Source organism: Cupriavidus sp. P-10, from assembly GCF_003402535.2.
GTDB lineage: Bacteria > Pseudomonadota > Gammaproteobacteria > Burkholderiales > Burkholderiaceae > Cupriavidus.
Genome location: NZ_AP025172.1, coordinates 920,658 through 976,731, shown reverse-complemented (window position 1 = coordinate 976,731; position 56,074 = coordinate 920,658). Strand labels below are relative to the sequence as shown.

54 protein-coding genes and 5 pseudogenes (1 of these 59 running past the window's edge) are annotated in these 56,074 nt (G+C 59.2%); 26 read left to right on the top strand and 33 right to left on the bottom strand.

The window, feature by feature from the left end:
* Positions 1 to 320: 320 nt before the first annotated feature.
* Together CTP10_RS34480 and CTP10_RS34475 are read left to right on the top strand one after the other, a co-directional pair.
* A complete protein-coding gene (locus tag CTP10_RS34480) occupies positions 321 to 1,412 on the top strand; it encodes a sigma factor-like helix-turn-helix DNA-binding protein (protein ID WP_116322970.1) in 1,092 nt (363 codons plus the stop codon).
* A 241-nt stretch (positions 1,413 to 1,653) separates the two neighbouring features.
* On the top strand, positions 1,654 to 2,886 hold the full coding sequence (locus tag CTP10_RS34475) for a sensor histidine kinase (protein WP_116322969.1): 1,233 nt from the start codon (positions 1,654 to 1,656) through the stop codon (positions 2,884 to 2,886).
* 334 nt (positions 2,887 to 3,220) lie between these two features.
* Here the strand turns inward: CTP10_RS34475 and CTP10_RS34470 are convergent, their stop codons facing one another.
* From CTP10_RS34470 to CTP10_RS34415, 12 genes and pseudogenes are all read right to left on the bottom strand, one after another.
* Complete coding sequence (locus CTP10_RS34470) at positions 3,221 to 3,784, bottom strand: Hsp20/alpha crystallin family protein (RefSeq protein ID WP_116322967.1); 564 nt, start codon at positions 3,782 to 3,784, stop codon at positions 3,221 to 3,223.
* 141 nt (positions 3,785 to 3,925) lie between these two features.
* The gene (dnaK, locus tag CTP10_RS34465; RefSeq protein ID WP_116323009.1) at positions 3,926 to 5,863 is read right to left on the bottom strand and encodes a molecular chaperone DnaK; all 1,938 of its coding nucleotides are present in this window, start codon (positions 5,861 to 5,863) and stop codon (positions 3,926 to 3,928) included.
* A gap of 86 nt (positions 5,864 to 5,949) precedes the next feature.
* Positions 5,950 to 7,572: a chaperonin GroEL gene (gene groL / locus CTP10_RS34460; protein WP_116322966.1), complete on the bottom strand. Its 1,623-nt coding sequence runs from the start codon at positions 7,570 to 7,572 to the stop codon at positions 5,950 to 5,952.
* A 41-nt stretch (positions 7,573 to 7,613) separates the two neighbouring features.
* A complete protein-coding gene (locus CTP10_RS34455; protein WP_116322965.1) occupies positions 7,614 to 7,901 on the bottom strand; it encodes a co-chaperone GroES in 288 nt (95 codons plus the stop codon).
* Between the two features lie 147 nt (positions 7,902 to 8,048).
* Positions 8,049 to 8,429, bottom strand: a complete 381-nt coding sequence (locus tag CTP10_RS34450) for a hypothetical protein (protein WP_116322964.1) — start codon at positions 8,427 to 8,429, stop codon at positions 8,049 to 8,051.
* 237 nt (positions 8,430 to 8,666) lie between these two features.
* Positions 8,667 to 9,233, bottom strand: coding sequence for an Hsp20/alpha crystallin family protein (locus CTP10_RS34445; RefSeq protein ID WP_116323008.1), 567 nt, complete (start codon positions 9,231 to 9,233; stop codon positions 8,667 to 8,669).
* Positions 9,234 to 9,321: 88 nt separating this feature from the next.
* Positions 9,322 to 9,729, bottom strand: a complete 408-nt coding sequence (locus CTP10_RS34440) for an Hsp20/alpha crystallin family protein (protein ID WP_116322963.1) — start codon at positions 9,727 to 9,729, stop codon at positions 9,322 to 9,324.
* A 15-nt stretch (positions 9,730 to 9,744) separates the two neighbouring features.
* Positions 9,745 to 10,185 carry an Hsp20/alpha crystallin family protein gene (locus CTP10_RS34435; RefSeq protein WP_116322962.1) on the bottom strand — a complete coding sequence of 147 codons (441 nt, stop codon included), beginning with the start codon at positions 10,183 to 10,185 and terminating at the stop codon, positions 9,745 to 9,747.
* Between the two features lie 962 nt (positions 10,186 to 11,147).
* Positions 11,148 to 11,639, bottom strand: a pseudogene (locus CTP10_RS34430) (IS91 family transposase); the annotation flags it as partial.
* Between the two features lie 120 nt (positions 11,640 to 11,759).
* A pseudogene (locus CTP10_RS34425) lies at positions 11,760 to 12,898 on the bottom strand (IS3 family transposase); the annotation flags it as partial.
* Between the two features lie 56 nt (positions 12,899 to 12,954).
* Positions 12,955 to 13,665, bottom strand: a pseudogene (locus CTP10_RS34420) (IS91 family transposase); the annotation flags it as partial.
* A gap of 8 nt (positions 13,666 to 13,673) precedes the next feature.
* Positions 13,674 to 14,543, bottom strand: a complete 870-nt coding sequence (locus CTP10_RS34415) for a tyrosine-type recombinase/integrase (protein WP_271816239.1) — start codon at positions 14,541 to 14,543, stop codon at positions 13,674 to 13,676.
* A 135-nt stretch (positions 14,544 to 14,678) separates the two neighbouring features.
* Here CTP10_RS34415 and CTP10_RS34410 point away from each other — a divergent pair, with 135 nt between their 5' ends.
* The 4 genes from CTP10_RS34410 (at position 14,679) to ltrA (ending at position 20,356) form a co-directional block, all read left to right on the top strand.
* Entirely contained in the window at positions 14,679 to 15,926 is a 1,248-nt protein-coding gene (locus CTP10_RS34410; protein WP_116324036.1) for a site-specific integrase, read from the top strand.
* Entirely contained in the window at positions 15,923 to 17,302 is a 1,380-nt protein-coding gene (locus tag CTP10_RS34405; RefSeq protein WP_116324037.1) for a tyrosine-type recombinase/integrase, read from the top strand. The genes CTP10_RS34410 and CTP10_RS34405 overlap by 4 nt, the downstream gene beginning before the upstream one ends.
* Positions 17,293 to 18,297 carry a tyrosine-type recombinase/integrase gene (locus CTP10_RS34400; protein ID WP_116324038.1) on the top strand — a complete coding sequence of 335 codons (1,005 nt, stop codon included), beginning with the start codon at positions 17,293 to 17,295 and terminating at the stop codon, positions 18,295 to 18,297. The genes CTP10_RS34405 and CTP10_RS34400 overlap by 10 nt, the downstream gene beginning before the upstream one ends.
* A 721-nt stretch (positions 18,298 to 19,018) precedes the next feature.
* Positions 19,019 to 20,356 carry a group II intron reverse transcriptase/maturase gene (gene ltrA, locus CTP10_RS34395; RefSeq protein WP_116324081.1) on the top strand — a complete coding sequence of 446 codons (1,338 nt, stop codon included), beginning with the start codon at positions 19,019 to 19,021 and terminating at the stop codon, positions 20,354 to 20,356.
* 233 nt (positions 20,357 to 20,589) lie between these two features.
* Here ltrA and CTP10_RS34390 read toward each other — a convergent pair whose 3' ends face one another.
* From CTP10_RS34390 to CTP10_RS34310, 17 genes are all read right to left on the bottom strand, one after another.
* Positions 20,590 to 21,183 carry a YiiX/YebB-like N1pC/P60 family cysteine hydrolase gene (locus CTP10_RS34390; RefSeq protein WP_199414721.1) on the bottom strand — a complete coding sequence of 198 codons (594 nt, stop codon included), beginning with the start codon at positions 21,181 to 21,183 and terminating at the stop codon, positions 20,590 to 20,592.
* A 900-nt stretch (positions 21,184 to 22,083) separates the two neighbouring features.
* On the bottom strand, positions 22,084 to 22,890 hold the full coding sequence (locus CTP10_RS34380; RefSeq protein WP_116323193.1) for an NYN domain-containing protein: 807 nt from the start codon (positions 22,888 to 22,890) through the stop codon (positions 22,084 to 22,086).
* Between the two features lie 1,015 nt (positions 22,891 to 23,905).
* Positions 23,906 to 24,793 carry a hypothetical protein gene (locus CTP10_RS34375; protein ID WP_116323192.1) on the bottom strand — a complete coding sequence of 296 codons (888 nt, stop codon included), beginning with the start codon at positions 24,791 to 24,793 and terminating at the stop codon, positions 23,906 to 23,908.
* The gene (locus CTP10_RS34370) at positions 24,793 to 25,074 is read right to left on the bottom strand and encodes a hypothetical protein (RefSeq protein ID WP_116323191.1); all 282 of its coding nucleotides are present in this window, start codon (positions 25,072 to 25,074) and stop codon (positions 24,793 to 24,795) included. Before CTP10_RS34370 ends, CTP10_RS34375 begins: the two co-directional genes overlap by 1 nt.
* A gap of 274 nt (positions 25,075 to 25,348) precedes the next feature.
* Positions 25,349 to 27,295: a helix-hairpin-helix domain-containing protein gene (locus CTP10_RS34365; protein ID WP_116323190.1), complete on the bottom strand. Its 1,947-nt coding sequence runs from the start codon at positions 27,293 to 27,295 to the stop codon at positions 25,349 to 25,351.
* A gap of 7 nt (positions 27,296 to 27,302) precedes the next feature.
* The gene (locus CTP10_RS34360) at positions 27,303 to 28,061 is read right to left on the bottom strand and encodes a PP2C family serine/threonine-protein phosphatase (protein WP_116323189.1); all 759 of its coding nucleotides are present in this window, start codon (positions 28,059 to 28,061) and stop codon (positions 27,303 to 27,305) included.
* Positions 28,058 to 28,717 carry a vWA domain-containing protein gene (locus CTP10_RS34355; protein WP_116323202.1) on the bottom strand — a complete coding sequence of 220 codons (660 nt, stop codon included), beginning with the start codon at positions 28,715 to 28,717 and terminating at the stop codon, positions 28,058 to 28,060. The genes CTP10_RS34360 and CTP10_RS34355 overlap by 4 nt, the downstream gene beginning before the upstream one ends.
* A gap of 158 nt (positions 28,718 to 28,875) precedes the next feature.
* Positions 28,876 to 29,088 carry a hypothetical protein gene (locus tag CTP10_RS34350; RefSeq protein WP_116323188.1) on the bottom strand — a complete coding sequence of 71 codons (213 nt, stop codon included), beginning with the start codon at positions 29,086 to 29,088 and terminating at the stop codon, positions 28,876 to 28,878.
* 657 nt (positions 29,089 to 29,745) lie between these two features.
* Positions 29,746 to 30,513: a competence protein CoiA family protein gene (locus tag CTP10_RS41425; RefSeq protein WP_158577748.1), complete on the bottom strand. Its 768-nt coding sequence runs from the start codon at positions 30,511 to 30,513 to the stop codon at positions 29,746 to 29,748.
* 93 nt (positions 30,514 to 30,606) lie between these two features.
* Positions 30,607 to 31,779 (bottom strand): His-Xaa-Ser system radical SAM maturase HxsC, encoded by a 1,173-nt coding sequence (gene hxsC, locus CTP10_RS34345; RefSeq protein ID WP_116323186.1) that lies wholly within the window; start codon positions 31,777 to 31,779, stop codon positions 30,607 to 30,609.
* Entirely contained in the window at positions 31,773 to 33,236 is a 1,464-nt protein-coding gene (hxsB, locus tag CTP10_RS34340; protein ID WP_116323185.1) for a His-Xaa-Ser system radical SAM maturase HxsB, read from the bottom strand. The genes hxsC and hxsB overlap by 7 nt, the downstream gene beginning before the upstream one ends.
* On the bottom strand, positions 33,233 to 33,523 hold the full coding sequence (gene hxsD / locus CTP10_RS34335) for a His-Xaa-Ser system protein HxsD (protein WP_116323184.1): 291 nt from the start codon (positions 33,521 to 33,523) through the stop codon (positions 33,233 to 33,235). Before hxsD ends, hxsB begins: the two co-directional genes overlap by 4 nt.
* A gap of 56 nt (positions 33,524 to 33,579) precedes the next feature.
* Positions 33,580 to 33,876, bottom strand: coding sequence for a His-Xaa-Ser repeat protein HxsA2 (gene hxsA2 / locus CTP10_RS34330; RefSeq protein WP_199414719.1), 297 nt, complete (start codon positions 33,874 to 33,876; stop codon positions 33,580 to 33,582).
* A 931-nt stretch (positions 33,877 to 34,807) separates the two neighbouring features.
* Positions 34,808 to 35,071: a chemotaxis protein CheB gene (locus CTP10_RS34325; protein ID WP_199414718.1), complete on the bottom strand. Its 264-nt coding sequence runs from the start codon at positions 35,069 to 35,071 to the stop codon at positions 34,808 to 34,810.
* Between the two features lie 528 nt (positions 35,072 to 35,599).
* Positions 35,600 to 35,902: a hypothetical protein gene (locus CTP10_RS34320; RefSeq protein ID WP_116323182.1), complete on the bottom strand. Its 303-nt coding sequence runs from the start codon at positions 35,900 to 35,902 to the stop codon at positions 35,600 to 35,602.
* 47 nt (positions 35,903 to 35,949) lie between these two features.
* Complete coding sequence (locus CTP10_RS34315) at positions 35,950 to 36,414, bottom strand: hemerythrin domain-containing protein (RefSeq protein ID WP_116323181.1); 465 nt, start codon at positions 36,412 to 36,414, stop codon at positions 35,950 to 35,952.
* A gap of 63 nt (positions 36,415 to 36,477) precedes the next feature.
* Positions 36,478 to 36,654 (bottom strand): hypothetical protein, encoded by a 177-nt coding sequence (locus tag CTP10_RS34310; RefSeq protein WP_233528410.1) that lies wholly within the window; start codon positions 36,652 to 36,654, stop codon positions 36,478 to 36,480.
* Between the two features lie 155 nt (positions 36,655 to 36,809).
* On the opposite strand from CTP10_RS34310, the gene CTP10_RS34305 reads away from it, so the two are divergent.
* From CTP10_RS34305 to CTP10_RS34290, 5 genes and pseudogenes are all read left to right on the top strand, one after another.
* Positions 36,810 to 37,028: a hypothetical protein gene (locus tag CTP10_RS34305; protein WP_147316313.1), complete on the top strand. Its 219-nt coding sequence runs from the start codon at positions 36,810 to 36,812 to the stop codon at positions 37,026 to 37,028.
* A gap of 697 nt (positions 37,029 to 37,725) precedes the next feature.
* Positions 37,726 to 38,235, top strand: coding sequence for a plasmid pRiA4b ORF-3 family protein (locus CTP10_RS34300; RefSeq protein ID WP_233528415.1), 510 nt, complete (start codon positions 37,726 to 37,728; stop codon positions 38,233 to 38,235).
* A pseudogene (locus tag CTP10_RS41420) lies at positions 38,228 to 38,446 on the top strand (hypothetical protein); the annotation flags it as partial. The gene CTP10_RS34300 and the pseudogene CTP10_RS41420, both read left to right, overlap by 8 nt.
* 214 nt (positions 38,447 to 38,660) lie before the next feature.
* On the top strand, positions 38,661 to 38,798 hold the full coding sequence (locus tag CTP10_RS34295) for a hypothetical protein (RefSeq protein WP_199414717.1): 138 nt from the start codon (positions 38,661 to 38,663) through the stop codon (positions 38,796 to 38,798).
* An 87-nt stretch (positions 38,799 to 38,885) separates the two neighbouring features.
* The gene (locus CTP10_RS34290; protein ID WP_116323176.1) at positions 38,886 to 39,203 is read left to right on the top strand and encodes a hypothetical protein; all 318 of its coding nucleotides are present in this window, start codon (positions 38,886 to 38,888) and stop codon (positions 39,201 to 39,203) included.
* A 6-nt stretch (positions 39,204 to 39,209) separates the two neighbouring features.
* Here CTP10_RS34290 and CTP10_RS34285 read toward each other — a convergent pair whose 3' ends face one another.
* Positions 39,210 to 40,067: a transglutaminase-like domain-containing protein gene (locus tag CTP10_RS34285; RefSeq protein WP_116323175.1), complete on the bottom strand. Its 858-nt coding sequence runs from the start codon at positions 40,065 to 40,067 to the stop codon at positions 39,210 to 39,212.
* A 317-nt stretch (positions 40,068 to 40,384) separates the two neighbouring features.
* Here CTP10_RS34285 and CTP10_RS34280 point away from each other — a divergent pair, with 317 nt between their 5' ends.
* The 3 genes from CTP10_RS34280 (at position 40,385) to CTP10_RS34270 (ending at position 41,905) form a co-directional block, all read left to right on the top strand.
* The gene (locus tag CTP10_RS34280) at positions 40,385 to 40,711 is read left to right on the top strand and encodes a hypothetical protein (protein WP_147316312.1); all 327 of its coding nucleotides are present in this window, start codon (positions 40,385 to 40,387) and stop codon (positions 40,709 to 40,711) included.
* A 321-nt stretch (positions 40,712 to 41,032) separates the two neighbouring features.
* Positions 41,033 to 41,551, top strand: coding sequence for a hypothetical protein (locus CTP10_RS34275; protein WP_116323174.1), 519 nt, complete (start codon positions 41,033 to 41,035; stop codon positions 41,549 to 41,551).
* 27 nt (positions 41,552 to 41,578) lie between these two features.
* Positions 41,579 to 41,905, top strand: a complete 327-nt coding sequence (locus tag CTP10_RS34270) for a hypothetical protein (RefSeq protein ID WP_442875247.1) — start codon at positions 41,579 to 41,581, stop codon at positions 41,903 to 41,905.
* 607 nt (positions 41,906 to 42,512) lie between these two features.
* Here CTP10_RS34270 and CTP10_RS34265 read toward each other — a convergent pair.
* Positions 42,513 to 42,760, bottom strand: a pseudogene (locus CTP10_RS34265) (chromate transporter); the annotation flags it as partial.
* Positions 42,761 to 42,833: 73 nt separating this feature from the next.
* On the opposite strand from CTP10_RS34265, the gene CTP10_RS34260 reads away from it, so the two are divergent.
* From CTP10_RS34260 to CTP10_RS34250, 3 genes are all read left to right on the top strand, one after another.
* On the top strand, positions 42,834 to 43,442 hold the full coding sequence (locus tag CTP10_RS34260; RefSeq protein ID WP_116323173.1) for a plasmid pRiA4b ORF-3 family protein: 609 nt from the start codon (positions 42,834 to 42,836) through the stop codon (positions 43,440 to 43,442).
* A 36-nt stretch (positions 43,443 to 43,478) separates the two neighbouring features.
* On the top strand, positions 43,479 to 44,876 hold the full coding sequence (locus CTP10_RS34255) for an ISKra4 family transposase (RefSeq protein WP_116323172.1): 1,398 nt from the start codon (positions 43,479 to 43,481) through the stop codon (positions 44,874 to 44,876).
* 81 nt (positions 44,877 to 44,957) lie between these two features.
* Positions 44,958 to 45,113 carry a hypothetical protein gene (locus CTP10_RS34250; RefSeq protein WP_158577747.1) on the top strand — a complete coding sequence of 52 codons (156 nt, stop codon included), beginning with the start codon at positions 44,958 to 44,960 and terminating at the stop codon, positions 45,111 to 45,113.
* 49 nt (positions 45,114 to 45,162) lie between these two features.
* Here the strand turns inward: CTP10_RS34250 and CTP10_RS34245 are convergent, their stop codons facing one another.
* Complete coding sequence (locus CTP10_RS34245) at positions 45,163 to 46,125, bottom strand: tripartite tricarboxylate transporter substrate binding protein (protein ID WP_116323171.1); 963 nt, start codon at positions 46,123 to 46,125, stop codon at positions 45,163 to 45,165.
* Between the two features lie 228 nt (positions 46,126 to 46,353).
* On the opposite strand from CTP10_RS34245, the gene CTP10_RS34240 reads away from it, so the two are divergent.
* The gene (locus tag CTP10_RS34240) at positions 46,354 to 47,097 is read left to right on the top strand and encodes a FadR/GntR family transcriptional regulator (RefSeq protein WP_334223327.1); all 744 of its coding nucleotides are present in this window, start codon (positions 46,354 to 46,356) and stop codon (positions 47,095 to 47,097) included.
* A gap of 291 nt (positions 47,098 to 47,388) precedes the next feature.
* Here CTP10_RS34240 and CTP10_RS34235 read toward each other — a convergent pair whose 3' ends face one another.
* Entirely contained in the window at positions 47,389 to 48,108 is a 720-nt protein-coding gene (locus tag CTP10_RS34235; protein ID WP_116323169.1) for a FadR/GntR family transcriptional regulator, read from the bottom strand.
* A gap of 147 nt (positions 48,109 to 48,255) precedes the next feature.
* Between CTP10_RS34235 and CTP10_RS34230 the strand changes: the two genes are divergently transcribed.
* From CTP10_RS34230 to CTP10_RS34195, 8 genes are all read left to right on the top strand, one after another.
* Positions 48,256 to 49,137, top strand: a complete 882-nt coding sequence (locus CTP10_RS34230; RefSeq protein WP_116323168.1) for a fumarylacetoacetate hydrolase family protein — start codon at positions 48,256 to 48,258, stop codon at positions 49,135 to 49,137.
* A complete protein-coding gene (locus CTP10_RS34225) occupies positions 49,134 to 49,919 on the top strand; it encodes an alpha/beta fold hydrolase (RefSeq protein WP_116323167.1) in 786 nt (261 codons plus the stop codon). The genes CTP10_RS34230 and CTP10_RS34225 overlap by 4 nt, the downstream gene beginning before the upstream one ends.
* A 33-nt stretch (positions 49,920 to 49,952) precedes the next feature.
* Positions 49,953 to 51,287 (top strand): metal-dependent hydrolase family protein, encoded by a 1,335-nt coding sequence (locus CTP10_RS34220; protein WP_116323166.1) that lies wholly within the window; start codon positions 49,953 to 49,955, stop codon positions 51,285 to 51,287.
* A 584-nt stretch (positions 51,288 to 51,871) separates the two neighbouring features.
* Positions 51,872 to 52,732 (top strand): branched-chain amino acid ABC transporter permease, encoded by an 861-nt coding sequence (locus CTP10_RS34215; protein ID WP_116323165.1) that lies wholly within the window; start codon positions 51,872 to 51,874, stop codon positions 52,730 to 52,732.
* Positions 52,729 to 53,730, top strand: coding sequence for a branched-chain amino acid ABC transporter permease (locus tag CTP10_RS34210; protein WP_116323164.1), 1,002 nt, complete (start codon positions 52,729 to 52,731; stop codon positions 53,728 to 53,730). Before CTP10_RS34215 ends, CTP10_RS34210 begins: the two co-directional genes overlap by 4 nt.
* 43 nt (positions 53,731 to 53,773) lie before the next feature.
* Positions 53,774 to 55,024: an ABC transporter substrate-binding protein gene (locus CTP10_RS34205; protein WP_116323163.1), complete on the top strand. Its 1,251-nt coding sequence runs from the start codon at positions 53,774 to 53,776 to the stop codon at positions 55,022 to 55,024.
* Between the two features lie 23 nt (positions 55,025 to 55,047).
* Positions 55,048 to 55,803, top strand: coding sequence for an ABC transporter ATP-binding protein (locus CTP10_RS34200; RefSeq protein WP_116323199.1), 756 nt, complete (start codon positions 55,048 to 55,050; stop codon positions 55,801 to 55,803).
* A protein-coding gene (locus CTP10_RS34195; RefSeq protein WP_233528409.1) for an ABC transporter ATP-binding protein crosses the window boundary here: on the top strand, positions 55,787 to 56,074 show its start. Its footprint extends 429 nt past the window's final position; the window shows 288 of its 717 coding nt (coding positions 1–288); the start codon lies at positions 55,787 to 55,789; its stop codon lies off the right edge, out of view. Before CTP10_RS34200 ends, CTP10_RS34195 begins: the two co-directional genes overlap by 17 nt.

Sequence of the window (56,074 nt, the reverse complement as noted above, 5' to 3'; positions counted from 1 at the left end):
TCCCAAGTTTTGGTTGAACGCCATGGTGCCAGGTGGAGCACGCAAAAGGTATATCCTTGTTGCCCTTGGTTCTTTGGCTCAGGCAAGCCGAAGCGGACGACTTCAGCCCACAGCAACTTGGCCCGTGGGGGAATGTGGCCGCAAGCGTGAAGGCGAGGCTCACGCCTGCGGAGGCCTTTCGTGGAGAGAAGTTGGATGTTGGCTGCCATCGCCCCGAGGCGCGATAGGCAATTGCAGCCGACTGCGTTCAGCAGAGGGCGTTAGCCGGCCAGGGCACCCGACACGCGACCACTTGGCTGCAAACACTTTGCGGGGATGTCGTGAAACTGCTGGTAAGATACCAAAACATCACCGAGGCCTCGCACGCGCAGTGCGAGCAAATGCTCACCGAGTCTGCCGCGCACTATCTCAAGCGTCATCTCAAACGGTTTTTGGCAGAACGGGTGCTGCTGCGCGCCGATCTCGCGATGGACGCCGCCCACCCCTCCTATCATGTCAGGCTGCGCTTGGCGCTGCCGCGTGGCACGTTAGTCAGCACAGAAGACGGGAAGTCGATCCGAAGCGCGCTGAGGGCGTCGTTCGCCGACCTCGAGCGCCAGATCGAGCGCCACCTCGCACGCCTGCGCAGGGAGGATACTTGGCGGCGCAAGCAGCGCCGTGAGGGGCTGCGACGACTGAAGGCCGCCACCGCGGCGGCGACCCCGTCGGAATCGGCACGTTTCGACGAACAGGTTCGGGCACTGCTGTCGCCGCTGCAACGCTTCGCGCAGCGCGAACTGTCCTATCTGCGGGCGCGCGGCGACTTGGCAGAAACGGATCCGGCGCTGGACGATGTGGTCGACGAGGTACTGACTCGCGCCCTCGAGCGACTGAACCAGGCCCCGCAGGTGGTACTGAGCGAGGATGAACTGCAAGGGCTCGCGCTGGCCGTGCTGGAAGCTGAGGTTGCGCGGCGGCGCAGCGAAGAAGGCCGCTGGGTTTCGCTCGAGGCCAAGGCCACGGTTGTGCCGGCACGCTCTCATGATGATATTGATGACGCGGTATTCGAGTACTGGCAACCGGATGAGTTGCTGCGGATGGAAGATGTGGTGCCTGACGCTGCCATTAGCCCGGACGTGGTAGCCGCCCAGAACGAATTGCACGAGATCGTCGGCGAATTGCTGTCGCAGCTGCCTAACCAGTGGCGTCGAACTGTGTTGCTCGCACGCGTGGACGACGTTCCAGTGCGCAACATTGCGCGCTTGCTGAACACACCGGAAGGCGAGGTACGGAGCTGGCTGGATCACGCCGATGCCTTTCTCAAGGCCAGGCTCGAAGAGGACGGGCTGCAACCCGTGAGTGGGACTGGCCAGAAACGACACAGGCGAGCAAGTGGCGGTACTGAAACGGAGGGCCAACTGGCTGACACCTGAGCATATATCCGGATTGGATGGGCACGCCGGGTCAGATAGTGGCAGGGGCGCGATTGATCGGGGTCCCACATGTAGGTTCCAAGGGTCTGAGCTTGATACTGTGTAGATTACCTGTGCATCACGCAAATCCCGTTCCAGAGGGCCGGTCTGACGGATAATCAAGCCATGCCGCCTCCTCGCTGGTCACCCGCCAACCCGTCCGGGCCAACCCTCATTTCCCATTTGCCGACCCAACCTGATCATGCCCGACCTGCAATCGGCGCCCCTTCGCGGCCTTGCCGCCTTTCTCCAGCAGCGCCGAACCGCGCTGACTGAGCGGTGGATGGGCGCGGTATCTGCGGATGAAATCCTGACGGAGGCTGACCGGCTGACGTACGAACAGCTCGCAGACCATCTGCCCCAGATTATCGACAGCATCTGCGTGGCGCTCGAGGCGGAAGATCTCGACCAGGCCGAGCCGGCAATCGGGCGGGGTGCGCGTCAGCACGGCAATGTGCGCTGGCGCCAGGGTTACCAGATCGTGGAACTGGTGCGTGAGATGGACCTGTTGGGTCAGGTGCTGGATGACGCGCTCGACGAATATGCGCAGTCGGTCCCGAGCTTCAGCCGGCAATACGAAGCCCGCGCGCGTCGCCTGATCGATGAAGCGCGCAGTTTCGTGACGCTGACATCGATCCGGGAGGTCGTGTCCGAGCGCGAGCGCAAGATCGACCAATATACCGCTCGCCTCGAGCGCGCCAATGATGAGCTCGAACTCAGGCAGCGGCTGCTAAGCGAGCTGCACGAGTCGCGCATGCAGATTACGCGCAGCGTCGTCCACGACCTGCGCAATTTCCTGAACGCGTTTTCAATTGCGCTGCAACTGATCTCCCGTGCACCGGCGAAAACGGAAGCCGGGGTTGCATTGGCGAGCCGGCAGGCTGCTGACATGAAGCAGCTGGTCGACCAGATGGTGGAGTATTCAGTCGTCCTCGGAGACGGTTCACACGTCCTCCCCGAGACAGTTGACCTGGGCGAGCTATTTGACGAACTGGTGGCGACTTCACGTCCGCTGTTTGAAGCCAAAGGCTTGCGGCTCGAAGCCGAGCGTGACCCTAGGTTGAGTTCCGTTCGCTCGCACCGGCTCCGGCTGAAGCAGGTGGCGACGAATATGCTGTCGAACGCCCTGAAATACACGCTCGAGGGCGAGGTTCACCTGACGGTGGGCAGGGTGGAGGCGGATCATTGGTATCTGCGGGTGTCGGATACGGGCGTGGGCATCGCGCCATCTGACCAGGCACGCGTGTTCAATGAATTCGAGCGGGCGGCAGACGAGGACATCCCAGGCGCCGGACTGGGACTGGCAATCGTGAAGGAGCTCTGCCGGACGCTTGAGGGCGTCATCCATTTCAAATCGCGTAAAGGGCACGGCACAAGCTTCGAGATCCATTTTCCGGTGAGGCTCAGGGAGCCGGAGGCAACAGGCGGGGGCTGAATGCGGCCGGTGATCACCTGTAGGTGAGATTGATGAAAAGGGCGCGAGTGCCTTACTGTTCTACTGATGGGTGGCAATGGTGGTGCGTTCGTTTGCGCTGGCGATTGTTATAATCTTCGCGGCCGGCCACTATCGTCTCGAACATCGTCGTGAGCAGTGGTTCAGGAATCTCGACCCTCTGGACCGGCCGCGACGCCAGCGCCCTTGTCCGGAAGGCTGTACTGGACCCGAACCAGCGACCAACGGATCGAATGTCCACTGCTCTACCAGATGAGCCAATGGCCCGGCTCGCACGATATCCGCTCGCCACCAAAACACTTCTTACCTGCTTGCTCTAGCCAATGTCGATCGTGCGACTCGCGGAGCGCGCCGGCTCCGATTTCGGCACGGTCAACGTGAGCACACCATTGTCAAACTTTGCCAGGGCGTGATCGGGGTCGGCGTTCTCCGGCATGGGAATCGTGCGCACGAAGCTTCCATAGGCGCGCTCTAGCCGGTAGCAGCCATCTTCCTCGCTGCGCACGTCCTGCTTTTTCTCGCCGCGCAGCACGATCGCCCCGTCCTCGACGCTCACGTTCAGGTCTTCGCGGTCCATCCCTGGCAATTCGGCGGTCACGCGCAGCACCTGCCCTTCGTCGACCACGTCGATGCGCGGCTGGAAGCGCGAAGAACTGAAGTCGCCAAACCATCGCTCGAGCGCACTCCGGCCGGCAAACGGGTCATGAAAGAACTCCTCCACTGCGCGCCACGGTTCGCGTGAGAACAGTCGCGGAATGTCAGGCCAGGAGGCACGCCACTGCTCGCTCCCCGGCGGGCCTTCCAGGCTGTCCGGATTGGACTTGCGGGCCGCTTCACGAAGGAACTTGAAGAGATTCCACTTCTTCGGATCGGTGTTCATCGTATCCTCCACTAAGGGTCTGGCGGGATAACCGGACTCCAGTCGGTGTCAGCCGCATCGTCGATGATCTGTTGGCCATAGGATCCCACTGAGGGGCGGTTTCTTGCGGGCACCCCAACTTTGACCGCGGCGTCGGCCGGCTTACTGCTTGGCGCCCGCTTCTTTGAACTCAACATCCTCCACGTCCTTGTCACTCTTCTCGGCGCTCGCCTCTTTCGCGTCTGCTGCGCGACCGGAGCCAGTGTCCGGCTGAACCTGAACGTCCGCATAGACCTTTTCGCCGAGTTTCAGCGAGGCCGTAGCCAGGGCCTGCGCCTTGGCGTCGATCTCGGCCTTGTCGGAGGTCTTCAGTGCCGCCTCAAGGTCCTTGATTGCGGATTCGATCTTCCCCTTCTCGTCCGCGTCCAGCTTTTCGCCGTATTCGGCCAGCGCCTTGCGCGAACTGTGTGCCAGCGCGTCGCCGTGGTTGCGCGCATCGACCAACTCCCGCTGTCGACGGTCTTCGTCAGCATGAGCCTCGGCGTCCTTCACCATGTGCTGGATCTCGCCTTCAGACAGGCCGGAGTTGGCTTTGATGGTGATCCGGTTCTCCTTGCCAGTAGCCTTGTCCTGCGCCGACACGTGCAGGATGCCATTGGCGTCGATGTCAAACGTCACCTCGATCTGCGGCATGCCGCGCGGCGCCGGTGCAATGCCCTCCAGGTTGAACTCGCCCAGCATCTTGTTGCCCGTAACAATCTCGCGTTCGCCTTGGTAGACTTTGATGGTCACCGCCGCCTGGTTGTCGTCGGCCGTAGAAAAGATCTGAGAAAACTTGGTCGGGATGGTCGTGTTCTTGGTGATCATCTTGCTCATCACGCCACCTAGGGTCTCGATCCCCAGCGAAAGCGGCGTGACGTCAAGCAGCAGCACGTCCTTGCGATCACCGGCGAGCACCGCGCCCTGGATCGCCGCCCCCACCGCCACCGCTTCGTCGGGGTTGACGTCCTTGCGCGGCTCGCGGCCGAAGAACGCCCTGACCTTCTCCTGCACTCTGGGCATACGGGTCATGCCACCCACCAGAATGACGTCGTCGATCTTTTCCACCGCGATACCGGCATCCTTGATCGCGATCCGGCACGGCTCCAACGTGCGCTCGACCAGGTCTTCGACCAGGGCTTCGAGCTTGGCACGCGTGAGCTTCAGGTTCAAATGGCGCGGCCCGCTGGCGTCGGCCGTAATGTACGGCAGGCTGATTTCCGTCTGCAGGCTTGACGAGAGCTCGATCTTGGCCTTCTCCGCAGCTTCCTTCAGGCGTTGCAGCGCCAGCACGTCCCGCGACAAGTCGACCCCCTGGTCCTTCTTGAATTCGCCGATGAGGTAGTCGATGATGCGCTGGTCGAAGTCTTCTCCGCCCAGGAAGGTATCACCGTTGGTCGACAGCACTTCGAATTGCTTCTCGCCTTGCAAGTCAGCGATCTCGATGATGGAGATGTCGAAGGTGCCGCCGCCGAGGTCGAACACGGCAATCTTGCGGTCGCGGTTTTCCTTTTTGTCCAGCCCGAACGCGAGCGCCGCCGCGGTCGGCTCGTTGATGATGCGCTTGACGTCCAGCCCGGCGATGCGCCCGGCATCCTTGGTCGCCTGGCGCTGGCTGTCGTTGAAGTAGGCGGGCACCGTGATGACGGCTTCGGTGACAGGCTCGCCAAGATAGTCTTCGGCGGTCTTCTTCATCTTGCGCAGCACCTCAGCCGAGACTTGCGGCGGGGCGAGCTTCTGGCCTTGCGCTTCGACCCATGCGTCGCCGTTGTCAGCCTTCAAGATTGCGAAGGGCATCAGGCCAATGTCCTTCTGCACTTCCTTTTCCTCGTAGCGGCGGCCGATCAGCCGCTTTATGGCAAACAGCGTGTTCTTTGGATTCGTGACGGCCTGCCGCTTGGCGGGTGCGCCGACGAGGATTTCGCCGTCGTTCACATAGGCGACGATCGAAGGGGTCGTGCGCGAGCCTTCGGAGTTCTCAATCACTTTGACTTGGTTGCCTTCCATCAGCGCCACACACGAATTCGTGGTGCCGAGGTCAATCCCGATGATCTTGCTCATGATGTCCAAGCGCCTGGCGCTTCCTGGTAGGAGACTCCCTGTAAATCCACAGCCGTAGGGACTCGCCGCGCGCCTTGCGGGTCTCGTCAATACTCCAGCTCCGAAGACACCGCGGCGGCTTTGCCGTGGTCTTTCGGCATCTCTGCCACGGTCGCGTCCGTGGTCAGAATCAGTCCGGCGACTGAAGCCGCGTTCTGTAGTGCGGTACGGGTCACCTTGGTTGGGTCAATCACGCCCATCTCGAACAGGTCGCCGTATTCACCGGTGGCCGCATTCCAGCCGAAGTTGCCGTCATGTCCGAGTACCCGGCTAAGCACCACCGAGGCTTCCTCGCCGGCATTGGCGGCGATCTGCCGCAGCGGCTCCTCCAGGGCACGCAGCACGATTCGGATGCCGGCTTCCTGATCGGCGTTGGCGCCCTGGAGCGGCTCAAGCTGGGCGCGGGCGCGCAGCAGCGCGACGCCGCCGCCCGCAACGATGCCTTCCTCGACCGCTGCCCGCGTGGCGTGCAGAGCGTCTTCGACGCGCGCCTTCTTCTCCTTCATTTCCACCTCAGTGGCGGCGCCAACCCGGATCACCGCTACGCCACCGGCCAGCTTGGCGACCCGCTCCTGCAACTTCTCCTTGTCATAGTCGCTGGTGGCCTCGTCGATCTGCCGCCGTATGGCCTTGATGCGGGCCTCGATTGCTGCGGGGTCGCCCGCGCCGCCGACGAGGGTCGTGTTCTCCTTCTCAATTTCGACGCGTTTGGCATGCCCCAGATCCTCCAGCACGACATGCTTGAGCTGCTTGCCCGTCTGTTCCTCGATCAGCGTGCCACCGGTCAGGATGGCAATGTCTTCCAGCATGGCCTTGCGCCGGTCGCCGAAGCCCGGTGCCTTCACCGCGGCGGCCTTGAAGGTGCCGCGCAGCGAGTTGACGACCAGGGTCGCAAGTGCCTCGCCTTCCACGTCTTCGGCCACGACGAGCAACGGCTTGCCGGTCTTGGCCACGGCCTCGAGCACCGGCAGCAGATCGCGAATCGCCGATATCTTCTTGTCATGCAACAGGATATACGGCTCTTCGAGCATGACGGATTGCTTCTCGGGCTGGTTGATAAAGTAAGAGGCCAGATAACCGCGATCGAACTGCATGCCTTCGACCACCTCCAGCTCGCTCTCCAGCGACTTGCCGTCTTCAATCGTGATGGCCCCGTCCTTGCCGACCTTGGCCATCGCGTCAGCGATGATCTTGCCGATCGCCTCATCAGCGTTGGCGGAGATCGCGCCGATCTGGCCGATCTCCTTGCTCGTAGTGCAGGGCCGGCTCAGCTTGCGCAGCGCCTCGACGACCGCGGTCACGGCCAGGTCCATGCCGCGCTTCAGATCGATCGGATTCAGACCCGCCACCACGTCCTTCATGCCCTCCTGAACCATCGCCTGGGCCAGCACGGTGGCGGTCGTGGTGCCGTCACCGGCCACGTCGGATGTCTTGGCCGCAACCTGCTTGACCAACTGGGCCCCCATGTTCTCGAACGTGTCGCGCAGCTCGATCTCCTTGGCGACCGATACCCCATCCTTGGTGATCAGCGGCGGCCCGAACGATCGCTCGAGGACCACATTGCGCCCCTTGGGGCCGAGCGTGACCTTGACCGCGTTGGCCAGCAGGTTGACTCCCGCCACGATGCGGCGGCGCGCGGACTCCTGAAATTGGATCTCCTTGGCTGCCATGATGAGACTCCTCGCGAGACGCTAACCTTCTGTTCCTTCCTCTATTCGACGACGCACAGAATATCCTCGTCACGCATAACCAGCACCTCCTCGCCTTCAAGCTTGACGGTGGTGCCCGCATACTTGCCAAATAGCACGCGCTCGCCAATCTTCACGCTCGGCGCGCCGACATGGCCATCGCCCAGGCGCTTGCCGGGGCCGACAGCCAGGACTTCGCCCTGGTCCGGCTTTTCGGCGGCGGTATCGGGGATGACAATACCGCTGGCCGTCTTGTGTTCTGCGTCCAAGCGTTTGACGATGACGCGATCGTGTAGTGGACGGATGTTCATAGCCTTGCTCCTCGTCCGATCACTGTGATCATGAGCTTGTCCGGCCGATCGGGTCGTGTCCGGGCCGCCGTTCAGGGCATTCACGTGTCAACGCCGGCGTCTGGATCAAGCCGCTAGCATTATTGGCCAGGAACCGATCCTGGCGCTTCACTGAATGGCCGGCACGGTGCCGAGCTTCTCTGCCAGCATCCGCTCATATACGCCAAAATGCACATCCACCTCTGCCTGACTGACGACGACAACGTCAATCGTGACCTGCTCGGGCGACAAGCCAAACATCGTGGCCAGCGCCACCTCCAGGTGGGGGGCCGCCACTCTGTCCTTGTCGAACGTCGTGCCGATGCTGATCACGTAAGCATCGCCTTGCGCTGTGACGTCGACCAAACGGGCCCGCGCGCTGAGGTTGTTATCGATCGCGACTGTGACCAACTCCGCTACGCGCCGCGTCCGCTCGGTAGGAAAGCCGCGCGTGCACTTGAGCCGCACCCGATGCCTGCCTAGCGTCACCCACTCAGAATCGAATTCCATCGAAGTCTCCATCTCGGGAAGAGTTTGCCGTGAAAATAGAGGCCAGTCCGGCGATTTCAAGACCTTAGCGTCGCACGTGGATTCGCTGCAGTTGCAAGCCAGCACCGCGCGTTCCGAGCGCCGCCTATGCCAGAAAGGGCCTCGGAGGCGCTACCTTGCACGGCCAGCTGGAATCTCCCAGCTGAGCGCGCAGACTCACGCGAGTGTATTCCCTTGACGCAGCTCGCCATCTTTCGCTCACTTCACCTCGATCTTCTTCACCGCAGATTGCGACGAGCCGGTCTTGGGTAGACGCAGCGTCAATACGCCTCTGTCGAACTTCGCATCGATGTGATCGAGGTCGATGCCATCGGGCAGCGGAATACTGCGCATGAAAGCGCCGTATGCCCGCTCCAGCCGGTAGCAGCCGTTTTCCTCGCTCTGAATGTCCTGCTTCTTCTCACCCCGTAACACCAGCGCGCCATCTTCGATGGTGGTCTGCAGGTCCTCGCGATCCATGCCGGGCAGTTCCGCCGTGATCCTCAGCGCCGTGCCATCATCGACTACATCGATGCGAGGTTGGAAGCGCGAAGAACTGAAGTCACCGAACCATCGATCCAGGCCGCCGAAGCCCGCGAAGGGTTCATGCAGGAACTCGCCCATCGCACGCAGGGGATCGCTTGAAAATAGCCGTGAAACGTCGGGCCAGTCCGGTGTCCAGTGCCTTGGCGCTGGAACATTCGACGACTCGCCCGTCGGCTGCCTATCCTCTGTCGATTTGCGTAGGAACTTGAATGGGTTCCATTTGCCCAGGTCTGTTTTCATCTTGTCCTCACCGATGTATGTCCAGCCCATTTCCGCGGGTACTGCGGTGGCGCCCTTGCAGACGCCACCGGTACCCGGCGGCGGCAACTCACGCCACGTTGACTGCAATGCGACGCGGACGCGCTTCGTCGCGACGCGGGATCGTCAGCTTGAGCACGCCGTCCTGCAGGTTCGCCTCGATCTTCGACGCGTCAAGGTCGGCACTTAGCGAGAAAGCGCGGGCGAAGTGAGGCTGTCGAATCTCCGCGTGTTGCACCCGCAGGCCTTGGGGCGTGGGCACGACCGCTTCCGCCTCGATATGGAGGTTGCCGTCGTGGACATTCACCTCAAGCTTGTCCTTGGTCACACCCGGAAGATCGGCCCAGAGGGTGACGCCGTTGCTGTCCTCGACGATGTCGACCGCGGGAAGCAGGGTCATCGTCGGCGTGGACCTGTCCTCCTGACCTGTTGTCACCGCGTTCTGGTTGCGTTCAGCCACTTGGGTAGTCTCGTTCATGGCATTCTCCTCACGTTATTGGACCGTGATCGCCCGGGGCTTTGAGGCTTCGCGCTTGCCGACACTGATAGACAGGCAGCCGTTGGCATAGCGCGCCTGGACTTTGTCGGGGTCGGCGCTTTGCGGCAATTCGACCACACGCCGGAACGTGCCGGTGAATCGCTCTTGCGCATACAGCCGGACCTCGGGATCGTGCGCAGCTTGCGCCGCTTCGCGCTCGCCGCTGATGGTCAGCAAGCCCTTGTCGATCGACACCTCGAACTGGTCTGGCTTGAGCCCGGGTGCGAACGCGACAATCTCGATGGAATCGTCCGTGGCACCGATATTGACCGGGGGAAATGCCCCGAAGCGGCCGGAGCGGATGCTGGATGGGAAGCCGCCGAACAAACTCGCCATCTGCCTTTGCATGCGGTCGAGCTCGCTGAAAACGTCGGTTCCAAAGAATAGATCGCTCATGGTCGTATCCTCCTTCGATGCAGCAAGGAGGCGAAGGGGCATACGCGCTCCCATCCACCTGCCAAGCTGCTGGCAAACAAACAGAAACACGCAGCGCGCAATGGTCGCGACTGCCTGAGCGAAAATAAAATAGTAATTGCGCAGCCAAATTTCAAGGGGCCAGCTTGCGCCGTTCCGCGAAAGGACATCGGCTGATTCGTGCTGCCCCCGGTCACGGTTGGGCAGATTCGCTTACATTGCATCACCGGGGTTGCTTCCGTTACACGGCGCCACATCTATGTGCCGCATGGAGCGTATTTGTCGCGCCGCCTGGCGTTGGGGTAAGTGCCGTACCTGACGCTTGCTTTCGCAATCACGCCTTTGACGCGTTGCAAGGCCAAGCCTCCCCAGCAGAGACGCACAGTTCGACTGGGATCCTGCCTTGTGGCGCGGCTCGCTGGATAACAATGGCCGGCTCGGCACGTCTCACGCAGGTCGCGGTCCGCGGACACAGATCAACTGGCGGGCAGCACAATGTGCCCCTTGAGCCACTTTTATGGTTGATGCTCTACACGGCGGTGCCGGCTTGCCTCTCGTTGAGCAGAATTGGCTGACTCGTAGAATATGGCCGCGGACGTCCGGTGTCTCCGCCGGGACACTATCTCCGAATTCTATGGTTCAGGTTCGTCGCCCGGTAGTTGGCGCCCGGCGGGGGCTAGCGATCGCTTAGCGTGCAAAATTTTCCGTTTTCTGAAGCGACCCCTATGGGCATTGAATCGCGTTGCGCCTGCGGGTCGGATGCCAGCGACAGTGCGGATTGGGAGTTTTGCTTCGCACCTGAGTGGGCAATGGATGCCATTGCGTGGGATCGGCGGCTGACCCTAGGCGGAGCCGGCGACGCTTGGAGGCCTGTGGCACGAACCTGCCTGCTGTGTCGCGCCAAAGGGAGCGAACGCAGTGATTGACGGCATGCGCGTGGGGGGTCATGCAACCCTCCTCGGCGGTGCGCGTGGCAAAGCGGTTGGCAACAGGCGCTCGATACAAAACATGCGCCCCCGCGCGCAGACGGGACAGTCGTACAACGACCGGCCGGTCAGCTTCTCGTAGCGGTCGCGGTAGTCAGACTGCGGGAGAAGGCGAACCTCGCGCAAGGGCGGGGCCTCGAGCAACCGGCGACAATCGGCCAGCCCACGCTCGCGTGAGCGATTGCTGAGCAGGCCGTAGTGGCGGATCCGCTGGAATCCTCGCGGCAGCACGTGCAGCAGGAAGCGTCGGATGAATTCGTGGGCGGGTAAGGACATCGCGTGCGGCTCGCCGGGGTGGCGATAGTCCTTCCAGCGGAACGTGACGTGCTCCTCGGTAAGCTCAAGTAGCCGGTTGTTGGAGATCGCTACGCGATGCGTGTAGCGGCCCAGATAGTCCAGGACCTGCCGGGGGCCACCGAACGGCTCCTTAGCATAGACGACCCACTCTGTGTGGGGTTACTCCGTTTTATCGAACAGATTTGCATTGGAATCTTAGTTCGATGGGTTGTCTCCTTGTGATGGGGCAGTGTAGGCCCGGTGTAGCGACGGATGTCTGATCCCGGGCGGTAGCTGTTCAAATTCCTGCGGGGAGCGATATCCGAGCGCACTGTGCAGGCGATGTGGGTTGTACCAGCCTTCGATCCAGGTGAAGAGTCCGCGCCGGGCGTCGTCGTGCGTCGCGAAGTGCGAACGGTTGAGCAGCTCACATTCGAGCGTGGCGAAGAAGGCCTCGCACATCGCGTTGTCGTAGGCATCGCCGACCGAGCCCATGGACGGCCGCACCCCGGCCTCCCGGCAGCGCTGGCCAAACGCCACAGACGTGTATTGGCAGCCTTGATCCGAATGATGGATCACCTCGGTGGGACGACGTTGTGCCAGGGCCATGTCCAGCGCCTGCAGCATCAGCGCAGTGCGGAGGTGGTTGCCCATGGCCCAGCCCACGATGCGTCGGCTGTACACGTCGAGGACGACAGCGAGATAGTAAAAGCCGGCCCTGGTCGGAATGTATGTCGCATCGGCAACCCACAACTGGTTGGGGGCCTCGGCACGGAAGTGCCGCTGCACCAGATCGGCAGCGGGTCTGGCCCACGCTGCGCGGCGCGTCGTGCAGATGAAGTGAGGCCGGCATGCCCCGCGCAGCCCGGCCTCACGCATCAGTCTGGCCACGCGCTTGCGCCCCACCCGGATCCCCTGACGCAGCAGCGCTGCGTGTATGCGGGGCACGCCATAGGTGCCATAGGAGCGGGAGTGGATCGCGCGGATCTGCACCAGCAGCAGCTTGTCGCGCACGACACGGGGGCTGGGGCAGCGCCCGTTCCACGCATGGAAGCCACTGCGCGAGACCTCAAGCAGCCGGGCCATGGTGGACAACGGATAGCGAGCCTGGTTCGCCTTCATGAATTCGTACCCTTGTCGGGCAGCGAGTCGGTCTCCCGGGCAAACCAGGCCGCGGCTTTTGCCAATATCTCCCTCTCCATTTTGAGCTGCCGGTTCTCACGGCGTAGCCGCGTGAGTTCCTGGTGCTCGGCACTGGTCAGGCCGTCATGACGTGTGCCTGCGTCACGTTCGGCCTGGGCGACCCAGCCGTAGATGGTCTGAGCCGTGGGCTCGAACTCCTTGGCCAGATCCTCCGGTCGACGACCTGCATGGACCAGGTCAACCATTTGCTGCCGGAAGGCCGCGGCATACGGCATGTGATGTTTAGCCATGGTGAGCACCTCCTTTGGTTCAAGATAGGTGCTGTCCGAAAAAACGGGTCATCTCCAGTGTGGCGCGGGCCGACAAGATGGCCGAGGAAGGAGTCGCGCTTGACCAAGTGCGCTAGCGTTGAGAAGAATCGCAGCCTTCCGGCGTCGAAGGCATGTTGCAGGCGCGCGAGAAACAATCGCCGGAATAGGCGCGAGAGCACCCGCACGGGCAGGAAGAACCCGGGTCGGCAGGCGACCCAGCGCTTACCGTCCAGCGAGAGACCCCCGCCGGGGACGACGCAGTGTAGGTGTGGATGATGTACCAGCGTCTGTCCCCAGGTGTGCAGGATCGCGATGAAGCCGAGCGTGGCACCCAGGTGGCGGGAATCCGCGGCGACGGTCCGCAGGGTGTCGGCGGTGGCCTGAAACAGGATGTCATAGACCACGCGCTTGTTCTGGAAGGCGATTGCCGCGATTGGCTCGGGCAGGGTAAAGACGACATGGAAGTACGGCACAGGCAGGAGGTCCGCCTGGCGGTCGTCAAGCCACTGCGCGCGGGCGAGCGACTGGCACTTCGGACAGTGCCGATTACGACATGAGTTATAGGCAATACGCTGATGGCCGCAGCTATCACACTGCTCGACATGACCGCCCAAGGCCGCGGTACGGCATTGCTCGATGGCGCGCATGACACGCTGCGGCTCGCGACCAAGCGAGTCGGCGTGCAGTTGACGATACGACGGACCGTGGCGGCGCAGGATGTCCGCCAGCTCCAGCGGGGCCGGCATGAGCGCGGTCAGTCGCGTGCGGGCGGTGGCTCGGGCGAAATGGTCGAGGCCGGTGGTCGAGGGAGGCGGTCGAAGGGGCTGGTGGTCGCGCACACGGTGCTGGTGGCGACCTTCAGGTAGCGCGAGGTCGTGGCTAAGTTGCGATGGCCAAGCAACAGTTGGATAGTGCGCACGTCGGTACCGGACTCGAGCAGGTGCGTCGCGAACGCATGCCGCAACGCGTGTGGCGTAATGGGCTTGGTGATGCCGGCACGGCGGCGGGCATCACCGCACGCGCGCCTCACGGTACCGGGGGTGATGTGCTGGCCCGGAACGCTGCCGGGGAACAGCCAATGTTGCGGACGGCCAATACGCCAGTAGCTGCGCAGGATCTCCAGCAGGCGCGATGAAAGCATGACGTAGCGGTCGACCTGCCCTTTGCCTTGCGCGACACGCAGCACCATCCGTTGGCTGTCGATGTCGCAGACCCTCAGACTGAGCGCTTCCGAGATCCGCAGGCCCGCCGCATAAGCCGTCATCAGGATGGCGCGGTGCTTGACGCTGGGGATGGACTCGAGAAACCGCATCACCTCATCCGGACTGAGAATGACCGGCAGCATGCGAGGCCTCTTCGATGCGGCGATCTCCTCAATGGCCCAGTCTCGTTTAAGCGTGACATGGTAGAGGAAGCGCAACGCGGAGGTGGCCACCACGAGCGTGCTGCGGGATCGCTGGGATTCCACTAGATGCAACTGCCAGGCGTGGACTTCCTCCGGGCCCAGAAGCTCAGGCGAACGCCCGAAATGCTGGGCAAACGCACGAACATAATGAAGGTAGATGCGCTGGGTATTGGCTGCGAGGTTGCGGATTAATCGCCAGCTGACGATTAATCCGCTAATGCGGAGAAGTCTGTAATGTGAAGGAGAGGCAATCGGACCCCGCGGGGCGGACGCTTGTAGCCGGTTCGCTTCGCATAACAATTGCAAGAATGAAGAATGCGCGATCCTTGGTGATGCCCCCCCAAGGAGGTGCATATGTTACCGACGACATCATTGCCGGAATCTCTCGCCCGGCTCGAAACTCATCTGCGCGAGGAACGTTACTCCGATGAGGCGTGTAAGCGCAGCCTGCATGTTGCCCTGCGATTCCTCACCTACACGCGCCAGCGCCAAATCGAGGTCGAACAGATTCAGCCCGTTCACGTGACCGCGTACCTGAACTACCAGCTACGCCGGTTCCGGCGGCGGAACGGACGTAGCCCACAGAATCTTGAGGCATGGCGCAACTGGCATCTCAGCGGTATTCAGATGTTGTTGCGTCTGGTGCAAGGCCGCTGGCCTCCGGCTCCAATACCTGCAAGCGCGCGCGAGGCATTTCATAAGCAACTTTGCGATTCATACGTCAGCTGGCTCGTGACGACGCGTGATTTGGCGAGCACAACGCTATCCACGCGTCAACGCATCGTCCTACATTTCCTCGAATCATTGGACGGAGGAGGAACCAAGGCGCTGCTTGCGCAGATCACGCTGGCTGATATCGACCGCTATGTGCAGTCCCAAGCGTCGCATTTAGGACGGGGCGCCATCAAGAATATGGTGAACGCGTTGCGTAGCTTCCTGCGCTACCTGCATCAGAACGGCTGGGTTGTTCGAGATCTTGCCCCTGATTTGATCAGTCCTCGAATCTATGCTGACGAGGCCATTCCCTCGGCGCTACGCACCAGAGAAGTTGAGTTGCTCCTCGAATCCGCGCAGCAGGATCGCAGCCCGAAGGGATTGCGCGACTATGCGATCCTGCTGATGCTTTGCACCTATGGACTGCGCGCAAGCGAAGTGGCGAGGCTCCGCCTGGAGGAACTGGATTGGAGAGGGGAACGCATTCGTATTCGCCATACCAAGACCCGATCGGAATCCATGCTGCCCTTGCTGCGCACTGTCGGGGAAGCCATCCTGGATTACTTGCGCAATGGTCGTCCCCAGACCACTGCCCGCGAGATTTTCATCCGGACTGCGGCTCCGCACCGGTCCTTGCAAGGTAGTGGGGTGTATCACGTTGTTGTTGATCGTCTCCGTAACGCGGGTGTCCCCATCGCACGTAATCAGGGACCTCATGCATTACGACACGCGTGCGCGGTCAGCCTGCTGGGCACGCAATCTCCACTCAAGACTATCGCTGATGTCCTGGGCCATCGCTCATTGTCGTCCACGAGGCAGTACCTCAAACTGTCCGTGAACGAATTGCGCGAGGTGGGGCTGGACGTTCCGACGGGGAGCGAATCATGAACAGTTGGCCCGACGCCCAATGCGACCTGTATCGCGTCTTTGTCAAGCAACTACGATTGCGAAGCACCTCGGCACGCAACAGTTACCACTATGTCCTTGCTGGGTTCCAGCGGTGCGCTCTCGCGTATTCAGGCACGCAACCTCCTTCTCGCGCGACTATCGTGCACTGGCTTAAGACGAGGGCCACGCTATTACCGCAACGTGTGCTCTTCGGCCACGCCCGGCTGGTGGATCGCTTTCTCGACTGGCTGGTCGCGAATAGGCGCCTTGAGCGCAATCCTTTGTCGGAGTTGCGTGGCGCTTACAGCCCACGCGGCACTACGCCAGTGGTTCGCGCGTTGCTCAGTCAAGATCCCGATGCCGCCTTGGAGGCACTTCGACCGCTGCCCCTCTTTGCAAGTCACCTGGGCCCTCTAATGCGGGAGCACATAGCGATGATGCACTCACTGGGATTTCGCTATCACACAGTGCAAAGCCGGTTGGCCCGGTTCGATCGCTTTCTACAAACTCGGCCCGATCTTGAGGCGGAACCCCTCGCAGTGCTCGTTAGAGAGTGGGCCAACTCCCCTTCGACGCCCCGACATGCGATGGAATGCGCTGAGACTGGCCGTGTTCTCGCTAAAGCCATGCAGCGCAAAGGCGTACCCGTGGCCATTCCGCGGTCGCCTCGGGACCTGCGTGGTGTGGTCAAGCGGAACCAGCGACGACCTTATATCTATACACCAGACGAGGTCGCGCAACTGCTTAAGGTTGCAAGCGTCTTTCCGTCTCCGCGAGCACCCCTGCGGCCCATCGCCCTGTACACAATGATCGTGCTTGCCTACTGTGCCGGCCTTCGGCTCGGAGAGATCGTCCGTCTGAAGGTGCAAGACATTGATGTGGAGGCCGCAACCATCTCAGTGCGCGACACGAAGTTTTACAAGGCGCGTCTGTTGCCGGTCACGATGACGGTCATGAGAGCACTAGGCGCTTATCTCCAGGCCCGCTTGGCAGCAGGCGCTCCCGCTGATAGTGCCTCTGCCCTGTTCTGGAACGCGCAAACGTCCCGAGCCTACTCCCAGATCAGGATCAGCAAGCTGTTGGTCCAGGTCATCCGGGACGCTGGCCTGAAGCCCTTGCCCGGCTATGTGGGTCCCCGTGTTCATGATCTTCGACATGCCATGGCGGTAAATCGGATGATCGCTTGGTATCGGAATGGGATCAACCCCCAGGTTCAGTTGCCTTACCTGGCGTCATATCTTGGGCACGTCAGTATCCAGTCGACCCTCGTCTATCTCACCTCGACGCAAGAGTTGCTGCAGCAAGCATCCGAACGGTTTGAGGCCTTCGGCGCGCGCAACCTCAGCGATCCGGTTGGAGGTCAATCATGCGAATGAACGCATCGTTTGTTCAATTGCTACATGCTTTCTTCGAGAACTGGCTCGTGCAGCAGCGCAACGTCTCAGTCCACACTGTATTATCTTATCGAGACACTTGGCGTCTGTTTTTACGTTTTACCTCTGAGCGCCAGAGGTGTCAGATCGAAAGCCTAAGCATGGCGCAGATCACCGCTAGCGAGGTACTTGCTTTTCTCCAGCATAACGAAGATGAGCGCCATGTTTCAATTGGCACACGCAACTGCCGTCTCGCAGCGCTAAAGAGTTTTTTCCGTTTTGTGGAAACGCAAGAGCCGTCGGCACTGGCCCAATGTGCGCAGGTGCTTGCCATTCCAAGCAAGCGCATGCAGCGACGGGTGATCTGCTATCTGGAGTCAGACGAAGTGGCGGCCATTTTGGCTCAGCCCGACCGCAGCACCATTGAGGGGCAGCGCGATCACGCTCTACTCTCATTTCTTTACAATACGGGCGCGCGTATCCAGGAGGCTTTGGATCTTTGTCCACGGGACATCCGTTTCGAGGCGCCTTTCCAGGTGCGGCTGCTGGGCAAGGGCAGGAAAGAAAGGACCTGTCCGTTGTGGCCGCAAACAGTCACGCTGCTCCAAGCCCTATTAAGACGCCAACCGCACGCTCCAGATGAGCGCCTCTTCGTCAATCGCTACGGATCGCCACTGAGCGCTTCGGGTGTCCGATTCAAACTGCGGCAGTACGTCCAGGCAGCGTGTCAGCAGGTGCCCTCGTTATCGTCAAAACGCGTTACGCCACACGTATGGCGCCACACGACGGGCGTCCATCTTGTGGCTTCTCACGTTGACGTCACGGTCATTCGAAGTTGGCTTGGACATGCGAGTCTGGATATGACCAATCAGTATGCTCAAGCAAACATGCAAACAATGCGTGAGGCACTTCAACAGTTCGACGTACCCTCCGCGGTTGGGCATCGCCCTCGCTGGAAGCGGTCCGCCACGCTTTTGGATTGGCTTGATTCGCTTTGAGACGCCATCTCGTAATGTGAAGGAAAGAGGCAACACAGCGTAGCTGCGACAATGCTTATCGGCGTTTCCTTCACATTACAAACTTCTCCGCATTAGCGCACGCGCATGTCCTCGGTCATGCGCCGACGTAATGCCGTCATGATGGTCTCCTCTCGAAGTGACTAAGGCAGCAGGAACTGCGCTGCCATCGTCCCACTCGAAGGGGAAACCGGTCTCCAGCGTAATATCGGAGCTGCCGGCGCCGGCCGACTACCCCTACCGCGTCAGCGGTTTAGTGTACGCCCGTGATGGCGTGCCATCTGCAGGGTGAAAGTCCCTGTCGGAGTTGGCCACAGCTCCGTAGCCGAAGGTAACTGCGTCGTCGTGAGACGGGGTGGGGAGTAACCGGAAGCGAACTGTCGGTCCGTAGGTTAACGAACCTGTTTCGGCGGGGTATGGCGGCGAGCCTGCACTAAAGTGGCGAAGCCTGGAAGTAACACAGCACGCTGTCGTGGCGGACAAAGCGGTGCGGTGGCGTACCACGTGATTGAGGACGGAACGATGGGATGGTGGCACGAAGCAAGCGGGGAGACCTGCCGGCGAGGTGAACGCTGGCAGGAGTCAGAGTCCCGATAGTACTGCACACGGAAGCGTAGAGCCGTGGAGACCTGCGTCAGAGCAAAAGGCGCACTAGGGAAGCGGGGCAGGAAAGTTGATAGCAAAAGACCGGAAGGAAGCAGAGATGAAGATCGAAGCATCGCCAGTGTCGGAAACGACTAGACGAGATGCAAACGCGCTGGGAAGCTGCGTGCAGCGGAAATTCGCGTCAGCTTCAATCTGGACGGACGCTATGTTGGCTGCTCTACAAAACGGAGTTAAGGGAGGTAAATGGCACAGTCTGATTGACAAGGTGTTTCGCCTGGACACGCTCGCGCTGGGATGGACTCAGGTCGAGAAGAACGCCGGGGCAGCGGGAGTGGACCGCATGAGCGTGAAGCGATTCGCGCAAGCGCGGGACCGCTACCTTGCTGAACTGGCGCATGCATTGCAGGATGGTAGCTATCGCCCGCAGCCGGTGCGGCGCGTCTACATACCGAAAGGTAAAGGACGCCGCCCGCTCGGTATACCCGCTGTGAAGGATCGCGTCGTTCAAGCGGCCCTGAAGCTGGTCATCGAGCCGATCTTTGAGCATGAGTTTGAGCCGAGAAGCTACGGCTTCCGCCCGGGCTTGGGCTGCAAGGATGCACTGCGCGAAGTGGACCGACATGTGAAAGCGGGCTACTGCTGGGTGGTCGATGCCGATCTGCAAAGCTATTTTGACTCGATCCCACACCTGCCCCTTCTCGCGAGAGTGGCCGGGCGCATCGCGGACGGCCGGGTTCTGGAACTTATCCAATCCTTTCTCAAGCAAGACATCATGGAAGACATGACGCGCTGGACGCCCACTTCTGGGAGTCCGCAGGGGGCGGTCATCAGCCCTCTGTTGGCAAATCTGTACCTGCACGAGCTTGACGTGGAAATGCGTCAGGCAGGGCTGGTCATGGTGCGCTACGCGGATGACGCCGTGGTGTTATGCCGCACACGTGAGGAAGCGGAAGCTGCGCTAACTCGCATGCGGGCTTGGGTGGATGCGAACGGCCTGACACTGCATCCCGACAAAACCCACGTTGGGGATTGCCGGCTGGAGGGTCATGGGTTCGAGTTTCTCGGTTACCGGTTCGAGGCGGGCCAACGGTGGGTGCGCAAGAAGAGTCTTATGGGGTTGCGGGATAAAATCCGGGCCCTGACCAAGCGTAACAGGGGCGATTCGATCGAGAGCATCATTGCGTCGATCAACCCGACCCTGCGTGGCTGGTTCGGCTATTTCCAGCACGCCCACCGCTACACCTTCTCGTCGGTCGACGGCTTTGTTCGTCGCCGTCTGCGAGCGATCTTGCGCCGACAGCTTCATCGTCCGGGGCAGGGTCATTGCCTTCGCGATCACACCCGATGGCCAAATGCCTTTTTCGCTAATCTTGGGCTGTTCACGATGTCCGAGGCCCTTCGATTGGCGCGCCAATCCCGATGTGGAAACAACTGACTGGAGAGCCCGTCGCGGGTAAACCGCACACCGGGTTCGGAGGGAGGGGACGGCGCACGCCGTTTCCTACCCCTATTCAAGGCACGATAACGTTGCCTTATCGCAGACCGTCGCGCGTGCTTGACCTCTGCGTGATTCGCTATATGTCATCGGTGATGCGTACGATTTACTCGCCCTCTGCGGGCCAAGGAACCCTAGATCGGTTTGGCGCGCTTCTCTAGATGCAGCGAAAACTATGACGCATGGTAGCCAGCAAGTTTTCCCTCTATGTGAACGACCTCCAGGCGAGGATCTTTACTGATGTCGCCGGGATTGGAACCTGGTTCGCCATCAGGCACTTCCATCCCAAACTGCTGGTAGTAATGGGTCCACGCTTCCAAAATCTTGCCGGTTACCTTGTCCCTGAAGCTCATCGGCCGCTCAACAAAGAATTGTTCGCCCCCGTTAGCTGCCTTGAACATGTCGACAACTAGTTCGCTGCAGTACAAGGCTTTTTCGTCTGTAAGGTAGAACTGATCGTAAGGACGATCGCGTAGCTGAAGCCCGTAGTCAATGGCCAAGGGCACAAGCGGTGAAAAGGTAGGGTTTAGTCGGCCAACTAAATAGCGGGGTTTCTTTTCCGCATCATTTGATCGCCGTAGAAAGACATCAACATTTGTCACTCTCACTTCCGGCGGGAACGCCTCAAGAACAAAGGTTCCTTTTTTGTTCTTCATCGCGACCCCAACGTGGTTGACAAGAGCGCCTCGATAGCCTTCTGTGACTGCGGAAATTGCATTTTGACTTGAACCTATTTGCGTAAATATGATATCACCATGCTCGATCACGAAAATCTCCTCAAAAAATATTCTTTTAATATGGCTAAATGATAGCTTTCGCTAAAATTATGTCGCTGTGATGGATTACTGGTTAATCGTGCCAACTCATTGGATAGCAACGTGATGGCCGATAAACGACCGACAGCGAAGCATCATGTCATGCCAGCTCAATCAACATATTGCCGTGTTGGATCATGCCGCGGAGGTGCGCACCTCCGCGCTAGTACTAGGTAGCGGTACCCCGAGCAACATCTTGAGCAACTCGTCCAACGAATGGATGCGTTGGAAACCGCTTATAGGCAGGACCCGTTGGTTAGGCCGCTCGCCCTTTTGGCCGGTCGAGTCCGCGCGCGAGTGCTTAGCGACCTTCATGTCGCGGATAGAAGGGAGTGGTCTACCAGGTAGATCCCCATACCAGCGATAGGACTCGATCGACAAGCACTGGCGAACTACTATCCACAAGACGCATCCGCTAGGGCGCTCCTGCAGCTTCAAACTAGCAGTGATCTTCGACGTCGCGGCCCCAACTACAGAGACCTTCAGTTGGACGTGCCTGACAATATTCCCGTAGTTCATCACTAAATCGTATCCACCTGCGTCGAATTCCGAGCGCAGCACTTCAACATCCGTGACGCCCCGTTGCCAGAGACGCTGTAAAACCTGGCCGACAAATAGATGTTCTACGATTCGTTCGCGCAGGACCGAATGGACCGAGTGGTCTGCGCCCGCGATGTCTACGTCTTCTTCCAATTGAATTCCCTGCTTTTTGTCGAAGTTGCCTTGAAGTGTATGCTATTGTGCGACCCCGTCCCATCATGCGAATAAGTCTGCTGAGCTTCCGCTCCACTACCTGAGTGTTGCGAAAGGCATCCTCGACCGATAGCCCAGGGCTTTACCCAAGCTGGCATCTCACTTGGACTTTAGGTAGAGCTGCTTCTGAGTTTGACCCGGCGGAGTGCGCTCTTCGGTCACAAAGATGTCCTGGCGCGATCTCACCAGATCGGATAGCTTCTTGAACCCATAAACCCGTGGGTCAAAGTCAGGTTGCAGCTTCGTGAGGTAGCTCCCAAAGGTACCGAGATGTGCCCAGCCATTCTCGTCCGATGACTGGTCAATCGCAGAAAGCATGAAATCCCTCGGGAAACTTGGCACTGGCGCTTTTATCCCGGAGCCTGCCGGCGTAATCATAGGGACAGTTGCGGTTTCAGGTTTGGGCCCTGCAGCGGGTACGGCCTCCGCCGGAGCGGGTCGAAGCAGTTCAGTGAGCACGAATTTGTTACAGGCATTCCGAAAGGCATCAGGCGTCTTCTGCTCTCCAAAACCCAGGACGACCAATCCTTCTTCCCGAATCCGAGTCGCCAGCCCGGTAAAGTCGCTGTCGCTCGTCACTAGGCAAAAGCCACCGAACCGCCGGGTGTAAAGCAAATCCATTGCGTCGATGATAAGTGTACTGTCGGTAGCGTTCTTTCCGCTGGTGTATGCGAACTGCTGAACCGGCTTGATGGCGTACGTCTGCAGCACCTTCTTCCACGAGGCGCTCTGCGGCGACGTGAAATCGCCATAGATGCGCTTCACCGTTGCCTCGCCAAACCGAGCCACTTCGCCAAGAATGCCCTCAATGACCGCGGCTTGCGCGTTGTCCGCGTCGATCAGAACAGCAAGCCGCAGTGCGGGTTCTTCAGCTTCGATCTTGGCAACTAGTTTTGGAGTAACCATGGTTGTGAGGTAAGAAGAGGCATTTTGCCGGTTCGCGATTGCGCGCCGAGCCATCAAGCTAGGCTGAACAAGAACGTAGCATCGTGGACAACTTCGATCGTGCATCGCGAAGAGGGGTATGTTGCGATTCGCCAACGCAGAGCCTCGCACTGAACGCGATTCAAGGCCAATCAGTCTGGCCGGCCACGCTGTTTGATGTCATCTATCGTGGTTCTGCTGATAGCCCCTCGGAACTGGGGTAGCCAACCATCCTAAGGAACATCAAGGCACGGCAACTGACGAGGTCGCATTGAACATATCGCCCGATGAGCGAAATTTTACGGATTGGTGTGAGATTATGTTGAAAGGGGGAGGGCGGCCGCTTGTCGGCGCCGCCTGCACCTCCGTCGACCGTCGACGCACAGGTGTTCAGCCCTGGATCTCCAATGAATAGTTTCACGATCACGAAATAATTGGGTTGTGACGATGGACCGCGCGAACAGTCGACGGTCGTCTCTAGCCGACCCCACTCGGTCATCCAGAGGTCTCAGCCTCCATGACCGGTATTGACAGAGGATTGCTCAGTCGCGACACGTCTATGTGTGCGATGTCCAACATGTAGGTAATTGCTTTCGGCTTCGTGCTGTGGCATGGTGGGACGCCGAGCTTTCCAGCACAACTAGCCATAACAATACAAACGATCGAACGAACGGTCAGTGCCGAGGAAGGAAGGGCGGTGTCGCTGTGCGCATCACCAACGTCTAAGACGGCGTCTAACCCGTCAGCCCAACTCGAGACCGCCAACCTGGCGTTCTTTTTTCATGCGCGCCGAGGCAGCATCCCATCACGCATCCTGGGAGCAAGGCGAAGGAGCCGCTCTGGTGGGAATTCGCCGCTTGGCTTTCGCTCGCGCGCCAACGGCTGCAGCCCTGGGTGCTGATCACCCCGCAGGCAGAAATGAAAACGGCGACCTCACAGGAAGGCCGCCGTCGGATGACGTGGGATGTGGCGGCCGTTGGCTCCGGCCGGCAGATGCTTACATCAGCCCCGAGTTTGCGCCGACTTCCCGCGTGACCTTGGTCGAGAACTTGGAGGGCGGGAACAGCTCGATGAAGCGCTTGCCCTGGGTCGGTATGACGGAGCGCGAGTTGCCGTATCGCAGCCGCAAGGCCTCGTGCATCGCCAGAGTGCCAGCCTCGCCGAACTCCTTGGCCGCCATGCTCGAATTGACGTAGTCCACGAGCTTCGGATTGCGGGCATCCAAGGCACGCAGGAAGAAGGTCCACAGCTCGACGTTCGTCCCGGCCGGCGTCTCGTAAAGCGTGTGCAGATTGCCCTCCGCGTCCGTGCTCATGAGGAACAGTTGGCGCAGGGTGTACCCCTCGGGCTCCAGGGTGGTCGGATACTCGGCCTTATGGTCCAACCGGAAGTGGAAGATGCTGTAGGCGTGGGAGAGGATCTCGGCCAGGTCAACCTTCAGCACCTCCTGCAGATCCTCGACCAGTGCCCGGGGAGTGTTCGGCGCAGTGGCGGGCGGCGCGTCGAATTCGCCGTCGCAGCGCAGGCCCGGGGCCCGTGTGCGAACCAGCTCGTGCTCCCGGTGGACAAAGCCGTTGCCGTGGCCGGCTGCCGGGCGCTCCAGCAGGCGATACACCTGACCGCGGAAGGCGACCTCATAGAAAGGCCGCTCGGTCCCTAGCCTCATCGTCTCACTACACGCATAGCCTTCATACGACAAGATCAGGTGGCGCTCGCCGAGCAGCGCCTTCGTCGAGTCAATGCGGCCGGACTTCAGGAACGTGCCTTTTCGGAAGCTTGGGATTAGCACCGCGGTATGCGTGGTGGCCATGCGCACGGCGGTCGGCGCGGATTCCGTCGAGCCCTCGGCATCCTGTTGGATCACATCGGTGCGTTCGGTCGACATCAAACAAGCTCCTCAATGCTGGTTTCCTTTTCCTCCTCGAACGCGTCGCGGCGGAAGATCACAGCGAAGTCCTTTGACAAGACGGTCAGGGGAAGGGCCTCGTCGCAGCCTTGCTCTTGACATAGTTCTTCCCAGATCCGATAGACATCGCGCCAGGGCTTCTTGGCGATGCGTTGCACCCCAGTCCACAGGTAGAACTCATCCCAACGAATGGCCTTGCTTCCGACCAGCCACACCTCATCCAGGACCTGGCGTAGCTGCGCTTCCCGATGCCGCTCCATAAGAATCTCTCCGTTTTCGAAGCATCAGGATACGCGTTCGCCACCGATAAAACAAGAGAAAACTACATAAATAAGGCGTGCTTATTTTGATTGTCGCCAATAACTGGGATAGTCGCGCGATGTCTGGGGCTGCCACTGGGCACGAAAAAGCGGCGGGCCAAGATGGTCCGCCGCGGGAGAAAACACTACGCCTATGCTGCCAGGCTGATCATGACGGGGCGGGGCTGCATTATTGTGGGGGCTTTGGTGCTCTGGCTTCGATGAGGTGTAGTGCTCAAGCAATCACCGTCACGTCCAGCCTGGCCTGCTCGACATCCGTGGCGAGACTGGTCAGCTTGAACTGGGCCTCGCTAATCTTGCGCACCGCTGCCTCCTGGCACGACTTCAGTACCGCCGCGCCGTTCTTGAGGAGGCCTTCAAGGGCGACCCGGCGCTGATGAATCCGCAGCTTGACGGCATTCTGGTCGGCCGCTGTTACGGCGGTGGCGGGGTTGAACCGGAACCGGCGCTCGCAGCTGGCGCGCCAGTCCAAAACTGCCCTGGTTCGGCTCTCTCCAAAGCCTTGCACCTGCATGACACGGGATTTTGTTACGTCTGCAGCGGTTTCAATGCCGAATGACCGCAGAGCAGTCTTACGACTTGGGCCCAGCCCCGAAATATCGGCGATGTCAATGAAGCAGGTTTGCAGAAATTTTTCGCGTTGGCGCGCTTCCGCACCTGCTGTTAGCGCAGTCAGCTCTTGCTTCTCCCGGTTGGGTAGCTGCTCGTACTCGTGGCGATACGTTTTCAGTTCCTGCTTTTTCTGCCTAAACACTTCTGGTCCTGCGTCCTTCTTGAGCTGCTCAACCAAGGCCTCCAGCTCATACTCGGCATTACTGAGGGTCTTACGACGGCGAGTATTCTCAGCTTCGCACTTTCCATTTGCCGAACTAACCACCTTAGAGTAAGCAACAAAACCCCCAATCACAGTCAGTAGCCAAGCCATCGGAAAGGCCACCGTGAGGCCGACAGCCAGGATAATCACAAGCGCCTTGTAGACTGAAATCGAACGCTTGCTCCGGATGTTACCCGGTAGCGGGGTGGGCTTAAGTCCGGCCGACGTGACGTTTGGAATGACGATGGCCGGAGGTGGCTGGACGGCCTCGATAAGTCCCCACACTTGAGCGAGAACAAATCCGCTTGAAGTAGGTATCTTGGTGGAGGCCAGGTAAACGAAGTACAGCACGCCGTCCCGTTCCAGTGCGCACCAAGGGCAGGTGCTCTGATGGTTGGGGTAGACGTGAGCGGGAGAGGTCGAGCACTTCGTTAGCTTTTGCCGAAGGTCATCCAGCGCATGCATCCAATCTGCCGCGATGGGCCTTTTTGCTGTCCCCTGTTCGGTGAAGGCTGTGTAGAACATATCCTCCATGGGTTTGGGAACCAGGGACAAGGGGATGGTGCGCGGCGGAGGCTGGAATCCTCGGTTTCGCGCATCCCGCGCATAGGCGAAACGGAACGCCTTGATGTCGCCCTCCAGGGATTCGCCGACACCGTCTCGCAGAGGAACGCCGGAGTAGGGGTGCCGGCCGCCAAATAGCAGGTGGAAGATGAGGAGGGCGAGCCCGAAGTTGTCGTGATTTGCAGTCCGCTTGAAGCCTTTGAAGGAGGACAGGCCCTGCAACTCAGGCGGGGTGAAGTGCGAAACCCCAACCTCACAGTAATGCAGCGTACCTCGGGCATCAACCTGAAAGGAGTCGCTGTCAATCAGGACAACTTTGCTGTCATCGCCTACGAGTACATTCCCCTGGTTGACGTCGCCAAGCACATGCCCATGACGATGCAGGACGTCGAATGCTGCCGCAGTGTTGCGGGCGACGAACAGGAGAAAATCCCATGCGGCCTTGGGCCGGTCTTGGCGACGGTGTGCAGGGCTATAGACCATATGGACCGGGGCTTTGCCTGATACCTTTGGCATCAGAAACCCCACCATTGGGCCACCTTTTGAGCTGTGCAGCGTGTCCTGTGGCCAAGCTGCATAACTTAGCAGCAGGTCGTCGGCAGTGGAGGCCATGAAGGCTAACTTCGCGGCCTTTTGGGGGGCAGGCAGATGCTTGGCGTGGTAGACCTTGGCAACCTGCTTGGGACGGCTTGGCACGTCGAAGACCGCGCCTTCACCGCCCACGCCCATTTCTGCTCCGAGTTGAATCACCGTGCCGCCAGCGGTGAACAGAGTCTTGTTCATGGTCGAGTCAGTTCTGTACGGCTAGCGCCAGAGTTTTGTCGTCGTCGGTTCTTTCGTTGACTGCTGAGCTGCTCAAAAACTTCACCAGTGCAGCATCCAGCTGGTCTTGCTGCTCTGCCTTCGCGTGCTCCATTACCTTGAAGAAGTGGGTAAAGAACGGTTCGTGCGGGGTGTTGTCGGTCATATTCAGAGCCAGGCGCTGTATGCCATCCGTGAAGACGGCGACCTTCCGGGCGGGGCCCAAGTACCCCCGGGTTTGCAGAATGGACACGGCATCCTCGTCGGTAACGAAATGCGTCATGTTGGCGTATTCGCCAGACATAGGGACGATGGCTACCTCCAGACCAGCGCCTGTGTCAAGCACAATGCCGCCGTCACCAATCTGCATGGCCAGGGTCACGCCGGCCAAGGAGACGACGCCCAAAAAGGTACAGGCAAAGTCCCGGGCTTTCAGGCCGTCCGTATCAGCTCTGGCATAGAGCGTTTCCCGTATCCGGGTCACGCAGCTGACCGCGAAGGCATCGGTCAGCGCAAACTCAGCTTGCTGAACCTGCTCTACGATGAAAGCAGCCGCTGTCTGGATGGCCAGTTCCGCGCCTTCGCCTCCGCACTGGGCACTGCCGGCCCCGTCCGACACAAATACGGCTAAGACGGGCACGCCAGCTGACGTGGTTAGCACGTCCGTCCAGCAGCTGTCTTCACAAGGTCGGCTGGTTTCCTGGTGCGAGGTGCCGACTTCCGATGCACCGATAGCGAGCCAGCTCACACGGAGGCCCAGCCCTTGGGCGATTCGAGGGCAACGTCGGTGCCCGGAGTGGACCGGGATACTGACTGCAGCGAGCTCGAGAGCCAGCTAAAGAGTTCCCGGAATCGCAGGCCTTCAAGAGACAGCGGCTCGCGCACGCTGATTTGCTTGAGCACTTCCAGGTTGGCGCCCTTGACGCCAATGGCAAAGAACGCAAACTGTTTGCTAGATTCGCCTTCCTTCACTGCAGCAGCGGCGCTCTGCCAGTGGTCCGTCGGGCCACCGTCGGTAATGAGGAAGACCCAGGGGCGGTAGTAGGAGATGCCGTTGTTTCGATATTCCTGCTTGCGTTCCTGGACGAGTTGCAGGGCTTGCATAATCGCCCCTCCCATCGGGGTATCACCCTGCGCAACGAGCGTCGGAGGGTAGAACTGGGACGCCCCGGTGAATGGCATCTCAATCTTGGTGGGGCCAAACGTGACGATGGCCACTTCCACGCGCTTCATGGCTAGAGAGTCAGCCGCAAGCTCGTCATGAAAGGTTGCCAGCCCCGCATTGAGCTCCTCAATGGGTTGGCCACCCATCGAGCCCGAGACGTCCAGTAGCAGAACGCAGGGGCAACGGGGCTCCGGGTTGGAGGCAAAGTCATTTGTCTCAAATGATATTTGTTCGCTCACGTCGACTCCCTCGTTCGCAGTTATCTGTAGATTTAAATGTACTGTTGCTGGCGACATCGCCGACGTCAGCCAGTGTTGCCATTGGATTTCCTCGACTTGTCAGCTTACGCTGCAGCCGCCGGCATTCACCCGCGTCAACGAATGAGAACTAAGGTGCCCTACCGCTTCCCCCCGAATAGACTCTTTAGCAAGTGCCAGATGCTAAACGTGGTCCTCGAATAGACGCGGTTGTATGCTGCCCGCTTGGGATTCGTCAGCCATCCCCATCCGCGTGGAAGTTTGAAACCAAGACTATGGCGTACGAACCGAGCGGGGGACGTCCTAGCGGCAATCGTCTTCTTAAGCGATGGCTTTCGCATGCCAATTTTCATTAGTACTCCCTTAGCTGGCAGTGCAGCCAGTACGACTGTACCTCATTCCACGCATTGGAGGGGAGCTCAAGAGACCGCTGACATAGGTCAGCTCATGTCGCAGCGTGGAGCTCAATCATCCGCCAGTTGAACCCCCGCCCCAACGGCCATGTCGACACATTGTCCTGTCATTTAATTAGATAACCACGCCCCCGGGTCTCTATTGTGGTGGAAGAATAGAAGGATCAGTACGTACTTGTACAGCGCCAACCCATCGGTCATAAGTCTCATCAACCGTTGGTAGGGTACGGTATGCTGGGTCTACCAAGCTACGATGAAGACTCCAAGAGTATGTCTCGGGATGCACGGTGGTCAGTAGCTCGCCACCGCTACGGGTCCCGGCCGAAGACATCGGAGGCATCCGCCAGCGGCCTAACCCCATGCGCTCGGATTCGCTCCTGCGCACGCCGAGCACAGACTGATGCATCCAGGTGTGACGCGAGCTTCCGTACGCCGGGGGGCGACCGCCGAAAAATGAAATCAATCTTATTTTCGGTGAAGTCGCCGTGGGCAAGGTAGGCCTTCAGCATCTCTTCAAGGGCGCACTCAGCGGGGTGGCTTTGACTTTGGTGCAATATGCGACGGTTCGCGAACCCAAGCGCTGCGGGCATGGCGCAGCTATAAGCGCCCGCGAGACCTGCCGCGGGACAAGGGCATCGAGAAACTCGGAGCCTGACGGGTGGTTTGTCTTTCGTAGTCGGCAATGAGTCTGCCAAGGTCATTCACTAGCGCCTGGAAGTCCCTCGCCATCTCTGTGGCCCCATCGCGATGGATTGCCACGAAGTCTGCTCGCGAGAACGGGGCGACATAAGCATTCCCGCTGGACCCTTTAGCGAGAATCCACCAAAGAGACGGTCCATCCCCGAAGTCGAAGAACACCGGCGCCTTGGTCTCTCCCCATTCCCGTAGCAAAGCGCATTCATCTGGATAGACTCTGCGTATCGGGAAGCCTGAACGGAGTGATACGCCGGCCTGCAAGGCTGCAAGGAACTGCGCGCGATCTCTCTTCCTCCTCGTCCCATCCACTACCCAAGCGAGGTGTTGGTAGAAGGCATTGCGCGATCGACGCTCTTCGGGCTGAAGGAAGGAGTATTGGAACTCAATCACCCAGCCTTGATCGGTCCTGACGTCTGCGATGTGCTTCTCGCCATTCTCAGCTTTGTGAACGACCTCTTGCCAGCCGGTAGGAAACTCACTCTTCCACGCCCGGTGCCATTCCGTCTCGTTTTCCCACCATGGGTCGCAAGCTCTACCTCCTTGGTGAGCCCAGTGCCAGACCTTGATTTCCCCGCACTTCGCTACCACCGGTCGGGCACATGACGGGCAGGTGCCCGATAGTCCAGGCTGGGCCTCTTGGCGCTCTCCATTCACGACAGCAAATTTCATGTCCACGCCTAACGTTTCGTGATGGCCTCCGGCGTCGAAGGCAGAGGGCACCCATCTGCCTTCCATGCTCGCTGTGCCGCATTTCATCCTACGCTACGTGAATGCGCGAATCGACCTGCTGTAGCCATGCTGAATGCCAGAAGAGAAGAATCCACCGCACTCGCTCTGTCGCGTACAGGATCCGCATTCGGACGCGTATTCGTTCTTCCAATCAGAGATGGACTTGACATAAGCGGGCTCGACGTCAGGATTCACCAAGCACAACTGATGGTTATAGACTGATGTCCGAAGCCCATAGCTTCTCAGAATCCGGACAGCCTTACTGAGCTCGGCTTTGTAGTCGGCAGGGTCGATCCATAGCGCGTCCAGGTTCGCGCGGGTGAAACCGGTCATCTCCAGTCCCATTAGGGCGACGTGGTCTACAAACAGAAGGTTCCGTGCAATGAATTCAGCGAGTGCTGGCAGTCCTTCATAGGTTTGCTTGTGCACGACGACACGAATCTCGACTTTCTGATTAAGGCGCTTGAGGTTCAGAATGCCTCGAATCGTCTCATCAAAGGCACCTTCGGCCTGGACGACATAGTCGTGTCGTGCCGGGTCCGCCGAGTACACCGGGATGCCTATCATGACATCCGGGTGCTGGACTGCTGCATACTGTTCGGCGAACGCAACGTCAGAGAATGTGCGGCCGTTGGAGAGAATGTGCAGAGACGTACGTGGCAACCAGTTCTTGATCTGGTGAAGCAAATCTAAAAACCCTTTGCCGAACAGTGTTGGCTCTCCGCCGGTAATGCCCAATGAACGGGTGTTCCGCGGAATTAAACGCACGGTCTCCATTGCTTCGTCCAACAGCCAGCTGTCATTGACTTTCTTTGGCGGTTGGGAGCACATCAAGCAATAGTTGTTGCACTGCTCGGTAAGGAGGATGCTGTTGTGCTCAGACGTCGCCCTGAAGAGGGCCCTGATCCTACCGTCATCGGTCAAGCTGACCACGTCGCCATCTGCGAGGTAAGAGAACTCGTCGCCTAACAGAGTACAAGGCACATCATCGGCCAAGCTTAGAGGACGGCTGTTGAACGCGAAGTAGTGCGTGAAGCCACCGGGTACCGGTTCTGCGGAACGCGCCAAGTAAGCTCGTGACTCCCTCAATGGGAGCGGAAGATTACGATTCGTACTGAGGCAGAACTGTCGTCGAGGTGCTGGCACGTGTTGCCGATCGACCTTGTCCTCAGTGATACGTATTACTCGACCTGAAAGTGTTAGCATCGGTTGACCCACCGCATGAAAATTTCCTTCGCTTCGTCGTCCTTGCGCATCTTCTCCAAGAGGTACTTGGTAATCCCCATGACGCGCTTGCAGAAGTCCGATTCAGGCTTGCGTCCAAGGACGTCCCCATACATTCCATGGTGAAACACCGGATCGGCGCCACACCAAGGCTCGAACGCGCAATCACTGCACATTGGGGCGGAGGAAGTAAATGAATCCTCAAGGGCAGTCAGAAGTGCATCAGAGGTGAAAATTTCCTCATAGCTGTTCTGATGGACATTTCCAAGACGGAATGTCGTATCTCCCATCTCACGAAGCATGCGGCTCTCGTCCGACGCGTAGACATCACCGTCGTAGTTGAATACCACGGCTGCTATGCCTGCGCCGGCCGGGTTCATCAGATCCACAAAGCCGGGGTCCTCGGCCGACATCATCTTGGTCAGCAAGAGAGTGGAATAATACTCAGTAAAATGTGTTCCAGCCTTGTTGAGTTCAAGGATGTACTCCATCCCCTCCTTGTAGAATTCGAGCCACCGGTCGGTGTTGTAAGCCTGAAAGCTCTTCGTCTTCAGGGCGAAACCGTAAGGGGAAAGATGGCGTAGGAAGATTCCGTCGAAGCCATGCTTCAGATATTCGTCGATGATGTCACGAACCCGGGTGAGGCTTGCCGGAGAGGTGGTCATCAGCGCTGACACGGAATCGTAGCCTACGATGTCGCGTGCTCGCTTGAGGCCAGAGACAAATCGTTCGTGACTATCCCGGCCGGGGCGCGGACGATTCTTATTATGCAGGTCGGGAGGGCCGTCCAGGGAGGATGACAGAAAAATCTTGTGGTCCCGACAGAACTCCAGGATTTCGTCGGTGGCTAGTGACAAGGTCGTTGTAATAACAAACTGCAGATCCCGACCCTCGATCTTGTTTCGTTGTTCCGCCTTTTGAACTACGTAGCGAATCAATTCGAAGTTTAGAAGTGGTTCACCACCTTGGAACTCAATCTTGATGGCCGGGTTCGGAGAACGAAACACAAGGTCGAGAGCCTTGTCCGCCGTCTCGGGAGTCATGTCAAAGGCCGCTTTGTTCTCCGATTGTCGAGAGACCTGACAATACTGACAGCTATGGTCGCAGCGAAGCGACGCGACGAATATATGTAGGTTTGTGAAATTTCGGAGCTTGCTAAACTTGGTTCTTGTCTTTAGCGCGAGTAGGTCCAGGCTAGCTTCGTCACCGTCCTCGCGGAGGAAATGCCGCGACCTCAACATGATGTAGTCAGGGTCGGTAGGGCTCAAACGATGCGCTACAAGCTCCTGGAGCTGTCGGCGGGAGAGGAAAGCAAACTCACCAACGGCATTGGTAGCAACGACGCTTTGGTCATCCAGAGTTTCGAACCGGAACGGCAGCAGCTGATATTTACCAGAATTTTTGTTCTGATAACTCTCGAGGCTACGGAACTTGCTCATTGTTGTAGCCCCGTACGAGAGAACGCGTAGGCGAGAATCAGGTTTCTAGCTGGCTCTGTTTCTCGTTTGATCTGCAAACGGAGTTGCTGATCGAGCAGTTCACGTTTGAAGTTGGCGAGAACATCTTCCTGCGGCATCTGGATGCCCTTGACCAAATCCACCTCGCAAACCACGGTGCCTTGGCCTTGAGAAATTAGCACAGTGAGGCGATCAATGAACCTGTAGGCAGCCTTTTGTACAGCTTCGAGGCTGTACACCGTGGCATCCAATTCCAAGTGTGTTGTCATGGGCGACCTCAAAGAAAGCCGACTCCTCACGGAGTCAGCTTCAAGCCGTTTCTGATTTAGTAACGGCTGGAGTAGTGCGACGAGTGTGAACGGTGCGACGAATGCGAAGAGTGTGATTGGTGATACGCCATAAGCGACCCTTGATCATCGGATGCCCGCTTCAAGACGAAATTGAAAGCGTCTCCAGCGGAATCTGTGACTGCGATGACCTCAGGAGTTTTGGAGCCAATCACAGCGGTCGATGAGGCGTCAATAGGATGTGTCGGCACCTGATTTGGTAACTGCGCAGCATTGCTGCTCTGAGCCGCGAATCCTGCGGCGACAGCAGCAAATGCCTTCAAAAAGCCTTTCATAAGCCTCTCCAATTATTTATTGATTTAACGACCCAACGGGAACCGTCAGATAGCTGGAGGCACCCAAATTATGTTCACTATAAGGGCCGTGGCTCAACACCAAGCAAGACGCACCGGAAAATGTAAGCCCCCGTTACGCCTTGTAAGTAAGTGTAACACCAAGGGCCGGCTTTTTGCGCCAGCCATGAGGGGGAGGTGGCATTATGGGATTGCGCGCACATTTTTGCCCGGCTTGCGACATTAGAAGTGAGTTAATGAGCCCATTCGCGGCAAGAGAAACCGGATAAATGGTAATACAAATGCGTCTTGTTACGAATGTTTCACCTGGTGAGGGTTGAGCGGAGGTGGGTGGCCCGGCTGGAAGCGGGGCGGGCGGCAACTGGCGGAACAGCGCATCCAATTCTTGACCGAGCTCGGGCGTGCCCGCGAGCAGGTGCCCCTCGCGCAGGCCTACCTCACGCAGGTAGTACTTTTTCGCTCCGGTGCGGGTATCCGGGCTGTGAACGGTTACGGTAGCGCGCGACAGCTGACCGCTGGCGCTGGCGCTGGCGCTGGCAGTCGATTAGGCATTCAATGGATGTGTGCCGATTTGGATGCCAACGCTTTGGTGGTGTTGTTGGCAAATGGGACGATGATTCGCCACGATAGTGTCATGCCTCTCTTTTAATGGGAAGGGCGGCCCGCACGGCGGCCCAGCGCCGCACGAACAGGAGGCGCCAGGCGAAAAGCAGGACGACGGATGGGCTGGATGAGCTCCCCCGGTTGGTGAATGCGGCACAGACGAGCAAATATTACGTACGAGTAATCCGATAGCGGTGCCACACCAGTGCGCCGTCTGTACGCTCTCCTGCTACCGGAGACCGCGCCAAACCGGGGGCTGACTAAGCGGCAAGGCGGTGGCCCCCTTCTCCGGCATATCCGCTCAACGCGATCAGCAGGGTATCGGCAAAGCCGGGCATCGCGCGCAGTTGGCTTGCAGCACCGGCATGGACACGCGCTTAGCCAGGATTTCCGGAAGCAGGCTGGGCCGAGAGGGATCCAGATGCTGGACGACCAAGAATGCCATACCGCTGACCGCGGGAATTTCCGCGAGCAGTTCCAATATCGCCTCAAGTCCGCCTGCCGAGGCGCCGATGCCAACTAGCGGAAAAACCTCCGAGGTCGATTCGTCGGCCGCAGTGGCAGTATGCGTCACGTTCTCTCCAAGGATAAGTAGATGGCCTTTCCGGATCACTCTCACGATATGCGCGGTGAACGCCCGTGCAATCGTTTTGGCTCATAAGAGGCCCTTTGCACCATTTTAGCTTGCCAAATTGGGACGATTGGAACCGATTCGAGGCCAGGCCTGTCACCCCGGCGACCGGTGCCTTGCTTTCCCAGCAGGGATGGGGGCGCATCTGCTAACGGCCGGAAACGACTCTGGCGCGGGATGCCTCAGTTCAACTGCTGAAAACTGATCGCCATCAACGCCCGCACGTTTGTCTACTCGGACGGCCAAACCAGTACATGTGCGCGGTCGAAATTTGGCCGTACTGAGACGCCGCCGCTGCGCGGCGCGTGGCAGCGAAGAGGATTGAGGTAGGCGCGCGATCGGGTGCGTGCCGACGGGAGTCATTGACAAGGCGCGATGGTTCCTGCCGTTTGACTCGCTCAAGATGTTGTATCGGAGTGCGGAGCTTAATGGAGTCTCTGCAGTCGCAGAGTCATGACCATGTGCAGTGCGTTATCTGTCGTGGGACTCGCTGACACCGTGTTCGTGTTGATGCCGCGTTACGGACGAGTGAGGGCCCGGCGCATCCTCTCCAAGTATCACGTCTACGGCCGCCCGTCCCGCCAACTCCGCCACGAGGTGGGCCCAACGCCGGGAGTATGGGCCGCCAAAAACCTTTATACGCTTGCCTATGGCGGCGATACCAGGTGCGGGTGTGGGGCCTTTAACCTGGAACCAAACGTCGAACATGTCCTTGGATGAAGTCTTGAGATCGACATGGATATCGAACCCCCGATACTCTGTCACGCGCTCCATACGTCCCCCTTGAAGTACGGCAAGTCGCGCCGGACCACCAGTCTCGCTCACGCTGGCTCGCCAAGTAGCCCCGATTTCCGTGCTTCGAGTTGCGACGCCACTTCGCCAAGGTCGATCCGCGCCTTGATCACCGCGGGAAAGAGTTCGCTTTCCTCTTCCTCGACATGGTGGCCGACGTACTCAGTCAGGACCTTGTAGTTCGCATCGAGCGTGTCCGGATCCCCCGCTTCGATCTTGCCGATCAGCGCCTTCGCCACGCCGTGCTCGACCTTGGCTTCATCGAGCATGTCGTCAAGCTTTTGTGAGACGTCGCGCAGGGCAGGGTAGAAGATTTCCTCCTCGATCTGCGCATGGACTGACAGCTTCTGGCATGTCTCCGTTGCGATCGCGTGCTTTTCTGCGGAGGCTTTCGCGACTTCGAACTGCTTGAACAGTTTCTTCACGGCTCGATGGTCATCCATCAGGAGGCCGAGCGCTGTACGTTGCTCAACGGGTATTTTTGACTTGTCCATGAGGATCTCCGTAGGGAAAGTTGGGCCTTATTGGTGGGGACATTGCGCGTAATTCAAGCGCACTCAACGGCGCTTGCGCCTTTTTGCCGGCTTCGTGACTGTCAGCCCGTCGGACCAAGCCGCCATCATCTGCCTCGCGCCTTCCGTCATCACAGTGGCGGCCGCACGCTTGCCTTCGGCCGTCATTCGACCGCGCGTCGCTCCGGCGATGCGGTTGGCATTACTGAGCCACATGCTCATGAATGGGTTTTTCTTGTTCCAGCGATTTATCATGCTTTTGGAGGTGCCATTGCAATGAAGCAATGAACCGCCGCGCCACTGATAGTGGTGGCGGCGATTGAAGTCACAGTTTGAAGTCAGTAGAAGCCATTAACGCCAAGACATCACGGGCGTCCTTGTCCGCCCTGTTGACCTTGCTGGCTGCCCCCTTGTTGGCCACCCTTTTGGCTGTCTTGATCGCCGTGCTGTTGGCCACCCTGGCCACCCTGTTGTTCGCGTTGGCCACCGCGCTGATCCTGATCGCCAGACTGCCCGCCTTGCCGACTACCCTGATCACCCTGTTGCCCCCCCTGCTGGCCGCCCTGTTGAGGCTGTTGCTGCTGGCCCTGTCCTGATTGCGGTTGCTGTGCCATGTTCGCTCCTATCGCGGCTGAATTGCCGCCTCACCACAGCGCAAGCGTCGTACCAGGGCAACCACTGGGACCTCATACGGGGGCGCAAAGACAATGGTTATCGCGGCTGTGAGACACTACCAGGGCGGAAGCGGGCGATTTTGGTTCAGACAGGCGAAGGGGCGACAACAGCGGCCATACATCTCCGACCGCACTCGGTGCTAGCGTCCCCGGTACGCCGCTTTCTACAAAGACCGCCCAAGTTACCGAGACCTTCATGCCCGTTTGAGGTGGCGGGCGAGGGCCTGACGCGCTGCTCGCCATCGTGCAGGGTTTCTGGCATGCGGTTAAACTGAAAAATACCGTCAGGTACCGTGCTTCGCATTGAAGAGAGGTTGACGGCAAGCCGAACGTGATCGCAGTGGGCCGTCAATCATCCCGAACGTCTCCCGGACCCAACGACGTATCGAATCAGGGGAATGCCCAATCAACGGGCTTGCTTTCCATCCGCTCGATTCATCGCCAGGGCCAGTTGTGGTGAACGCTTGCGCTGCTGCCCGTTAACGGTCGCTGGAGCGCCACGCTATTTCGCTTGAAAGCCAGAGCAGGAGCCCTGCCGCCGAGGTGAGAACACGCTCCTCGGAATGCAGGGGCACTTCCACGCCGAACAGCCCCAGGACCCACGCTCCCATTGGCGGCAGTGAGACCAGGCCGGCGACACTGTATCAATCCTCGTGCAATCGCTTCTGTCATCGAAAGCCGCGAAGGCGCTCTGCAATTTTCCACGGCGGCAACCGCGCTAAAGCTGAGCGCATTCGCTCTGCGCGAGCACGAGGCCTTCTTCTACGTGTACGACTTCAATGCATGGTGGCGGCACGATATCCGCGTCGAGCAGCGCGTGCTGACGCAGCATATCGAACTGTTGCCACGTCGCATGGCTGGATGCGGGGCTTGTCGGCCGGAAGATATCGGCGGGGTGGAAAGATTGCTGGAGGAACCTTGGAGGTTAGAGAAAATAGGAGCGAATCGGTTGTACCAGATTCCATTTGCGATCGCGATGCTGTACCTGAGATGGAGGAAGGCCCTCCAAAGCAGGCGTGCAGGCGCAGGCTTCAAACAGCCGCAAGCTGCTTCAGTCGGAAACGCTGCGGTGGTGAACGTTACGGTAAAAGGCGTGGTCGAACACGTCATGTATGGAGTAGATAGATGAACGAGAGTTGAGCAGGACGAAGGGGGTGACGCCCGCCACCGTCACTGAGATCGCCCAGCTCGAGCTCACAGCTTTTGATGCCGGATCACTGGGCTTGCATCTGGCGGAAGCGAAAGCGCTGCTGAGCAGGCTGCAGCGCACGATGGTTTCGGCACAGGTTGCCGAGGCGGTTGCACGGGGCAGCGTTTGTCCCACGTGTGGTGCGCAGGTTTGGCGCGGTCTCGAACAAGGCTGCGTATCGCTTGCGTCCGCGCTGGGGCGCGAGGGCCGCGGGGCGGAAGGGTCCAGTCGCGATGCCAGGGACAGGGACCCTCACGCCCTGGAGACATATGAAGTTATGGGCTGGACGAAATAATTCCCTTTGCCGAAGACTAAGCGCGTATGCTGGGGTTGCCAACCGGCAAGCAATGCAGCAGGAGATTCTCATGGCAAAAAGCAAACTACGCGGCAACCGTGAAGCGAAAAAGCCAAAGCAACCCAAGAAACCTTCAGTACCGGCAACCCCGTTCAGCACGGTTCAGTCGCGGGTTCTGAACGATGGTCTCGCCAAGAGGAAGTCGTAAGCTGGGCAAGTGCCCGGCAAGGCGCGATATCACCGCAGGGCGATACCTCTTCATTCAACGAATGCCGACCGATGAGGGAGGCGCACCATGATCCATCCTGACCCAGGACCTACATTCCGAGGCCTGCCACTTACCGCCGAACAAGACTCGGAGGTTCGCCACTATCAGAACAAAAAAACGAGGCTTGGCAAGCCATGGGATACCCCGGAACTACGCGGGATGCTCGAAGACATGTTGGTGCCGCCGAAGACCGAGGATGGTGGTCGGGAAGATGTTCTTCTGGGGCCATCGGCCGCCGCGGAACGTGCGGCATCGTTCGTCGACGAGGCCATGGAACCGATTGCGGCATACGAGGATTGGAAAGCCGCCATGGAAATCGAGGGGATGAAAGGCGAAGCGCGCTAATGCCGGTTACCAGGTGGAGATGGCGCTTGTCGTTGCGAGCGGCAGGCCAATCCCGGCGGCCGGGTCGGCCATTGGCTGGATTTCGATGAAGGGTCGCTTCGACTCGACCTTGCCGAATATGGCGGCAAACGGAATGTCGGCGGCATCCCGGCCGGTGCCGATGCGCAGCAGGCCAGTCGGAATGGACACCCCTGAGGGATCGAGCAGGTACCAGCCGCCCGACAGGAACACCTCGACCACCGCGTGAAAGTCCGGCGCGCCCAATGCGGGATCCGCGCCATAATCCACGCTGCTGGACATACGGGCGGGAATGCTCAAGGCGCGGCAGATCGCGATCATCAGGTGGGAAAAATCCCGGCATACGCCGGTGCGCTCGACGATCGTATCGATCGCCGAGGTGCGCTCATTGGTTGATCGCGAAAGAAAGCGCACATGGTTGCGTACCCACTCTCGAATCGCATACACGCGCGAATAGCCGGGGCGCATGCCGCCAAACTCACGCATGGCGAACTCCATCATGCGGTCGGATTCGCAATACCGGCTCGGCGCCAGGTACGAAAGTACATCGAAGGGGAGTTCGGCGACCGGTACTTCCGTTAGTGACATGCCATCGTCCAGACGATGATCGATGTCCACCACAGCTTCATAGCGGATGGCCAGCGGGCCCTTGTTCGCACGTATCCTGAGCAGGCGGTTGCATAGCGGGTCCGTGTAGCGAGCGGCGTCAACCGGTGGCGTGAGCGCCAGACGCTCGGAGACAACGGACTGTCTTGCGGTCTTCGCAGCTTCGACAATCAACAGAAAGTCTGCTGTGGGATCCAGGATCTCATAGGACAGGTACACCGAGTACCGAAGGCGGTTCATTGCTGACCCTGTGTCGACATGGAGGCGGAGACGGTGTCGGCCGCGTGAACGGCTCTGGCCATCCAATTCAGTGTAGCGCCAGAAGCGGGCGACCGGTCTGCGCTAGCAGGGCACCGCAGGTGCGCGGCGGAGCGCTTGCCTGGCCAATTTGTAAGGGGGGTAGGACGGTGTGCGTCGCCCTCCTATACTGGTAGTTGCAGCGTTTCGGAAGCCAGGTGCTTCTGGTTCGCCTATCACTCGTTTCCGGGCCTTCCCCCTCGATGACGTCTTAGGACTGGTGACTCCTGAAGTCACTCATGGGGATTCCTGGAAAATTCATGCAAGATGCCACGCGGCGACCGCCGTTCGCCCAGTCCCCCAGTAGTCAAGTAAGTCAGTCTTTCGCCGGGATCGATGCAACCGATGTCTGGCAAAGGAGACTCTTCTCCGAAAGACCAATCGCGAAGCTGGCCTCAGCCTTTGTTGCTGCTCTTCAGCCTTTCAGGCTGGCGGAGCCGTGCTCTCATCGTGATGACGATGCTGAAACGATTTCCAGCAATGCAATACGGGTGGAAATGATTACCCGCGGGCAATGGAAGATCGGTGCCCACAACGGTGACAGTGATTCAACATTGCCGTCACTATGCCAGCCTGGCAAGCGATGAAGGGAGATATCGTGCCGAGAGAATCTGCAGAGACCATTTACCGGGCCATACATGTCGCGCGCCTTCTACGCGACCGCCAGGTCGGCAGGCCGCCGAAGGGAAGCACCCAGCGATTCGGAGTCATGCGATTGGCAGCGCCCAGATGGCGTCAGTCAATCACGCTGCTGATTGACTGGGATCGTGCTGTCAACGAAGGCTGGCCAGATCTGCGGTCACCGTCCTGCACCCGAACCAGGGCCATCAGGAGCATCGGTCGCAGTCACCAAGCAAGCAGCCGCCGGCTCGCCGGAAATGGACACTGAGATTGCGTGAGGTACCTTCATGCGTACGCTGCTGTATTTCAATCTGAGAGACAAGGCCACCGCGCAACTGGCACAAGCGCGATTGGGAGATTTGGCCGGCACCCCGACACTCGTCGCAGGGCCGTGGTTTGTCCAGCGCGACAATCAGCCCGTCGATGGATTGCCGACGATCGACGTCGGTCAGACTACCTACCGCGAAGAGGCGGCGATCACAGGAATTTTCATCGGCGCGATCGTCGGCGCGCTTGTCATCTTCAGATATGGCGTTTCCGCCGGCGCCGGTGCCACTGCCGTTGCGTATGTTGGTGCTGTCATACTTGGCGCGATGATCGGATGGTGGGTCTGCGGATTGGTTGGTGGCAAGATCGGTCGCCTTGCACTGTGGCGGCAGAATGCGCAAATGGCACCGGGCCAATTGCTGATGATCGCCAGTTGCGATACGCGATCAAAGGAAGCCCTGAAGCAGCTCATCAACGAACTGGGCGGCGTCGGGGTCGACGAACATAGTGATCTGATGCCGAATTTCAGATGGCTATGACCGCCGCCTCGGATCGGCCGTGTCGATGTGCACCTGCTGCTCTGGACTCACATCAACTTCGATTCCTACTGGGTCGAGCACTACGTTGAAAAACTCACTCCTCGAGGGTTGATGGCTATGGATCGCGTGACGGAGTATCGTGGGTTCGATGTCCATGTCGATCTCAATATGGCATCCAGGGACATGTTCGACGTCTGGTTCCAGGTTGAGGGGCCCATGAGTCCGTCAGGCGTCGCAGCGATTGGTAAGCGAATCAAAGTCTTTGGGGGGCCGTACTCCAGACGTTGGGCTTACCTCGTGGCGGAGCTGGCAGGGCGGGCCGCAGTGGACGTTATTCTTGGACCGGATGAATGAACGGAAGCCGAGAGCGGAGGTCAGATATGCCAAACCGCGTCACGATCGATGCATGCGATGTGCCGATTCAAGCTTAGCAACACTTCTCCACCCCAATCATTCCGGCTTTGAGCAGTAGTACGCGATTCGATCGTTTGTTATCGCAGCGGGGGCGTCCTGATCCATCCACCCTTGAGGGGACTTGCAATGGATTGGATTATTCACTTTGAAACGAGAATTCCATGATCATTTTTGTGCTCACCCTCCTTGTAGTGTTGATTGCGCTGTATGCTTACATCATTGCAGTGGGGATCCGACAAAGGCCGGCGCCATACAAGACGAAGTACTCCCTTCGGTACTGGTGGAAGCGCCTAGCCTACGTCACCGAGTAATTGAGCACGAAGCGCACGGGTTTTAGAAGTCATGCGGTTATACACATCCCTGCCAGCCAAAATCGACCGGGGCGCCCGGGAAACGTGTTTACTTTCAATGACTTGAAGCAGCATTTGTAGACTTCCGGAGTCTCGCGTCTACTCTCGCATTTTGGGTGACGCTTTGACGACTGAATCGACACACTGGGCAGCGACTGAATTCGCGACGCTCAAGGTGTCTCCAGATTCCAGTTGATTCAGTGGTACAGCATCGGATAAACGGCGAGGCCGATCAGCGCCGCGCCGGTGATGATGACTGGCGCAGGCAATTTCTTGAATTCAGCAGTAGCGCGATCGTGCCCAGCGCCAGCAAGATGGTTGGAACGTCGACAATGGAGCGCTTGGCCAGCACGAAGACCGCACCGGTGATGGCGCCAATCGCAGCTGCCGTGACGCCATCTACAAAGGCCAGAATGCCTGGCAGCTTTCCGTGCTTCTTGAAGTAGGAGACCGCGCCAAATCGGGGGCAAACGATGGGGTTTCTGCTAAGAGGCCAATGAGCCACCTAAAATGCGCCCATGGCTTCCGATCCTGGACCGGCGATCTCCGTCCTTCAACTTCGAATTGCTCTGCGCGGCCTGAGCCCGCCGGTCTGGCGACGCGTCCTCGTTCCCGAGCACTTGACGCTCGGGCGATTGCACAATGTCATCCAGGTCGTCATGGGCTGGGCCGACGAACATCTGCACACGTTCAGTATTCGTGGCAGGCGTTACGGCGAAGCTCATGAGGGCGTCTTGCAGTTCTGCACAGTCGCCAGCGATCTACCGCTGACCGCGTTTCATCTCCGAGAACACGAAGGCTTCGTCTATGTGTATGACTTCAACGCGTGGTGGCGCCACGAGATACGCATGGAGCGGCGTATGCTGCGGCAACAGCCTGGCCAGTTGCCCCGTTGCGTGGCGGGTTGCGGGCCATGCCCGCCCGAGGACATTGGCGGAATCGAGAGGTATCTGGAGGCCAGGGCCGAACACAATGAATATGAGTTCGTCGATTGGATCGAGTCACTGCGCGAAGGGCCAATCGTGCTGGAAGACCTGCGCGACGAGGTCGATGGGTGGCTGATTTGGCTGGATCGTCGCTTTGATCGTCGGATCGTCAATGATCGGCTGCGAGAGCTCGAGGGGTAGACTGGTCGCCGCAGCTTCCAAGGAAGGAGGGCGGCCATGCGTATCAGCTTGCAACTTGTAGTGCAGGACGATGGAGGGGCGCCAGCCACCGTCACCGAGATTGCCCAGTTCGCGAGAGACGGCCTTGATGTGGGCTCACTGGGCCTGCATCTGGAGGAGGCGAAATCATTGCTGGGTCGGCTGCAGCGCACGATGGTCACGGCACAGGTTGCCGAGGCAGTTGCCCGGACCAGCGTTTGTCCCACGTGCGGGGCGCAGCTGGCGTGCAAGGGCCACCATCACTTGGTTTTCCGTAGCGCGTTCGGACGGCTGTCGATTGACAGTCCGAGGCTGTACCCCTGCCGGCAGTGCCAGGGCGACGCACCTAGCTTCAATCCGGTCGCGAACTGCTTGCCTGAGCGGGTCAGTCCAGAACTGCAGTATCTCGAGGTGAAGTTTGCAGCGTTGATGTCGTATGGTCTGACCGTCAACGTCCTGCAGGAAGTATTGCCGCTCGATCATGTACTGGCAGCCAGCTCGATCCGGCGCCAGGTCACCAAGGTCGGTCGCCGACTGGAAGCGGAGCAGGCAACCGACGTGCGGCAGCAGGCGGAGGTGGAGGCGAGCGTCCGCTCGCCCGAGATCCCCGAGCCCAGTCCGGTCCGCGCGGTTGGCATTGACGGCGGCTTCCTTCGGCGGGCCGGACACCGGCGCCGCCAGGACGGCTGGTTTGAAGTGATTGTCGGGAAGTCCCTGCGAGATCAGGATGGCGGGCATAGTTTTGCCTACGTGCATAAACTGGAGCGCCGACCTGCCGATCGTATGTGGAATTTCCTTCTTCGTGAGGGTGTGCAACCCTGTCAGCCGGTGACCTTTCTGTCGGACGGCGGGGATACCGTACGGTTTGCCCAACTCGGCTTTGGTGACCGCGGTGAGTACGTTCTCGATTGGTTCCACATCGCCATGCGGGTACAGAACCTCGAACAGATGATCAAGAGCCGGCCGGCCCACTGCGACGGCCCGACCAACGCGGCATTGATCAAGGATCTGCATGGCGCCAAGTGGCACCTGTGGCACGGCTGCCCCTATCCGGCGTTGCGCCGACTGGAAAGCCTGGGCTGGGATCTGGACGCTGAGGCCAGCCCCGAAGAAGCCAAACTCCTCGGCAAGCTCGAGGAGTTCATTGTCTACCTCGACAACAATCGGCACTTCATCGTGAACTACGGTGACCGCTATCGGCATGGGGAGCCCATTGCCTCAGGTTTTGTCGAGTCAGCAGTCAACCAGGTGGTCAGCAAGCGGTTCGTCAAACGGCAGCAGATGGCCTGGCGGCCTCGGCACGCGCACAACCTGCTGCAAATCCGGACGGCCGTGCTCAACACCCAGCTCCGGTCTTACGTTGAACGATGGTATCCGTCCATTGCCCTAGAAGAAGGCCACCGCCTTGCCGCTTAGTCAGCCCCCGGTTTGGCGCGGTCTCCAGATTGCCGACAAAGCGCTCATGCCCAGGCGCTGCAGGAGCAGCTGGGGGCTGCGTTGGCCCAAGCCAGCAGCCTGTCGACACAGGTGCGCGATCTAGAGCTGGCCTTGGCGCAGTCACAGGCCAGATACGAGGCGCAGCAGGGCATCGTGGCCGAGTTGCGCACCTATCTCGTGGCCAGCGAGCGGCCGGCAGCCGGGCAGGCGCGCTGACGAGCCGATGACGAGCGCGCCTGCCTGGACTCCGCTCCAATTGGCCCGGTTACTCGAGTCGCCCTATCTTTTGCACTGCCTCAGTCATTGCCTTTGCGTCCTGCTGCCAGTAAGTAGCAAAGGCCGGTGCATCAAGATAGTCTATCGGGCTGCCCGCTCGAAGGACGGTTTGTTGGAGGCTGGCATCGGAGGTTGCTCTTCGCAGTGCGTCTCTTAACTGACGAAGCGTGGCTTCTGAAGTGCCAGACGGAGCAAACACTCCTGACCACTGGACGTACTGGACCTTCCAGCCCTTCTGTTGCAGGCTTGGCAGTTCCGGCAACGCGCTTGGCGGCTTGTCGCCCCAGTGAGCCAACGCACGCAATTTGCCAGCTTTAATGTACTGCAGCACCGAAGCAGGACCAGTAGCAACTGCATCGACTTGTTTGCCCAGCAAAGCCGTGACGGCCGGTCCTGCCCCGGTGAAAGGTATGTGGGTCATCTGAAACCCTGCAGCAGCCTTGAACATCTCCATCGGAACGTGCATCGTGCCGTAGTTTCCGGAACTGCCGTAGTTGAAGGCGCTTGGCTTACGTTTAGCGTCGGCCACGAAGTCTTCGACGGTGCGCCAAGGGGAGTCAGCTCTCACCACCAAGACAGGCGGGTCTGCCGTGATTCGTGCAAGGGGGCGGAGTTGAGGAAGCTGGTAAAGCGCCTTGCGACCGAGTACTTTGTCGGCTTCCGGCAGAATCGAAATCGAACTCAAGCTTAGGAGTAGCGTATAGCCATCCGCTGGTGCGCGCGCCACGTGCCCGATGCCCACCGCACCGCCGGCTCCAGCCTTGTTTTCAATCACCACAGGCTGTTTCAGTTCACGACTTAGCGCAGCAGCCAGGGGGCGTGCTACGTTGTCGGCCACGCCGCCGGGCGCGAAGGGAACCACCATCATAATGGGCTTTTCAGGGTACTCAGCGTGCGCCAAGTTCGCACAGGCAACAATGGCCAATGCGACGATAGATTTCGTCCCGCGCATGTATGTCCTCCTAGACTTCGTGTAATCGAGTTGCCTGTGTCTGCGCACAGGCACTGGAATCCGGTTCTCTATGCCATGCGCCTAAAGCGGCACGTCGAGTCGGGCGGCATAGGGCTCTCGAGTCCAAGAATGCTAAAGTCCAAGATGTACCAATGGGAAGGACCAATGGTGTACCAATCGCTCTCAAATTGGTGGGATTTTCCCTAAGGCAGGCGAAAATGGTCTCGCATGAGTGGTACCATTTGCCTTTGGACCTACACATGCGCCACTATGCGGTCTCACATCAGTCAACAGGAAACCGGAAGCGCTGCATGTCGGCTTCGTGAAGCGCTCCTCGCGCAGCTCCATGGAGGACTCCTTCGGCCAGGTGACCGCCTGCCCACTGAGCGCGCTCTTAGTGACCAATTTGCTATCGCACGGACCACTGTGCGCCGCGTTTTAAGTGAACTGAAAAGTCTTTCGATCATCACGCAGACGGTTGGCAGGGGCACCTACGTCGCTGAGGGCGCGACTGTTGCGCTATCTGCCTTGGCAGTGGAGAAGCCGGCCGCGCTTACTACTCCAAAGGAGCTCATGGAGGCGAGATTGACGTTCGAGCCAGCTGCTATAGCTATGGTTGTGCGTCGCGCTACCCCGACTGACCTGCAGCGCATAGAACATTGCTGCCTGAAGGCTGAAGAGGCCTCTACATTGGAAGAGTTTGAGCATTGGGACGCGCGATTCCACGAGGTCATTGCGGATGCAGCCCACAACAACTTGGTTTCGAGTGTGTTTCGCCTCATGAATCTTGTGCGGACCCAACCCGTCTGGAGCGCAGTAAAGCAGAGGACCGTTACGCCTGAGCGTCGAGCTGAATATCAACTCGAACATCGGCTAATCGTCGCTGCCCTGAAATCGCGAGACCTGGCACGCGCCCTAGCGACGACGCGTGGACACCTTCTTCACGTACGCCGCAACCTGCTGGGATACTGAGAGAGTGGTTGAGTGTTGAGAATTGGGCGAACTCTCACACAGCTCGGGGGTTCCGACGCGCGTGCGTTAGCGGTTGAGAGGGCAGGACTGTGCGGGAAGGGAGAGCAAGGCTGCACCCGCCGCGGCTTATTGCCGCGTGAATTTTCGGCAACGCTCTTCATGACGCCGGGGAAGAAGGGGTGGCCGTTCGCACAGCGGGCTACGCAGCTGTGACACCGCCAAATCAAAAATGGCTCGTCGCCTAACGGGAAGTATCAGTACTGGCGAGCGAGCCGCGACGACTCCCTCTGGTCAAATCGAAAACAGATTGTGCTGAATCTGACGTAGGTGCCCCGTCAATGCATCACTCGCGGTGTGCGCGTCCCGGTCGCGCAGGGCCTCGACGATAGCCCGATGTTGCTGCTCATATTCTTTGCGACGCTCGGGTGTCAGGGAGCGCTGCTTGAGGCGCCCCCATTCACCTTGTTCTCGCACGCGATTCGTAAGCTCAAGAATCTTGAGGAAGAACGAGTTGTGAGTAGCGAGAGCGAACGCCCGATGCAGTTCGCCATCCCAGTGCTCAAATTCTTCAATGGTCTCTGCTGCCTCCGACCGGTCGAGGCACTCGACCATCTTGGCAAAGTCAGCACTGGTTGCATTACGGGCAATAAGCTTCGGCATGAGCGGTTCGATAAGCAGCCGCGCTTCCATCAGTTCCGCTGGGCTGGTTTGGCTTGCCGATAGCTCTTCGTCCTCCCCCGGTCGAACCGACGTTGGCAGTGACTGAGCGGCGCCAGGCCGCACAAAGGTACCACTTCCAACCGATTGGGTGATTAGCCCGCGGTCTTTCAGGTCCTGAAGCACGCGCCTGACGGCGCCTCGTGAGGTACCAAACTGCTCGCTCAGGTGTCTTTCAGCCGGCAACTTCATGCCGTCGCCCATCCGGCCGGAGGCTATTTCACCTGCCAAATATGCAGCAAGCGCCTTAGCACCTGCTGCGCGAACCGAACCCTTGGCTTCGACTTCGTTCATCGCTTTCCCCGCATTTCCAGTGCTTGAATCGTAACGCAACAGTACCAATTGGTCAAGCTCAGCGAATATTTCGCTTGCACTGCGCCCACTTTGGTTCTACAGTTGACTCCGTGCAAACCAATTGGGCAACAAAAGGAGACCACCCAGATGAAACTTGCAAACTTGGAGCTGGCGGGCGAGAAGTTCGTGGCCATCGTGGACACGGAGAAGGCGCAGTACTGGCCTGTGCAGTCGTTGATTCCCGAATTCCGGGGCGACATGGTCCAATTGGTTAGCGAGTTTAACCAATTCAAGGGCGACCTGCGTCCGAGCGAGCCCGGAATGCCGCTGGCCGACGCCAAAGTGCTGGCTCCCATCGACAACCCGCGCCGCAACGTCTTCTGCGTCGGCAAGAACTATCACGAGCATGCCGCCGAGTTCCAGAACTCGGGCTTCGATAGCAGCGCCAAGAATGGCGAACACGCACCCGAGGCGCCGGTGTACTTCACCAAGCCGGCGTCGACCATCATCGGTCCGGGCGCGACTATTCCCCGCCATGAGAGCGTGACCAGCCAGCTCGACTACGAAGCGGAACTGGGTGTGGTGATTGGCAAGGCAGGTCGCAACATCAGCAAGGCCGATGCCATGAGCCATGTGTTCGGCTACACGGTCATCAATGACTTCACCGCGCGGGACCTGCAGCAGCTGCACCGGCAATGGTTCCTGGGTAAGTCGCTGGACGGCTTCTGCCCGATGGGCCCGTATCTGGTCACGGCGGACGAAGTTGACGGACAAAACATCGATGTCAAGTGCTGGGTCAACGGCGAACTGCGTCAGAACTCGAACACGTCGAAGCTGATTTTCGACATTCCGACGCTCATCGAGACCCTCTCTGCTGGCATCGAGTTGCAACCGGGTGACGTCATTGCGACGGGCACACCCGCAGGTGTTGGGATTGGCTTCACGCCGCCCAAGTTCCTTCAAAAGGGCGATGTGATTCGCATCGAAATTGAAAACGTTGGTGTACTTGAGAATGAGGTGGGTGAATGACGACGACTCTGGTCAAAAATGTGGTTGTGGAAGTTGAAGGCGAAGGCCAGCCGGTAGTGTGTATCCATGGCCTGGCAGGCTCCTCGAACAACTGGACGCCGGTGCAGCCGGCCTTCGAGGGCATGAAGGTCATTCGACTCGACTTGCCGGGCAGCTCGCGCTCCGAGCTTGCCGCCGAGCCGCTGTCCATCGACCTGTACGTTGACACGATTGCCGCGGTGCTGGCGGAGCTGGAAGTTGCCGATGCGCACATCGTTGCGCACTCGATGGGCACCATCGTCGCGCAGCACCTGGCGGTCCGTCATCCGGAACTGGTGAAGAGCCTGGCGCTGTTTGGTCCGCTGATTGAGCCGCCCGAGGCTGGGCGCGCTGGCATGAAGGCGCGTGCGGCACTGTGCCGTGAAAAGGGCATCGTCGGGGTTCAGGAAGTTGCCGATGCCATCGTGAAGGGCGCGACCAGCGCTGAAACGAAGGCCCAGCGCCCGGTGACGCTGACCCTGGTGCGCGAGAGCGTCATGCGTCAGACGCCGGAAGGCTATGCGCAGAGCTGCGAGGCTCTCGCCGGCGCGAAAGCAGCCGAGGTCGAGAAAATCGCCGTTCCGACCCTACTGGTGACCGGCAGCGAAGACGGTGTTGGCCAGCCTGCCGCCGTGAAGGCGATGGGCGAGCGCATCCAGGGCAGCAAGGTGACCGTGCTTGACGGCTGCGGCCACTGGACTACCTTCGAAAAGCCGGCCGAATGTGTGGCCGAACTGGCGGCGTTCTATCGCGCAGCCAAGTAACCAAGTAATCCGCCAACAATGAGTGGAGGAGACATGACCAAAATCGTATTCACCAATGTCAATATCTTCGACGGTAGCGGAGCCGACCCCTTCATGGGTCAGGTTCTCGTCGAAGGCAACCGGATTACCTGCGTTGCGAAGGCCGGCGAAACGGTAGTCGCCCCTGGTGCGCAGGTAGTCGACGGCGGTGGCAAATTCCTGATGCCGGGCATGACGGAAGCGCACACGCACTTCTCGTGGAACGACCAGCCCACACTGAGCGCCATCCAGTTCATGCCGCCTGAAGAACACATTCTGTGGTGCGTGCATGTTGCGAAGCGCTATCTCGAGATGGGCTGGACCTCGGCGATTGGGGCCGCCACCGCGAAGCCGCGACTGGACGTGGTGATGCGCAACGTCATCAATGCCGGTGAATTCCCCGGCCCGCGATACCTTGCCGGTAGCCAGGAGATTACCGTCCAGGGCGGTCTCGGTGACAACACGTTGCCGCACCTGCCGTTTCCCGAGCTGAGCTTTGGTGCCGTCGTATGTGGCCCGGAAGAGATGCGTCGTACGGCTCGCATGTTTATTAAGTATGGCGTTGACCATCTGAAGATAAACCTGTCGGGCGAATACATCGCCGGCATCCCGGCCGAAGCCTCGCCGTTCTCGGAAGAAGAGATTGCGATGCTGACTGCCGAAGCAAAGCGGGCTGGCAAGCGCGTCGCGGCCCACGCGCGCTCTGCCGAGTCGGTGAAGCAGTGTGTCCGACACGGCATCGAGCTGGTCTATCACGCGAGCTTCGCTGACGAAGAAGCGCTCGACATGCTGGAAGAGAACAAGGACAAGCACTTCGTCGCGCCGGGCATCGGTTGGCTGGTCAGTACGTTGTATCAGGCCGAACCGTGGGGCATCACGACGGAGGCCGCCACGAAGATGGGCTATGCGCGTGAGCTCGAAATCGCGGCCGACACCCTGCAGAAGATGCACAAGCGTGGCATCCGGATTCTGCCAGGCGGCGACTATGGCTTCGCGTGGATGAAGCACGGGTCCAATGCCCGCGACTTCGAGCACTTCGAAAAGTACATCGGCATGACGCCGAAGGAAATCCTGGTGGCCGCCACCAAGCTCGGCGGTGAGATCATGATGCAGCCCGACAGCATCGGCCAAATCGCATCTGGCTTCTATGCCGATATGGTGCTGGTCGATGGCAACCCGCTGGAAAACCTGAAGGTGCTGCAAGACCCGGCGAAGATTCTGATGGTGATGAAGGATGGTGCCGTGGTCAAGCAACGCGCCCAGGCGGAGTCGTCAGCAGACCTGTCCATCCTGGCTGCCCAGTCGATGGAGGAGGCGGGTGCTGGAGTGCAACGAGCGGCAATTCATTGAGGCTTTGCGCTGCACCATGGTCACGAAGGGAAGAAAGTCGTGCCTAGGAGCGCTGGCCGACGACTACTTCAACTAGCAAGTCCGTAGAGAGGAACCCGCTTAGCGCGGGTCTCCTCTGACCTCAAGCCACACTCGCCGGAGAAGAAGCGTGCTTCGACACACGAAAGATGTGTCGGGCTTGCATGCGCGCGTAGCTCGCATGTTAGAGGCGCATTTATCGAATTCCCTCACCCTACCGCAGGGAACTAAAAAACCAATCGAAAATAAGTCGAAAACCCGACAGGAATTTTCCGATGCAAAGGCCTTCGCCATTTCGCCGAAAATGCACACACTATTTTCGACAATAATAATCCATTGAATTTGGAGGAGATTAGTTCGCATGAAATTCGCTATCAGGAGTACGGTAATCATCCTCGGGAAACTCGTGCTTTAAGGAACGGTTATCTCCGGCGCCACGTCAACCAATAGGCGCAAGCGTCAGTTGACAAATCACTTCTGGAATAGGCAAAAGCGTAATCGCTTTTTCCGGCCGCGGACCCCACCAGGTAATGTCAAGGTCGGGCCGGTAGAAAACGAGGTGGAATATGAGAATGCTATTCAGTGTCACCATGAACGCCATCACGGTGGCCTCGCTTTACTTTCTGGTGGCGAGCGGATTTTCGCTAATTTTCGGCCTACTGAGGTCGGTCAATATGGCGCACGGCGCGCTCTACTTGCTAGGAGCTTACTCGGGATACGAAATCGCATCGAAAACGGGCTCTTGGATGCTCGGTCTCGTCGGTGCGTCCCTTCTGGTTGCGCTAGTTGGCGTCATCCTCCACCAAGGACTTGTAAAGCGGCTGGAAGGCGATGAACTGCGTCAGGCCTTGGTGACCATCGGATTTTCTATAGCACTGGGCGATATCCTGCTGATGCGATATGGCGGTGCAACTGTGCAGTACGAGCCGCCAGAAGCGATATTCGGTGCCACGCCGTTCCCAGTGATTGGCGCCTATCCAACCATAAGACTTGTCGTAATCGGTGTGGCTGTTGTAGTGGGCATCGCGCTGTGGCTGCTTATCCAACGCACGCGCTTGGGTATGGCGATTCGTGCGGGCGTCGATGATGCTCCGATGCTTAGCGCCATGGGCTTTAACGTATCCAGGTACGTGGTTGTCGTGTTCGCGCTGGGTGCTGGGCTAGCCGGTCTGGCGGGCGTCATCGGTGGCAGCGCGCTGTCGGTCGCACCGGGCGAGGATTCACGCTTTTTGTTGTCATCGCTCGTGGTGGTCATCGTCGGCGGTATGGGTAGTCTTCCCGGCGCAGCATTGGGTGCGGCGTTGATTGGATTCACAGAGCAGTTCGGAATGGCATTCTTTCCCAACTACGCAATCCTGCTCACCTTTGTGCTGATGGTCATCGTACTGACAATCCGGCCCCAGGGCTTGATGGGGAGGGCAGCATGAAACGGTCTCTATATATTGCGGCGGCGGTTACTGCGATTAGCTTCCCTCTTTGGGGTAACGACTTCTGGGTGGCGACGGTCGCCTGCCGAATTCTCGTCCTTGGCGTCATGGCCCTCAGCCTGACCTTCCTAGCATCACTTGTGGGCCTTGTGTCGTTCGCCCAAATGGGTGTCGCGGGGGTGGCCGGCTACGCGGTGGCATTGCTTTCCGCCAATACGTCGGGCGTCGGAACCGAGGTCAGTTGGCCAGTTGCGGTGCTGACAGCGGTCACACTTGCAACCTTGGCAGGATTGGTGGTTGGCGCGATTTCCATCAAGTCGTCCGAGATTTACTTGCTGATGATTACGCTCGCTATCTCGGTCTGCATGTTCTATTTCGCTTCCCAGAACACGGCAGTCTTCAATGGGTACGATGGAATCAACGGCGTTCGGGCACCGGTGGTCGCGGAGGTCAATCTACGCGCACCTTTGCCTTTCTACTACCTGTGCTTGGTTACTGCGACTGCACTAGCTGCAATGGTGGCATGGTTGGAAAAGACGCCAGCGGGGTCACTACTGCATGCGTATCGGAACTCACCGCTGCGCCTCAACGCGCTTGGCTTCAATGTGGTCGCGATTCGACTGCTCGCGTTCACCATCTCTGGCTTCATAGCTGGTGTCGGAGGCGTACTTAACACCTGGTACAACGGTCAGATTTCGCCGTCGGCAGTCGATGTCCACGCAGCGGTGCTGCTGCTGATTGTCGCCGTGATTGGCGGTATGAAGCGACCCGCGGGTGCATTCCTGGGCGCACTCGTGTACGTGCTGCTCGAGAACTTCGCCAGCGAGTTCGTTAGCCGCGAACACTTCAACGTCGTCATCGGCACGGCCTTTATGGCGATAGTTCTAGTGTCTCGCGATGGCCTGCTAGGCATCGTCGAAAGCTCGGTCGGTGCACTCAGAAAGACCTTTTATCGGCGTAGCCAAGCTGCCGCTTCGGTTTCAAAGAGGCAAGCGTAGCCTCAAGAAGTACCTGCAAATCCAACTATTACAGGAGACATACATGAAACAGGCAATTACTCTGATTGGCGTTGCCGCGTTGTCCGCGACGGTGAACCCGGTTGCCGCCCAAACTCAGCAGCCCATTCGCATGGGCGCGTTGGTAACGCTGGAGGGGCCGTTCGCACAGGCTGGCCAAGACGGTATGCGCGGTGTCGAACTGGCGCTGGAGGAGGTCGGCTATACGGTCGCGGGTAGAAAAATTGAACTGATTAAGGAGTCCAGCAACACAAAGCCAGATGTCGCGGTTGCAAAGACCCGTAAGCTCATCGAACAGGACAAGGTGGATTTAGTCATCGGTCCGCTGTCCGGCGGCGAAGGGCTCGCAGTCCGAGACTATGCCAAAACTGTGCCTGGCAAGACGTTCCTGAACGGAACCTCGGGAGCGCAGGACACCACGCTGCGCAATCCTGCTCCCAATTTCTTCCGTTTCAATACAGACGGCGCGCAGTGGCAAGCTGGATTGGGCAGCTACGTCTATGACGTCAAGAAGTATCGCAACATTGCCGTCGTCTCGGAAGACTACTCATTTCCGTACTCTCAGGTGATGGGCTTCCAGATGGAATACTGTGCGAAGGGCGGCAAAATTGCACAGAAAAACTGGGTGCCCCTGGGAACCAAGGACTATACGTCGGTCATCGCCCGCCTGCCGCAAGATGTTGATGCAATCTACGTTCTGCTCGGTGGGTCCGACGCAGTGAACTTCTTTACCCAATACTACCAATCTGGCGGCAAAGCCAACATCATCGGTGGCAGTGTAACGGTCGACCAGAACGTGCTCAGCACAAAGGGGGCATTCCGCAACAAGATTAAGGGCATGGTGTCGGCTGGCCCAATCGCAGATGCCAATCCTGACCCTAAATGGGCGGCCTTTGTCGATGCGTACAAGAAGAAGTTTCCCGATGGCTTCGACTCGCCTTCGTTGTTCGCACACGGCTATTACCTCAACACGAAAGCTGCGCTCCTGGGATTGGAGCAGGTCAAAGCAGACCTTGGAGACAACCAGCAGAAGTTCCACAAGGCGCTTGCCAGCCTGAAGTTCGACTCTCCGACTGGTCAAGTCTCGCTGGATGAGAACCGGCAAGGCATCGGTAACAACTACGTCACCGAAGTGGTTCAGGGCCCCAACGGAACGTTCCAAAGTAAGCTGATGAAGACAGCGACGGCGGTGAATCAGACCATGGGCCTATCGCGCGAGGCATTCCTGAAGCTCGGGCAAGCGTCGCGCGACAACCCATCCTGCGACAAGAAGTAAGAGTGCCAGGGAGGAATGCGACCATGACCAGGGTGAGCGACACAATTCTAGCCTTACAGGACGTCTGCATCCGCTACGGTGCAATCCGCGTCGTCAACGGTGTATCGCTGTCTTTACGCGAAGGTGAACGGCATGCACTGCTCGGCACGAACGGTGCTGGCAAGACGACCTTATTCAACGCTATTTCCGGTGAGGTTCCGCTGGCTGCTGGACGCATTTCCTTCCAAGGCCGAGAAATTACTGGCATCAAGGCTTACCGTCGAGCGCGACTAGGAATCGCGCGTACGTTCCAGACTTCATTGTCCTTCGGTGACCGTAGCGTCCGCGAGAACATCCGCATTGCCTTTTTCGGATGCCAACGCCAGAGGTTTTCCTTCCGGCCTTGGGCCAGACAGCACGAATTGGAAGCACGGGTCACTGCTGCCTTGCAGGAGTTTGACCTGACGACAGTGGCGGAAAGGCCGGTCAATGAGCTGTCATACGGTCAGCAGCGCGAGATTGAGCTATGCATGGCGCTCGTCGGAAGCCCCGATTTGCTGCTGCTCGACGAGCCTGCAGCAGGTATGTCGCCGGAAGGCAGAAAGGAGCTTACGCGTCGCCTGGACATTCTTCCGCGCTCAATCTCCATGTTGTTTGTTGAGCATGACATGGATGTTGCATTGCGACTCGCTGACCGAGTGACGGTTATGCGTGACGGGGAAATCGTCGCGACTGGTACGCCAGAGGAAATCCGCTGCAATGCCGTTGTTAAGGAGATTTACCTTGGCAAAGCCCATTAGTAGTCTTGTAGTCAAGAACTTGCGCGTAGACCGCGGAACCCTGCCCGTATTGCACGGTTTGGACTTGCGGCTGGAATCTGGCCGGCTCACGGTGCTCGGCCGCAATGGCGCCGGCAAATCGACGCTGTGCCTTGCACTGATGGGCATGCTGCCGGCAAGCGGCGGGTCCATTATGCTCGACGGCGTGGAATTGGTCGGCAAGTCGCCGCACGAAGTCGCTGCCGCTGGCATCACGCTCGTGCCGCAGGGGCGTCGTGTATTCCCTTCGCTT

Bases quoted from the DNA above. Each gene is read 5' to 3' on its own strand.
- CTP10_RS34215 (WP_116323165.1), top strand. From the start codon at position 51,872: ATGAGAATGCTATTCAGTGTCACCATGAACGCCATCACGGTGGCCTCG.
- CTP10_RS34450 (WP_116322964.1), bottom strand. From the start codon at position 8,429: ATGGAATTCGATTCTGAGTGGGTGACGCTAGGCAGGCATCGGGTGCGG.
- CTP10_RS34290 (WP_116323176.1), top strand. From the start codon at position 38,886: ATGATCCATCCTGACCCAGGACCTACATTCCGAGGCCTGCCACTTACC.
- CTP10_RS41425 (WP_158577748.1), bottom strand. From the start codon at position 30,513: ATGAAATTTGCTGTCGTGAATGGAGAGCGCCAAGAGGCCCAGCCTGGA.
- CTP10_RS34435 (WP_116322962.1), bottom strand. From the start codon at position 10,185: ATGAGCGATCTATTCTTTGGAACCGACGTTTTCAGCGAGCTCGACCGC.
- CTP10_RS34440 (WP_116322963.1), bottom strand. From the start codon at position 9,729: ATGAACGAGACTACCCAAGTGGCTGAACGCAACCAGAACGCGGTGACA.
- CTP10_RS34230 (WP_116323168.1), top strand. From the start codon at position 48,256: ATGAAACTTGCAAACTTGGAGCTGGCGGGCGAGAAGTTCGTGGCCATC.
- CTP10_RS34255 (WP_116323172.1), top strand. From the start codon at position 43,479: ATGCGTATCAGCTTGCAACTTGTAGTGCAGGACGATGGAGGGGCGCCA.
- CTP10_RS34445 (WP_116323008.1), bottom strand. From the start codon at position 9,233: ATGAAAACAGACCTGGGCAAATGGAACCCATTCAAGTTCCTACGCAAA.
- CTP10_RS34470 (WP_116322967.1), bottom strand. From the start codon at position 3,784: ATGAACACCGATCCGAAGAAGTGGAATCTCTTCAAGTTCCTTCGTGAA.
- CTP10_RS34280 (WP_147316312.1), top strand. From the start codon at position 40,385: ATGCAAGATGCCACGCGGCGACCGCCGTTCGCCCAGTCCCCCAGTAGT.
- CTP10_RS34295 (WP_199414717.1), top strand. From the start codon at position 38,661: ATGGCAAAAAGCAAACTACGCGGCAACCGTGAAGCGAAAAAGCCAAAG.
- CTP10_RS34375 (WP_116323192.1), bottom strand. From the start codon at position 24,793: ATGTCGACCGAACGCACCGATGTGATCCAACAGGATGCCGAGGGCTCG.
- CTP10_RS34410 (WP_116324036.1), top strand. From the start codon at position 14,679: ATGTTACCGACGACATCATTGCCGGAATCTCTCGCCCGGCTCGAAACT.
- CTP10_RS34245 (WP_116323171.1), bottom strand. From the start codon at position 46,125: ATGCGCGGGACGAAATCTATCGTCGCATTGGCCATTGTTGCCTGTGCG.
- CTP10_RS34380 (WP_116323193.1), bottom strand. From the start codon at position 22,890: ATGGTTACTCCAAAACTAGTTGCCAAGATCGAAGCTGAAGAACCCGCA.
- groL (WP_116322966.1), bottom strand. From the start codon at position 7,572: ATGGCAGCCAAGGAGATCCAATTTCAGGAGTCCGCGCGCCGCCGCATC.
- CTP10_RS34210 (WP_116323164.1), top strand. From the start codon at position 52,729: ATGAAACGGTCTCTATATATTGCGGCGGCGGTTACTGCGATTAGCTTC.
- ltrA (WP_116324081.1), top strand. From the start codon at position 19,019: ATGAAGATCGAAGCATCGCCAGTGTCGGAAACGACTAGACGAGATGCA.
- dnaK (WP_116323009.1), bottom strand. From the start codon at position 5,863: ATGAGCAAGATCATCGGGATTGACCTCGGCACCACGAATTCGTGTGTG.
- CTP10_RS34400 (WP_116324038.1), top strand. From the start codon at position 17,293: ATGCGAATGAACGCATCGTTTGTTCAATTGCTACATGCTTTCTTCGAG.
- hxsD (WP_116323184.1), bottom strand. From the start codon at position 33,523: ATGACAACACACTTGGAATTGGATGCCACGGTGTACAGCCTCGAAGCT.
- CTP10_RS34235 (WP_116323169.1), bottom strand. From the start codon at position 48,108: ATGAACGAAGTCGAAGCCAAGGGTTCGGTTCGCGCAGCAGGTGCTAAG.
- CTP10_RS34365 (WP_116323190.1), bottom strand. From the start codon at position 27,295: ATGAACAAGACTCTGTTCACCGCTGGCGGCACGGTGATTCAACTCGGA.
- hxsA2 (WP_199414719.1), bottom strand. From the start codon at position 33,876: ATGAAAGGCTTTTTGAAGGCATTTGCTGCTGTCGCCGCAGGATTCGCG.
- CTP10_RS34315 (WP_116323181.1), bottom strand. From the start codon at position 36,414: ATGGACAAGTCAAAAATACCCGTTGAGCAACGTACAGCGCTCGGCCTC.
- CTP10_RS34240 (WP_334223327.1), top strand. From the start codon at position 46,354: ATGAGTGGTACCATTTGCCTTTGGACCTACACATGCGCCACTATGCGG.
- CTP10_RS34370 (WP_116323191.1), bottom strand. From the start codon at position 25,074: ATGGAGCGGCATCGGGAAGCGCAGCTACGCCAGGTCCTGGATGAGGTG.
- CTP10_RS34320 (WP_116323182.1), bottom strand. From the start codon at position 35,902: ATGGAGCGCGTGACAGAGTATCGGGGGTTCGATATCCATGTCGATCTC.
- CTP10_RS34205 (WP_116323163.1), top strand. From the start codon at position 53,774: ATGAAACAGGCAATTACTCTGATTGGCGTTGCCGCGTTGTCCGCGACG.
- CTP10_RS34350 (WP_116323188.1), bottom strand. From the start codon at position 29,088: ATGAAAATTGGCATGCGAAAGCCATCGCTTAAGAAGACGATTGCCGCT.
- CTP10_RS34405 (WP_116324037.1), top strand. From the start codon at position 15,923: ATGAACAGTTGGCCCGACGCCCAATGCGACCTGTATCGCGTCTTTGTC.
- hxsB (WP_116323185.1), bottom strand. From the start codon at position 33,236: ATGAGCAAGTTCCGTAGCCTCGAGAGTTATCAGAACAAAAATTCTGGT.
- CTP10_RS34225 (WP_116323167.1), top strand. From the start codon at position 49,134: ATGACGACGACTCTGGTCAAAAATGTGGTTGTGGAAGTTGAAGGCGAA.
- CTP10_RS34310 (WP_233528410.1), bottom strand. From the start codon at position 36,654: ATGAGCATGTGGCTCAGTAATGCCAACCGCATCGCCGGAGCGACGCGC.
- CTP10_RS34200 (WP_116323199.1), top strand. From the start codon at position 55,048: ATGACCAGGGTGAGCGACACAATTCTAGCCTTACAGGACGTCTGCATC.
- CTP10_RS34285 (WP_116323175.1), bottom strand. From the start codon at position 40,067: ATGAACCGCCTTCGGTACTCGGTGTACCTGTCCTATGAGATCCTGGAT.
- CTP10_RS34260 (WP_116323173.1), top strand. From the start codon at position 42,834: ATGGCTTCCGATCCTGGACCGGCGATCTCCGTCCTTCAACTTCGAATT.
- hxsC (WP_116323186.1), bottom strand. From the start codon at position 31,779: ATGCTAACACTTTCAGGTCGAGTAATACGTATCACTGAGGACAAGGTC.
- CTP10_RS34475 (WP_116322969.1), top strand. From the start codon at position 1,654: ATGCCCGACCTGCAATCGGCGCCCCTTCGCGGCCTTGCCGCCTTTCTC.
- CTP10_RS34220 (WP_116323166.1), top strand. From the start codon at position 49,953: ATGACCAAAATCGTATTCACCAATGTCAATATCTTCGACGGTAGCGGA.
- CTP10_RS34455 (WP_116322965.1), bottom strand. From the start codon at position 7,901: ATGAACATCCGTCCACTACACGATCGCGTCATCGTCAAACGCTTGGAC.
- CTP10_RS34275 (WP_116323174.1), top strand. From the start codon at position 41,033: ATGCGTACGCTGCTGTATTTCAATCTGAGAGACAAGGCCACCGCGCAA.